At 40.2% G+C, this 51356-nt stretch carries 49 protein-coding genes and 1 pseudogene (1 of these 50 cut by a window edge); 19 read left to right on the top strand and 31 right to left on the bottom strand.

Going from position 1 to position 51356, the window contains the following annotated elements; all coding sequences use genetic code 11:
* Positions 1–70: 70 nt before the first annotated feature.
* Together PSE83_RS14920 and PSE83_RS14915 are read left to right on the top strand one after the other, a co-directional pair.
* Positions 71–1051: a hypothetical protein gene (locus PSE83_RS14920; protein ID WP_175427131.1), complete on the top strand. Its 981-nt coding sequence runs from the start codon at positions 71–73 to the stop codon at positions 1049–1051.
* A 402-nt stretch (positions 1052–1453) separates the two neighbouring features.
* Positions 1454–1771, top strand: a complete 318-nt coding sequence (locus tag PSE83_RS14915; protein WP_004258995.1) for an MGMT family protein — start codon at positions 1454–1456, stop codon at positions 1769–1771.
* Between the two features lie 229 nt (positions 1772–2000).
* Here PSE83_RS14915 and PSE83_RS14910 read toward each other — a convergent pair whose 3' ends face one another.
* A complete protein-coding gene (locus PSE83_RS14910) occupies positions 2001–3572 on the bottom strand; it encodes an AbgT family transporter (RefSeq protein ID WP_004258999.1) in 1572 nt (523 codons plus the stop codon).
* A gap of 456 nt (positions 3573–4028) precedes the next feature.
* On the opposite strand from PSE83_RS14910, the gene PSE83_RS14905 reads away from it, so the two are divergent.
* Both PSE83_RS14905 and PSE83_RS14900 read left to right on the top strand, forming a co-directional pair.
* Entirely contained in the window at positions 4029–4409 is a 381-nt protein-coding gene (locus PSE83_RS14905) for a DUF1992 domain-containing protein (RefSeq protein WP_004259005.1), read from the top strand.
* A gap of 200 nt (positions 4410–4609) precedes the next feature.
* Positions 4610–5017: a DUF2628 domain-containing protein gene (locus PSE83_RS14900; RefSeq protein WP_036958052.1), complete on the top strand. Its 408-nt coding sequence runs from the start codon at positions 4610–4612 to the stop codon at positions 5015–5017.
* 74 nt (positions 5018–5091) lie between these two features.
* Here PSE83_RS14900 and PSE83_RS14895 read toward each other — a convergent pair whose 3' ends face one another.
* The 18 genes and pseudogenes from PSE83_RS14895 to PSE83_RS14810 all read right to left on the bottom strand — a co-directional run bounded on the left by PSE83_RS14895 (position 5092) and on the right by PSE83_RS14810 (position 20309).
* Positions 5092–5793 (bottom strand): helix-turn-helix domain-containing protein, encoded by a 702-nt coding sequence (locus PSE83_RS14895; protein ID WP_036958053.1) that lies wholly within the window; start codon positions 5791–5793, stop codon positions 5092–5094.
* A 177-nt stretch (positions 5794–5970) separates the two neighbouring features.
* Complete coding sequence (locus tag PSE83_RS14890) at positions 5971–6306, bottom strand: tRNA-binding protein (protein WP_004259016.1); 336 nt, start codon at positions 6304–6306, stop codon at positions 5971–5973.
* Positions 6307–6502: 196 nt separating this feature from the next.
* Positions 6503–6829 (bottom strand): DMT family transporter, encoded by a 327-nt coding sequence (locus tag PSE83_RS14885; protein WP_004259019.1) that lies wholly within the window; start codon positions 6827–6829, stop codon positions 6503–6505.
* A gap of 21 nt (positions 6830–6850) precedes the next feature.
* The gene (locus PSE83_RS14880) at positions 6851–7279 is read right to left on the bottom strand and encodes a DMT family transporter (protein WP_004259023.1); all 429 of its coding nucleotides are present in this window, start codon (positions 7277–7279) and stop codon (positions 6851–6853) included.
* Positions 7280–7334: 55 nt separating this feature from the next.
* A complete protein-coding gene (locus PSE83_RS14875) occupies positions 7335–8000 on the bottom strand; it encodes a hypothetical protein (RefSeq protein ID WP_226617001.1) in 666 nt (221 codons plus the stop codon).
* Between the two features lie 41 nt (positions 8001–8041).
* On the bottom strand, positions 8042–8686 hold the full coding sequence (locus PSE83_RS14870) for a phosphate propanoyltransferase (RefSeq protein WP_004259030.1): 645 nt from the start codon (positions 8684–8686) through the stop codon (positions 8042–8044).
* Positions 8683–9120 (bottom strand): BMC domain-containing protein, encoded by a 438-nt coding sequence (locus PSE83_RS14865; RefSeq protein ID WP_047757251.1) that lies wholly within the window; start codon positions 9118–9120, stop codon positions 8683–8685. Before PSE83_RS14865 ends, PSE83_RS14870 begins: the two co-directional genes overlap by 4 nt.
* A gap of 13 nt (positions 9121–9133) precedes the next feature.
* Positions 9134–10084 carry a choline TMA-lyase-activating enzyme gene (cutD, locus tag PSE83_RS14860; RefSeq protein ID WP_004259033.1) on the bottom strand — a complete coding sequence of 317 codons (951 nt, stop codon included), beginning with the start codon at positions 10082–10084 and terminating at the stop codon, positions 9134–9136.
* An 87-nt stretch (positions 10085–10171) separates the two neighbouring features.
* Positions 10172–13603, bottom strand: a complete 3432-nt coding sequence (gene cutC, locus PSE83_RS14855) for a choline trimethylamine-lyase (RefSeq protein WP_164565546.1) — start codon at positions 13601–13603, stop codon at positions 10172–10174.
* 58 nt (positions 13604–13661) lie between these two features.
* Positions 13662–14792 (bottom strand): 1-propanol dehydrogenase PduQ, encoded by a 1131-nt coding sequence (locus PSE83_RS14850; protein WP_004259053.1) that lies wholly within the window; start codon positions 14790–14792, stop codon positions 13662–13664.
* A 7-nt stretch (positions 14793–14799) separates the two neighbouring features.
* On the bottom strand, positions 14800–15057 hold the full coding sequence (locus PSE83_RS14845) for a EutN/CcmL family microcompartment protein (RefSeq protein ID WP_004259057.1): 258 nt from the start codon (positions 15055–15057) through the stop codon (positions 14800–14802).
* 26 nt (positions 15058–15083) lie between these two features.
* On the bottom strand, positions 15084–16715 hold the full coding sequence (locus tag PSE83_RS14840; protein ID WP_110591169.1) for an acetaldehyde dehydrogenase (acetylating): 1632 nt from the start codon (positions 16713–16715) through the stop codon (positions 15084–15086).
* A gap of 70 nt (positions 16716–16785) precedes the next feature.
* Entirely contained in the window at positions 16786–17064 is a 279-nt protein-coding gene (locus tag PSE83_RS14835) for a BMC domain-containing protein (RefSeq protein WP_004259063.1), read from the bottom strand.
* A gap of 15 nt (positions 17065–17079) precedes the next feature.
* A complete protein-coding gene (locus PSE83_RS14830; protein WP_004259066.1) occupies positions 17080–17364 on the bottom strand; it encodes a BMC domain-containing protein in 285 nt (94 codons plus the stop codon).
* A 21-nt stretch (positions 17365–17385) separates the two neighbouring features.
* Positions 17386–17664, bottom strand: a complete 279-nt coding sequence (locus PSE83_RS14825) for a BMC domain-containing protein (RefSeq protein ID WP_004249182.1) — start codon at positions 17662–17664, stop codon at positions 17386–17388.
* A 635-nt stretch (positions 17665–18299) separates the two neighbouring features.
* Complete coding sequence (locus tag PSE83_RS14820) at positions 18300–18818, bottom strand: FidL-like protein (protein WP_004259073.1); 519 nt, start codon at positions 18816–18818, stop codon at positions 18300–18302.
* Positions 18815–19657: a transcriptional regulator gene (locus tag PSE83_RS14815; RefSeq protein ID WP_094961558.1), complete on the bottom strand. Its 843-nt coding sequence runs from the start codon at positions 19655–19657 to the stop codon at positions 18815–18817. Before PSE83_RS14815 ends, PSE83_RS14820 begins: the two co-directional genes overlap by 4 nt.
* Before the next feature lie 79 nt (positions 19658–19736).
* Positions 19737–20309: pseudogene (locus PSE83_RS14810) on the bottom strand (TetR/AcrR family transcriptional regulator).
* A gap of 303 nt (positions 20310–20612) precedes the next feature.
* On the opposite strand from PSE83_RS14810, the gene PSE83_RS14805 reads away from it, so the two are divergent.
* A complete protein-coding gene (locus PSE83_RS14805; protein ID WP_004259089.1) occupies positions 20613–21170 on the top strand; it encodes an NADPH-dependent FMN reductase in 558 nt (185 codons plus the stop codon).
* A gap of 240 nt (positions 21171–21410) precedes the next feature.
* Here the strand turns inward: PSE83_RS14805 and potD are convergent, their stop codons facing one another.
* The 4 genes from potD to potA form a co-directional block, all read right to left on the bottom strand.
* Positions 21411–22460: a spermidine/putrescine ABC transporter substrate-binding protein PotD gene (potD, locus tag PSE83_RS14800; RefSeq protein WP_272660958.1), complete on the bottom strand. Its 1050-nt coding sequence runs from the start codon at positions 22458–22460 to the stop codon at positions 21411–21413.
* 159 nt (positions 22461–22619) lie between these two features.
* Positions 22620–23408, bottom strand: coding sequence for a spermidine/putrescine ABC transporter permease PotC (potC, locus tag PSE83_RS14795; RefSeq protein WP_272660957.1), 789 nt, complete (start codon positions 23406–23408; stop codon positions 22620–22622).
* Positions 23405–24268, bottom strand: coding sequence for a spermidine/putrescine ABC transporter permease PotB (potB, locus tag PSE83_RS14790; protein ID WP_272660956.1), 864 nt, complete (start codon positions 24266–24268; stop codon positions 23405–23407). Before potB ends, potC begins: the two co-directional genes overlap by 4 nt.
* On the bottom strand, positions 24255–25364 hold the full coding sequence (gene potA, locus PSE83_RS14785; protein WP_004259102.1) for a spermidine/putrescine ABC transporter ATP-binding protein PotA: 1110 nt from the start codon (positions 25362–25364) through the stop codon (positions 24255–24257). The genes potB and potA overlap by 14 nt, the downstream gene beginning before the upstream one ends.
* Positions 25365–26272: 908 nt before the next feature.
* Here potA and PSE83_RS14780 point away from each other — a divergent pair.
* Positions 26273–27919 (top strand): fumarate hydratase, encoded by a 1647-nt coding sequence (locus PSE83_RS14780; RefSeq protein WP_004259110.1) that lies wholly within the window; start codon positions 26273–26275, stop codon positions 27917–27919.
* A 212-nt stretch (positions 27920–28131) separates the two neighbouring features.
* Here PSE83_RS14780 and PSE83_RS14775 read toward each other — a convergent pair whose 3' ends face one another.
* The 6 genes from PSE83_RS14775 to PSE83_RS14750 all read right to left on the bottom strand — a co-directional run bounded on the left by PSE83_RS14775 (position 28132) and on the right by PSE83_RS14750 (position 33994).
* A complete protein-coding gene (locus PSE83_RS14775; RefSeq protein ID WP_004259112.1) occupies positions 28132–29097 on the bottom strand; it encodes a fimbrial protein in 966 nt (321 codons plus the stop codon).
* Between the two features lie 12 nt (positions 29098–29109).
* The gene (locus PSE83_RS14770) at positions 29110–29586 is read right to left on the bottom strand and encodes a fimbrial protein (RefSeq protein ID WP_226617002.1); all 477 of its coding nucleotides are present in this window, start codon (positions 29584–29586) and stop codon (positions 29110–29112) included.
* Positions 29587–29671: 85 nt separating this feature from the next.
* On the bottom strand, positions 29672–30400 hold the full coding sequence (locus PSE83_RS14765) for a fimbrial biogenesis chaperone (RefSeq protein ID WP_004259120.1): 729 nt from the start codon (positions 30398–30400) through the stop codon (positions 29672–29674).
* A gap of 11 nt (positions 30401–30411) precedes the next feature.
* Positions 30412–32907, bottom strand: a complete 2496-nt coding sequence (locus tag PSE83_RS14760) for a fimbria/pilus outer membrane usher protein (protein ID WP_262961034.1) — start codon at positions 32905–32907, stop codon at positions 30412–30414.
* Between the two features lie 78 nt (positions 32908–32985).
* On the bottom strand, positions 32986–33543 hold the full coding sequence (locus PSE83_RS14755; RefSeq protein WP_004259129.1) for a fimbrial protein: 558 nt from the start codon (positions 33541–33543) through the stop codon (positions 32986–32988).
* 214 nt (positions 33544–33757) lie between these two features.
* Positions 33758–33994, bottom strand: a complete 237-nt coding sequence (locus PSE83_RS14750) for a helix-turn-helix domain-containing protein (protein WP_164565549.1) — start codon at positions 33992–33994, stop codon at positions 33758–33760.
* A 1288-nt stretch (positions 33995–35282) separates the two neighbouring features.
* Here PSE83_RS14750 and PSE83_RS14745 point away from each other — a divergent pair.
* The 9 genes from PSE83_RS14745 to PSE83_RS14705 all read left to right on the top strand — a co-directional run bounded on the left by PSE83_RS14745 (position 35283) and on the right by PSE83_RS14705 (position 44250).
* On the top strand, positions 35283–36278 hold the full coding sequence (locus PSE83_RS14745) for a nitrilase family protein (protein WP_172767584.1): 996 nt from the start codon (positions 35283–35285) through the stop codon (positions 36276–36278).
* A gap of 81 nt (positions 36279–36359) precedes the next feature.
* The gene (locus tag PSE83_RS14740; RefSeq protein ID WP_004259132.1) at positions 36360–37265 is read left to right on the top strand and encodes a LysR family transcriptional regulator; all 906 of its coding nucleotides are present in this window, start codon (positions 36360–36362) and stop codon (positions 37263–37265) included.
* Between the two features lie 90 nt (positions 37266–37355).
* The gene (locus PSE83_RS14735; protein ID WP_004259133.1) at positions 37356–38354 is read left to right on the top strand and encodes a 3-oxoacyl-[acyl-carrier-protein] synthase III C-terminal domain-containing protein; all 999 of its coding nucleotides are present in this window, start codon (positions 37356–37358) and stop codon (positions 38352–38354) included.
* The gene (locus PSE83_RS14730; protein ID WP_004259137.1) at positions 38351–39358 is read left to right on the top strand and encodes an NAD-dependent epimerase/dehydratase family protein; all 1008 of its coding nucleotides are present in this window, start codon (positions 38351–38353) and stop codon (positions 39356–39358) included. The genes PSE83_RS14735 and PSE83_RS14730 overlap by 4 nt, the downstream gene beginning before the upstream one ends.
* Entirely contained in the window at positions 39352–40155 is an 804-nt protein-coding gene (locus tag PSE83_RS14725) for an MBL fold metallo-hydrolase (RefSeq protein ID WP_004259140.1), read from the top strand. The genes PSE83_RS14730 and PSE83_RS14725 overlap by 7 nt, the downstream gene beginning before the upstream one ends.
* A complete protein-coding gene (locus PSE83_RS14720) occupies positions 40149–41429 on the top strand; it encodes a F390 synthetase-related protein (RefSeq protein WP_172767585.1) in 1281 nt (426 codons plus the stop codon). Before PSE83_RS14725 ends, PSE83_RS14720 begins: the two co-directional genes overlap by 7 nt.
* Positions 41426–42040 (top strand): phosphatase PAP2 family protein, encoded by a 615-nt coding sequence (locus PSE83_RS14715; protein ID WP_153674125.1) that lies wholly within the window; start codon positions 41426–41428, stop codon positions 42038–42040. Before PSE83_RS14720 ends, PSE83_RS14715 begins: the two co-directional genes overlap by 4 nt.
* Positions 42033–43157: a sterol desaturase family protein gene (locus PSE83_RS14710; protein ID WP_004259150.1), complete on the top strand. Its 1125-nt coding sequence runs from the start codon at positions 42033–42035 to the stop codon at positions 43155–43157. The genes PSE83_RS14715 and PSE83_RS14710 overlap by 8 nt, the downstream gene beginning before the upstream one ends.
* A complete protein-coding gene (locus PSE83_RS14705; protein ID WP_004259153.1) occupies positions 43147–44250 on the top strand; it encodes a fatty acid desaturase family protein in 1104 nt (367 codons plus the stop codon). The genes PSE83_RS14710 and PSE83_RS14705 overlap by 11 nt, the downstream gene beginning before the upstream one ends.
* Positions 44251–44284: 34 nt before the next feature.
* On the opposite strand, the gene PSE83_RS14700 is transcribed toward PSE83_RS14705, so the two are convergent.
* Entirely contained in the window at positions 44285–45604 is a 1320-nt protein-coding gene (locus tag PSE83_RS14700; RefSeq protein ID WP_004259157.1) for a polysaccharide deacetylase family protein, read from the bottom strand.
* A gap of 293 nt (positions 45605–45897) precedes the next feature.
* Here PSE83_RS14700 and PSE83_RS14695 point away from each other — a divergent pair, with 293 nt between their 5' ends.
* The 3 genes from PSE83_RS14695 to PSE83_RS14685 all read left to right on the top strand — a co-directional run bounded on the left by PSE83_RS14695 (position 45898) and on the right by PSE83_RS14685 (position 49469).
* Positions 45898–47010: a mandelate racemase/muconate lactonizing enzyme family protein gene (locus PSE83_RS14695; protein ID WP_004259162.1), complete on the top strand. Its 1113-nt coding sequence runs from the start codon at positions 45898–45900 to the stop codon at positions 47008–47010.
* Positions 47011–47259: 249 nt separating this feature from the next.
* A complete protein-coding gene (locus tag PSE83_RS14690; protein ID WP_096864484.1) occupies positions 47260–48570 on the top strand; it encodes an MFS transporter in 1311 nt (436 codons plus the stop codon).
* Between the two features lie 164 nt (positions 48571–48734).
* Positions 48735–49469: a Crp/Fnr family transcriptional regulator gene (locus tag PSE83_RS14685; protein WP_099975398.1), complete on the top strand. Its 735-nt coding sequence runs from the start codon at positions 48735–48737 to the stop codon at positions 49467–49469.
* Here the strand turns inward: PSE83_RS14685 and exuR are convergent, their stop codons facing one another.
* Entirely contained in the window at positions 49470–50231 is a 762-nt protein-coding gene (gene exuR / locus PSE83_RS14680; protein WP_004259169.1) for a transcriptional regulator ExuR, read from the bottom strand.
* Positions 50232–50471: 240 nt separating this feature from the next.
* On the opposite strand from exuR, the gene PSE83_RS14675 reads away from it, so the two are divergent.
* Positions 50472–51356 carry the 5' portion of a UxaA family hydrolase gene (locus PSE83_RS14675; protein ID WP_272660955.1) on the top strand. It continues 609 nt past the right edge of the window, so the window shows 885 of its 1494 coding nt (coding positions 1–885); its start codon is at positions 50472–50474; the stop codon falls past the right edge of the window.

The raw sequence follows: 51356 nt of genomic DNA, 5'->3' as shown, positions 1-51356 counted from the left end.
TGCCGCAGCACAGCCTTGCCAATTATTGCCACAGGCGAAATAAAAAATACAAATGTGGGAGCTTACTGAAATGAAATTTAAAAAACGGTCATGGCAAAGTGGCGTGTTCTTTCTCCTTCTGATGTCAACTTCTGCCGCGTATGCCGGAGTGACATGCCGACCGGGTAATAGTGTACCCGGCTCGACGGGAAATGCGTGGAACCCACTCCCTGAAGTCTATATTGATATGAATACAACCCCCGGCACCGTTGCTCCCGGCACGCTATTGGGCTCTGCCAGTAGTGGTTTCTTTTCATGGGCTTGTGTGTTTTCAGGCTCAAAGGCGGAGCGGACAATTTGGTTTAACAACCAAACGCCAACAACCATAAAAAATACACTTAAAAACAGCGGTGTTAGGCTTTATCAGGACAGTATGTATAGTGGCTCTGTTGAAATAACTGCGGCCAACACCCCGCAGTTAGAAGTGGGCGTCTGGGAAGCGGGCCCTAAAAATGTGCTATTTGGTTACACGTATCGAGTGGTCAGAGGTACGGGAGAGTTAAAATCTTTTGATACCGGTGTTTTTAATGTTGGTTATCACAGTGATTACCAGAGAAAAAGTTTAGGGGATATCTATCAGGCGAGGATTATCGGGAAATTGGTGAACTATTGCCCAACACCGATTGTCCGCATGAGCGATAAAGTGGTTGATTTTAAAGAGCTCACAGCTGAAAATTTTGAAGGTGGTCAAACAGTTAGAGAAAACTTTTCATTAGATTTAGTGCCCGATTCAACGTGTGATGCGGCATTAGAAGTCAGTGTTGCGTTCCAAAGCAACAGTGGCGTGATAAATAAAAAGTACATCGTCTTTAACAATGGCCTACAAGCTGCAATTACAGACAGAACCAATAACCAACAGGTTGCGTTTGATCAGTATTATTATAAAGGGAGTATCAGTAAACAACAGCCCGGCTATTTCCCTTACAGTATCGAGTTATCCAAGAAAGATGCTGAAGCCATTAAATCAGGGCAGTTCAGTAACACTGTGAATGTTTTATTTACCTACCGTTAGTGAGTTTTAGGTTTGTATTAAGTCAATATCACCTTTGTGCGGTGGTATTGGCTTAGCCTAAAATGGAGGAGAGATATGAGATTTTTGCCTTAATCTCTACAATGTCACTTACTATTAGTAAAAATAGTAGAAATATCAAGAAGGCGTGTGATATTAAGAAAGAGATAATTCAAATCAAAGATCCTCTACGCTCATGAAAAATATAATTACTTAATTCAACACCATTTACAGCTTAAAACTCAAGTCATAAAACAGATACTTCTCCCTCTCATCCCATTGTGGTGATTTCCGCCAAAGAAAACTATCACATTGACAAACTTGCTATACAATTTAATCATGCACTGCCCACCAACACCTACATATTTAGGTTGATAAACACCCATCGTAATTGAGGCTATAACCATGAACAACGCGCCATCTTTCCGAGACATCATTTATAGCCTTATAGGGAGTATCCCAAGAGGTAGAGTTGTCACTTACGGAACGTTGGCAAAAATGGCAGGTTACCCAGCTCATGTACGCCAAGTTTGCCAAGTTATTAGAACCATCCCTGCGGGAAGTTCTTTACCTTGCCACCGTATTATTAATAGTCAGGGTAAGTTATCAGTAAAAGGCGAGTGCTATCTACGTCACAAACAAGCCCTTATAAATGAAGGTATTATTTTTGACTTGAACGATAAAATAAAACTAAAGGACTATTTCTGGGAGGGACTTGATTAGCTCTTTCATTCTATTAAGTATAAAAATAATTTTTTACCGTAATATTGTAATTGTTGGTACTTAGTAAAATAAACTGTCTCACTCACAGCAGTTTATTTTCATAATTACTATCTAATCTAGTTCCTATGTTTAAAATAACAAAATCATAACTTACATCCTCATTGGTTGCCCTTCATCCAATGAATTAAAAATAGGGCAACCAATGGTTTTTCAATTAAATATCAAAACGCTAACTTCCCGGTGTGAAATAAATCGGGGAACCAGGCCCTACAGGAATCCCTAATACAAATACCCATACGATAAAGAATAATGACCAACCAATGAAGAAAATGATGGAATAAGGCAACATCATTGAGACAAGTGTACCAATCCCTGCATCTTTCTTATATTTCACAACAATCGCCATAATTAAGCCAAAGTAGCTCATCATCGGTGTGATAATATTCGTGACCGAATCACCAATTCGGTATGCCGCTTGAATAGTTTCTGGCGCATAGCCCGCTAACATTAGCATAGGAACAAAAATAGGTGCCGTTACCGCCCATTGGGCTGATGCTGAGCCAATCATTAAATTAATAAATGCACAGATAAGAATAAAGCCAATAAACAGCACACCACCGTGAAGGTCGATACTATTTAAGAAGTTAGCACCTTTAACTGCGATAACTTGCCCGATGTTTGTCCAACCAAAGAAAGCAACAAATTGTGCGGCAAAGAAAATGATAACCAGATATAAGCCAAGAGTACTCATTGCCCCTGCCATTGCGTCAACAATGTCTTTATCCGAGCGCATAGTTTTAGCAATATAGCCATACACAATACCCGGGACGGCAAAAAACACAAAAATAAACACCACGATGCCTTTTAGGAAAGGCGAGTTGCTGACTAACCCAGTATCTTGGTTACGTAATATTCCATTTTCGGGTACCACCATTAACGCCAAAATTGCCGCTAATCCCCAGAAGGTAACTGATGCCCAGAATAACGCTTTTTTCTCAAGTGGAGTAACGTTTGCAGAAGCATAAAGGCTATTTTCATCTTCATCAACGGCACCACCTGTATATGGACCCAACTGGGGTTCCACAATTTTTTCGGTGATCAAATAACCTAAAATAGTGATTAAAAACGTACTGGCAAACATAAAGTACCAGTTTGCTTCTGCACCCACGATATAAGTTGGATCAATGATTTGCGCAGCTTGCTGAGTGATACCCGAAAGTAACGGGTCAACCGTACCTAATAGTAAGTTTGCTGAATAACCACCTGAAACACCAGCAAATGCGGCGGCAAGACCCGCTAAAGGATGACGACCTAATGAGTGGAAAATAATGGCAGCCAGTGGAATAAGCACCACATAGCCCAATTCTGCCGCGGTGTTTGACATGATCCCCGCAAACACGATAGCCATTGTGGTTAATTTTCGCGGAGCTTTGGTGACAATTAAGCGCATAGCCGCGGAAAGTAAGCCGGCCCGCTCTGCAATTCCAACCCCTAATAATGCCACTAATACCGTCCCTAATGGTGCGAAACCTGTAAAATTGGTGACGACATTCGCAATAATTTTTCGGATCCCTTCGGCATCCAATAAACTTACAATATGAATAATACCGTCTTCTGCCCGCCCTTTTGCGCCTTCTGGGCGCGGATCTGGCACGCTTACACCAAAGTACTGACCTATTGCTGAGGAAACTAATAAAATTGCAATTAAAATAATAAATAAAATGACGGGATGTGGTAGTGCATTACCTAGCCACTCAACCGTTCGCAAAAAACGGCTTCCCTCTTGCTTCTTTTGTTCCATATTTTCTCCTTATAAACAAGAAAAACGGACATTACACAATGTTTTTGTTTTTTACCATTTACAAATAGATCATTTCAAATCAACAAAATTCACACGATTTAGACATAAAATTCAACATAATTAGGGATAATTCATTTTTATTAGGTATTAATATTATTAATTTAAATAAAGACGTTAATTAAAACCAAGGTAAATCAGATAAATTAATTTCTATAAGTGTGGTCAATATAACAATTTTCATATTATCCATGACGTTTATTCGTCATTTATCACTAATTAAATATTATTTTTTAGCAGTTTTATTTCATATTAATAGTAAAAACCTTATTTATAAACACTCGATAAAACCTTACTTATAATTCGGAATAACAACCCCAACAAAGAATAATCTACCAACTTTCTTTATATTGATATGGAAGGCTATAATAGTAAAAAATCAATTCATGGAGTCACATCATGTCAGTCATTGATCTTTGGGCAGAACGCCATATTCAAGAAGCTCTGAGTAAAGGGGAGCTTTCAAATTTAAATGGGGAGGGAAAAATGTTACAGCTTGAAGATGATAGTTTAGTTCCACCTGAACTTAGGGCTGGGTATCGAATATTAAAGAACTCGGGCTATTTACCTACTGAATTACAACAAAGGAAAGATGCACTAACGCTAAGCCATATGCTACAAGGTCTCTCTGTGGACGACCCCAATTATACGTCGGTGAGTAAGCAATTAGCTTTACTCGAACTAAAACTCAAACAAGCCAATGTAAATACTGATTTTTTACATGGCAACTATGCAAATTCAATTTCTGAACAAATAGCCAACAAGTCAAATACCAAATAATGTAGGTAAGTCTTACAATAAATTAATCCATTATCCGTTTACTATTTATCTTAATCATTCTTCCTTTATTTTTCTTTGCTTGATTCGTTATTAAAAATGCCCCTTAATAGTCATATTAAGACTATTTACCTCTTTTTTATATGGTTATCCAAGTATTATCAATCCCTATTTTATACTTATTAATAAGCAAGAGATGGAAAATGGAACAGAAACAATATTCTAATAAATGGCAAGAACGTTTCGACTTTTTTGATAAGCATGGTGCTCCTGATACGCCTGAATTCAAAGCAGCGTTGAAAGCCGCCTCTTTCGGTAAGCGTATTCTCATTAATATGAACATTTTTGCCTTCTTCTTCGGTATTATTTACTTCTTGATTTTAGGGCTGTGGAAGAAAGGGTTGGTGATGCTTGGTATCACTCTTGGGGTTGGTCTAGTTTTGAATATTATTGATTTTATGATTGGTGGAACGATCCCTAATGCCGTCTTTACAGGGGTATCTGTCGGTATGTCAGCGCTGTGGGCCATGGTTGCCAATTATGCTTACTATATTAAAGAAACCAAAGGATTGGACAACTGGAACCCATTTGAAGGGATCCGCATGGTCTAAGCTGTAAAAAGATAAAAATTGGCTGCGGGCGAGGTGGCTAATTTTTATCTGGCAACAAAGCTCCCCAAAATAACCTACCGTAAGTGACTTCCCTGCAAACGATATTCATTCGGTGTTTTGCTATAAAATTGGCGAAATGCATGACTAAATGCCGAATGTGAGTCATAGCCCACCGCTAATGCAATTTGTTCTATTGATTTATTGGATAATAATAAGCGCCCTGCCGCTTCCATGCGTTTTTGTAATAGAAACTGCATCGCCGTTAACTGTGTTTCAGCCTTTATTTTTCGTTGAAGCGTACTCACTGACATACAAAAAGCCGTTGCCATATCTTCACAACTAATAGGATGGTGTAGACGCAGTTCCACCCATTGAGAAAGCTCATCAATCCATTTATTTTCAGGTTTTAACTGGGCCAATAATAAACGAGCAACCGTAAAATTATGTTCCGGAGCTTGTGGGAAGTTTTGCAACCAATTCAAAAGACCAATTGCGGCAGGTGTCAGAGTAAATTGCGTCATTTTTTCATTTAATGCCCATTGTGCTGTAGCAGGCATTTCTAATACGTAATTTTGATTTCCTAGCTGCCCGCTAAAAGCATGGCTCACACTAGGCGGGATCACGACCCCCTTTCCTGCATTTAACAGAAAATGTTGCCGGTACATATTAATTTCCATCTGCCCAGATAACGACAAAACGACTTGCCACTGCCCATCATGTTGATGAGAAATGACGTCGTTCGAATATTGGCGAAAATGAAGCTCAGGTAATCGCAAAGGGTCATACTCCTACTAATACTGAAGATAGCAGTATAACCTTTTTATTGATGAATGGCAGTGATGGCACCGACTACGCTAGACGGCAAGCAAACGAGCCCCTAGGAGCATACAAAAGTATGTGACTAGGGCGAGCGAGTGAAGCCAACAACGCGATAACACGAAGTATGACGAGCATTAGGCTAAAAGCGCCCCATTCGGCAAAGGTAAGTTAAATTCAGCAAGAACAATCGCCCCCTTTTCATCAGGTGCCCCCGTGATCAACACTTCCGATTTAATGCCTGCTATACGCTTGATTTCAAAGTTACACACACATAGTACCTGCTTACCAATCAAATCATCTGGCGTATAATTGACAGTGATCTGTGCGCTAGAGCGCTTAATACCCAATTCGCCTAAATCAACTTCCATAACATAAGCTGGCTTTTTGGCTTTACTGTTGACTTGTGCACTAACAATAGTCCCAACACGCATTTCAACACGGGTAAAATCATCCCATTCAATAATTTGCATAAATCCATTCCTAAATTAAATTACTTATGTGTAATAAATTAACATACAACAGACTTTGCGGTTTATCGCCAGAACGTCATTTTATGTAGCCAAACCACCACAGGGCTCAGATGATAAGCAAAAAATAACCCTCATAAAAATGAGGGCTAAAGATAAATAACAGAAAGTATGTTGAAGTACGGCGTTTTCTTTTTTACTACATCGTTGAAAATGTATTCATAATGATCCCACCAGTGATAATGAGGCCCATCGCAAATACTGCTGGGAAATCGGGTTTTTGTTTATATAAAATCATAGAAACGAGTGTCACACCGACAATACCAAACCCACACCATAATGAATAAGCCACACCGACTGGGATATAACCCATTGCACGGGTTAGTGCGAAATAACACAAGCAATAAGCAACAATGACTAATACAGATGGACCCAATTTGCTAAAGCTATTGGTCTTTTTTATCATTGAAGTACCCGTTATTTCAGAGCCAATAGAAAGCGCTAACCATAAAAATCCAGTAAACATAATATTCCCCTTAACTTTGAATTAATGAGCTGTGTTATTTTTTGTTGATAATAATGAAGACTCAGTTTCATCTTTAGATGGTTCAGTTTCTTCCGGATCATCGGAGCCCATTTTGGAGAATAGATTCATGATCACAATGCCACTCGCGATCACGGCCATACCGATCATCGCCGCAGTGTCTGGGTGTTGCCCATAAAATAGCATGCCGAGGGTAGAAACCATTAAGATCCCTGTACCTGACCATGTTGCATAAGCCAAACCAACAGGAATATATTTTACTGCCCGAGAAAGTGAATAGTAACAAATAACATATAGCACAACGATTAATGCCAATAATAATGATTTAGTCATACCTTCACTATTATCAAACATTTTTAAGGTCGATGTTGCTGAGGTTTCAGAAACAATAACCGCCAGCATCCAAAGCCATGACTTTGCTTTAGGGGACATAGATAATACTCCTACAATAAATAGAAAGATTAATTTTTAATTTGATTAAATAACTTTATTTTTTAAGAGACTTTAAATAATCGATTGCTGAATCTGTTAATTTATTTTCATTCGCGCAATACCCCCTAGGGTTATTCATTACTTCCTTTAAAGTAATATAGCGATTTGGATGTTCATCATTTATTTCAGGTTTTAAATTTTCAGTAATATCACGAATTAAAAATTTATTTTCTATTTCATTAAATGAATCAAAATAAACACCTAACTTGATTGCTTTAGTGATATTTTCTTTAATCAACTGATTATAATTTTCATTTTTATTTAAACCTAAAACCTGACTTAATTCACTTTCAGGGCAACAATGGTATTTCAGTGCCAATATCGGCATGTTTTGTGATAATGCATGAAAGACTAACTCACTTTCCTCACTCATAAACAAACCATTGGCTATCTCACCAACGACTTTTGCATCAATAAACGGTAAAAACAGGCTGTCATAATGATTTAAACTATTTATTGATAAGGTGCTTTTATTTATAACACTTCCCAATTCAGCCCATTTTTCAACATCAAAAGACTGGTGCATTGATGCGGTGGCATAAAAGGAAAAAGAAACAGAATCTAACTGTGCCAGTCTTTGGTAAATAGCTTGCTGATACCCCTCAACAGGCGATAGCACCACCAGAACTTGTCGCTTTAACTGACGTAAAACTTGCTGCACAATTCGCTCGATCAGTTTTTCGTTCATTCTGCCACCACTCCTTAGCCCGCGATAAATACGCTATCGTTATTGCGTAAGCCCGCGGCATTTGCTTCATCGGTATCAATATGAAACTCAAGAGAAAAGCGTTCATCCACTCTCACGACAACTTCATCAAACACTAAGCTGCGTTCACCTTCAGTACGGATATTCACCTTTTGCCCATTCACCACATTTAATGCTCTTGAGTCCATCACACTCATATGAATATGACGCTGAGCACAAATAACCTGCGACTCAAGATTGACATGCCCCGCTGGGCCAATCAGTAAAGCATTGCCTGAACCTGCCATGTCACCTGACTCTCTTACCGGCGCTTTTATACCAAGCGCAAAGCAGTCGGCCTTAGACACTTCTAATTGCGTTTTTGGGCGAACAGGCCCTAGTACTCTGACTTTGCTAATCGACCCTTTTGGTCCCACCACCATGACGCATTCTTTCGCCGCAAATTGCCCGGGCTGTTTTAAATCTTTAAATGGCGTCAGCTGATATCCTTGGCCAAACAAGGCTTCAACGTCCTGTTGTGAAAGATGAACATGGCGGTTAGATATTCCGACAGGGATAGCAATGTTGGAAACGCTGCCTTGTGCTGGTGTATAGGCTGAAAGCCGCTCCAATATTTTCCCCATTAATTGCTCATTCATCATGATTTTTTCCCTTTACGCGGGTCATTCTTGATGTCTTTCACATTGATGTCGGTTTTAACTTCAACCACAGGCGCTTCTGTTTTAGCCTCAACAACCGCTTTTTCCACTAACTTTTCTGCTTTTACTTCTGGCTGAAGACTTTTCTCTAACTCACCTTTTTTACTTTTCACTGTTAGCAATTTACTGATTACGCTTTCTTCAGGCCGCGCAATCACTAATGAGCCGACGAGTAGCTGACTATTGGCGATCACTTCAATACCATGGTCAACTGCGGTGCGAACAGCACTGATTTCGCCTTGGAAACAAACGGATACCAGTCCAGAGCCGATTTTTCGATAACCTACAATTTCTACACTGGCGGCTTTACACGCCGCATCAGCAGCCTGTATTGCGGATGTCAGTCCCCGAGTTTCAATTACGCCTAAACTTTTCATCTGTCTCTCCTACTTAGTGACGAACCAGTCGAATATCGAAATCAAATTGTTTGAAGAATGCTTCAAGTTGGTCTAATTCTTCTGCACTATAGGTTGGGTCTTGCTTAACAGGATAAATCATATCCAGTTTGTCGTACTTACCGCGGCCCAACTGGTGATAAGGCAGAATATCGATGCGTTTTACATTGCCGCGTTTGGATAATTCCATCGCATAGTTAATCGCCCCTGTAATGGCATCAAACGAGTCGTTATAGCCACGAACTAATGGCATTCTGACAACCACGTTCGCGCCGAGATCAATCAATCTTTCGAGGTTGCGGCGAACATTTTCATTGCCAATACCGAATAGATTTTTATGCTGCGCAGTATCAATATGTTTAATGTCATAGAGGAATAGGTCGACAACTTCAGCTAACTTTTCATAGTTTTCTAACGATGTTGTACCTTGGGTTTCTATTGCGGTGTTGATCATCATTTTTTTACACTCACGCAGTAGAGCGACTGCAAAATCGGTTTGTAGGCTCATTTCGCCTCCACCGATTGTCACACCACCACCGGAAGAAATATAAAAATCATAATCTTGCATGATGATATCCATCATTTCGGCCACAGTGACATCTTTACCCATGATGTCTAATGCACCGCCAATGCATACTTCTTCACATTTACGGCAACCGATACAATCAATGCTGCGATTCACGCGGTGAATTTGCTCACCTTGCTCATTAATAGTTTTGTAGTGGATCCCTGTCGGGCAGACATCAACGCATTTCCCACAATTGACGCATTTATCGTGGGAAAACATCACTTGAAACTGGCTACTTAACCCTTCTGGGTTAGCGCACCATGGGCAACGAATATTGCACCCTTTTAAGAAAATCAGTGTTCGGATACCGTCGCCATCATAAATCGAGTATTTTTGGATATTAAATATCCGACCTTTAATCTCTGCCGCGCTCATCATTGCACCTCTAACACTATGTTTATAAATCAGAATTTATTATTGTTGTTATAAAATGGCAGGTATAAATTCATACCTGCCTACATGGGTTTAGAACTTCTCAATTACAGTACGGCTAATAATTTCATCTTGAACTTCTTTACAGAGTTCAACGAAGTAGGCGCTGTACCCCGCGACACGAACGATTAAATCACGGTATTTTTCAGGCTCTTGCTGGGCTTTTTTCAGCATTTCGTTATCGACATAGCTGAACTGCATTTGGCCGTTTCCTAAGATAGAAGCGGTTCTTAGCAAGGTGATTAAGCCGTGGCGGCCTTCTGGTGTGTCCAATAAGCCTTTTAAGAACTTAAAGTTATGCACCATGCCAATGTTCATCGTTTCAACATTCATTTTGCTGATTGATTTAATGATGGCAGTTGGGCCTTGTTTATCCGCACCTTGTGTTGGGCTGATACCATCGGATAACGGCATCCACGCCAAGCGACCGTTGGCACTTGCTGCGGTTAACTCACCAATCGGCGTGTTGTTGGAGATGGATAAAGTTCCGTGACTCAGTGTTGAATACAACATGTCGTACTTACGACACTCACGCTCTGTCCACTCCGTAATATCGAGTGCGTATTGGTCAACATAGTCATCATCGTTACCAAATTTAGGCGCATTTAAGCAGTCACGGCGTAATTCGTCATAGCCTTCAAAGTTAGCTAATAATCCATCACGAATTTGCTCAAGGGTGTAGCGGCCATCTTCATAAACCAATTTGCGAATCGCGACAATGGAGTCAACATAGGTTGCAAGACCAGAGAAAATCAGCCCTGGGCCGTGGTTGATCATCGCCCCACCCGCTGCAACGTCTTTCCCTTTTTCCATACAGCCTTCCACTAGCAAAGACATTAAGGGTTTTGGTGCCACATCACGGTGAACTCGCTGGCTGATAACGGTACCGATAGCGGATAAGCGAATAATATGAGCAATCTGCGCTTTCACTGCATTATCAAAGTCTTCGAATGTTTTCAGGTCACGTAAATCACCGGTATCTAAGCCTTGGTAGCTATCGAATAGCACCATGCGACCACGGTTTAATACAAACTCAATCGCGATTGGCCATTGGGTGTAACCAGTTGATGTCCATTGATAAATACGGCCTGATTTCTGTGGCTCAACACAGCCCATCAAGCAGTAATCACGCGCATCTTCAAAGTCAAAGCCTTTACGCAACATCATTTTGATGTGGGAATCGTCGAAGTGACAGGCAGGGAAGCCCATTCCGGCTTTCACGACATCAACGATTTTTTCCATGTATTTCTGTGGTGATTGGTTATGAATACGGCATGCCAACGATGGCTGATACACTTTGACGAAGCGAACCGCGTCCATAATTAAGTAAGTCAAATCGTTACAAGCATCACCACCAGAACGTTTTTGTCCACCCACCGTTAAGTTGATAAATGGCTGATAACCGGCAAAATATTTCGCACCCAGCTCACTCGACATCCACATTAACTCAGCACACTTGATGATAAACGCCTGCATCATTTCTAATGCTTGGTCTTGAGTTAAACGGCCTGTTTTGATGTCATTTTCATACATTGGGAAGCAATATTGGTCGAGACGTCCTAAAGAAAGACCTGTTTGGTTTTCTTCGATTTCAAACAGTGACTCAACAGTCCAAATGCTTTGTAATGCTTCTTGCAACGTCGCCGGTGGGTTCGCTGGCACGTTTTCATTGACTTGTGCGATAGTCAGCAATTCTTCGCGACGTTTTTGGTCTGACTCCAGCACGGCTAATTCACGAGCATGCGCAGCAATACGGTGTGAATACGCCACTACCCCTTCACAGGTTTCAATTGACGCTTTATAGAAATAAATACGGTCAATATCTTCTGGGTTTTCCATGCTTAACTCAGCCAGTTTCGCCTGAGCATCTGCTTTAATGCCATTCATTCCTTTGGTGAATAACAGCACGTCATAACCCGGACAAGTATCTCCACCACCGTTGATTTGGTGATAAGACAAGTCACTGACAAACGTTTCACCGCTGAATTCCCATACCCCCGCTTCGCGGTATTGAGCCTCACAAATTTCATCCAATGAGCGCCCTTCCCAGAATGGCGCGATTTCCTCGCGGATCACTTTTTTGTCTTCTTCTGAGATAACAAATGGATCTTGTGGGCGCGTACTCATGGTATCGAGTTCTTCGACCACCCAGCGCCATGCGATATCTGGAGAGAAAGCACCCGCACGGGCTTTACCACATGGATGGCCTACAATCAGTTCTTCCGGCTGAATTAAGATTGGCGCAGTTTCACAAGCGCGGCGGAATGCTTTCGCACGCAATAGAATTGGCGGTAAACCAGGGTTATTTTTGACAACTTCAGTGAAGGCGAGTGCACGATAGATAGACACACTTGGGCGTGCTTCTAAGTAGCGGTTACGCAAGCGTTGTAAGCGAGGCGTTAACCCTTCCATCACTTTGAATTCAGTTTCCGTTTGTGCCGTTGGAGCAACATAGCTGGCATTTGGCGCGGCGTATTGCGGCTGAATGCTGTTTTTTCCGCAATATAAACGAACTTTTAAGCCGTTATTGATGGCACTGATGTTTTCATGAGCAGATAACATCATAGCTGATAATTCGTTAATGCATACACGAGGGTCATTCAGATAAATGCCGTCTTTTAATGCATCGAACATTGGGTAGCCATCGACTTGCTTGGTTGAGCGAACTTCAGAGAGCTCAGCCAGTTTCAACCATAAACTTTCTACAATCTCATAAGCTTGTGCTTGGGTTAAGCGGCCTTGTTCAATATCGCGTTGGTAGAATGGGTAAACTGCTTTATCGAACCCCATTGGGTTAACTGCATAACTGCCATTTTCTAAATGTAGGATAAGTTGCAGTAAATAGAACGCTTGGCAAGCTTCTTTGAAGGTTTGTGCTGGTTTTGCTGGCACATTACGTAAAATTGCTGCGCTTTCTTGTAACTCTGCGCGACGGTATTGATTAGACTCTGCTGCTGCCATGCTCTCTGCTTTAGAAGCTAAAGCTTGCGCAAAATGGATAGCGGCATCACATGCGTAAATTGCCGAGCGGCAGTTATTCGCCTCATCAATACTATTACGGCTAACTGCACTGCCGATATTTCTAACTTTATTTTCTAATTGCGCTTTGATAGCTAAAAAACCGATGTTTAATACCGCTAAGTAATCGGGTGCATCAATGGCGCTATCGCCAGCTAAAAACGTATAAATGCTGTGGCTGTTGATTTCATTTTCAGTATGGAAAATCGCCCCACGAGGCGTTGATGATTGGCTACCAATAATCAACTCATCTTGGGCAATAAATGCAGGAAAATGACGGATAAATTCATAAAAACGTTGTGCAGGTTTAATCGCCTGCGGTGCGCCAGACAGTTGGTTGCCAAGCGCTTCTAAAATATTGGCACGTTCAGTAATAATTGAGCTATTGCGGGCACTTAAGCGTTCAGCCAGCATTTTTACGCGTGGGGTCAAAGCATATTTATTCATGTTAGCCTATCCTGATGTTCTTTCTAGTTTGTTGTTCATCACATAAAAGCGTTAACTGTTAAAAAGACTGTCTATACAGCACTTCCAGTTGCACCTTGCTCACATCCCGTGGATTGGTCGGAGTGCAACTATCGCGCAGTGCTTGCCCAACCATTTCCCCTAAACGGGCGTTAAAATCGAATTCATTAATACCGGTTGCTTGAATGCCTTTTGGCATATTCATTTCATCTTTCAATACGTTGATTGCCATAATTAAGCTCTCAACGCCTTCACGTATTGTTGAAGCAGGTAAATTCAAGTTTCTTGCAAGACTCGCGTAACGTTTCGCGGCTTCGCTATCACAGCGGCCTTCAAAATCCGCATTGAAAGCCACGACTTGAGCCATCAATAAGGCATTGGCACGACCATGTGGAATATGAAATACGCCGCCTAATGCATGGGCTAAGCTGTGAGTTATCCCAAGTGATGCGTTAGTAAAGGCCATACCGGCAATACATGAAGCGTTGTGCATTTTTTCGCGTGCCACTAAGTTGCTACCGTCGCGATAACAATCAATTAAGTGACCAAAAACCAATTGCACTGCTTTTTCTGCTAAGGCATCCGAAAAATCAGATGCGGTGCGAGAAACATACGCTTCCAGTGCATGACACAGCACGTCCATACCTGTATCTGCAGTAATCGAAGCTGGTACGGATTTCACCAGTACAGGGTCTAAAATGGCGACATCTGGCAGCATGAATTCGTCAACTAAAACCAACTTTTCAGACTGTGACTTGATGACTGAAAATGAAGTCACCTCTGAACCCGTCCCACTGGTGGTTGGGATCGCGATAAACTGCGGTTTGACTCGATTGACGTTTTTTCTGGTGTGCCAGAGGGAGTAAATAACAGCTTTCGCAGCATCAATCACCGACCCACCACCGAGTGCAATCACCACATCTGGATATTGCATATCCATGATTTTCATGCCGTTAACAATGGCTGAAATGTCTGGGTCCGGCACAACATCGTCGTAAATCGAAAATGTGATGCCACTTTGGGTTAGCCTGCGAGTGACTTCATCAGCTAAGCCAAACTTCACCATCGCTTTGTCAGTGACGATAAAGGCATGGTGAGCACTCATTTGTGAGATAAAATCCAATGCGTTAGCACCGAATTGGACTTTAGGTTTAATCAAAAACTGGTTCATGCTGTTTTTACTCCTTGGTATAAACCTTCTCAACAATGGCAACCACTGACATGGCTTTGTAATTGTCTTTATTCAAAGCGAAGTAAGCTTCAGCTAACACAATGTCGTTAATACCTGCGCCAACACTGTCGACTGCCACATACGTTTTGTTTTTCAACGGTTCAAGGTCATCCCCTAGCTTGGTAACCATTAATAAGTTACTGCCGCTAAGTTCTTGGCATTTCTGCGTTGCAACAACATGTCCGACTACCTTTGCGAGGATCATGGTTTATACCGCCTTATTCCAATGAGTTACTTATTTAGGCGTCCGAGAACAGCCTTGATGATTTGCTCAACATTTTCTTCAGTGATGTCACCTTGAGAAACCACCGCCTCAGCAGTCGCAGCCGTTGTTACAGTGCTGCCAAATCGGTTATCGCCAGTTGGGTTAGCCGCGGCTGGTGATGCTGCCGTAACAGGGTTACGGAAACGGTTGTCATCAAAAATACTCACTTGCGGTTGATTTACCGAAGTTGATGCTGTTGGCTGTGCAGGTGCACAAGGCTGAGCTGGCTGTCTTAAATCATCAATGGAACGTACGCCATAACCGACTTTACGGATGTTCAGCAAGTTCATCGGGCCGACGTTATCTGAACTAGAACCGCCACCAACTGCCCCACAACCGAGCGTTAAAGCAGGTGTGATATTGGTCGTTGCACCAATTCCGCCCAGTGCCGCTGGTGTATTGATCAAAATACGATTGACGGGTTTTTCCAGAGAGAATTGACGAATAACATCTTCGTTCTGCGTATGGATCACCAAGGTATGACCGAGGCCTTCGTTGGTCAGTAAGTCAACCACACGATGGCAAGCTGACTGCCAATCTTCCTCGATATACATCCCTAAAATTGGGCATAATTTTTCGCGGGAGTATGGGTTTTTCGGTGATACGGTGTCTTGTAAAGCAATCAACACACGTGTGTTAGCCGGAACAGTGAAGCCTGCACGTTGACTCAGTGTGATAGCATCTTTACCAACGACTTCAGGGTTGATAGTACCGTTCGCTCTAAGCAACATGGATGCCATGCGTTTCGCTTCATCTTCATTCATGAAGTAAGCGCCTTGAGCGAGCAGTTCACGATGAACTTCGTTGTAAATGCAGCGTTCTACAATGATCGATTGTTCTGAAGCACAAATAACACCATTATCAAAAGTTTTACTGGTGATGATGTCACTCACCGCTTGCTTGATATTGGCACTACGTTCAATAAATGCAGGGCCATTACCTGGACCACCGCTGATGGTTGGTGTACCGGATGCGTAAGCAGCGCGTACCATGCCTTCACCTCCCGTTGCCAAAATTAAAGAAACGTCTTTGCTGTGCATCAGCTCTTTCGTTGCTTCAAGAGTTAGCATCGTGACGCCATCGACAATTCCTGCTGGCGCACCCGCTTCTAATGCGGCTTTTTTGACAATTTCTAATGTGCGGAAACTGCAAGCTTTGGCATTTGGATGAGGGGAAAAGACAATGGCATTACCCGCCTTCAAGGCAATCAACGTTTTGTAGATGATGGTAGATGTTGGATTAGTAGAAGGAACTAACGCCGTGATCACACCAAGAGGAACCCCCACATCCATGACTTTGTTGACTTTGTCATCATTAATGATGCCAACGGTTTTGAGATCTTTAATGTGTTCATAAACACGCATTGAAGCAAAAGTGTTTTTCAGGACTTTATCTTGCCACTTACCGAACCCAGTCTCTTCATTGGCCATTTTTGCCAGCTCTTCTGCATGAAGTGCGGACTCAATTGCAATGTGTTTAACGATATTATCGATTTTTTCCTGCGAAAATGTCGCAAACTCTTTCTGCGCTTGTTTCGCGTTTCTAACTAGCTCTCTTGCCAGTTGTCTGGATTGCAGATCTTTGTCTAATGCAACCATGTCTTCCCCCGTATCGGAGCCAAAATTAATTCATTAACTTGTCGTGTGATTGGCTTTATCAGCCAATTACTTAGGCTTTGTGTTGCTGTGCAATTTTGCCAATATCGTTGTGTGGTCTCGCAATCACGCGTGAAGTCACCACGGTTCCGATACGTTTTGCAGCCTCAACACCTGACTCAACCGCTGCGTTAACGGCACCGACATCGCCTTTAACCATCGCTGTTACCAGACCTGAGCCAACATTTTCATAACCGATTAACTCAACATTTGCGGCTTTACACATGGCATCAGCAGCTTCAATACAAGCCACTAAACCTTTGGTTTCAATTAGACCAAGTGCTTCTTTCATAAGTAATTTCCTGTTTTATTCCGTGACTTTATACTGGGCGACGATTTTCTGAATATCACTATGAGGACGAGCGATAACCAGTGATGTCACGACGGTGCCAATACGAGAGGCGGATTCAACACCTGAATCCACGGCAGCTTTCACCGCACCTACATCGCCTTTGACCATGGCGGTAACTAAACCTGACCCAACATTTTCATAACCAATCAGCACAACATTTGCGGCTTTACACATCGAATCTGCAGCTTCAATACAAGCCACTAACCCTTGAGTTTCAATAAGACCTAATGCGTCACCCATGTTTTTTTCCTCCGGAAAAAGTTATGCCTTATGCTTAATAACGATTTTATTGATATCGTTGTGTGGACGAGCAATGACTAGTGAAGTCACAACTTCACCAACACGCTGTGCTGATTCAACACCTGAATCGACGGCTGCCTTGACTGCTCCGACATCGCCTTTAACCATTGCAGTAACGAGGCCTGAACCGACATTTTCGTAACCAATTAGCTCTACATTCGCCGCTTTGCACATCGCATCAGCCGCTTCGATACAAGCCACCAGACCTTTTGTTTCAATAAGACCTAATGCATCACCCATTGTTGTTTCCTCCGAGAAGCCTTCTTTATTTTTCTTTACCTTCGATATTCCAAGCTAATGTGTCCGAGTACATGTCCCTTGAAATATCTGGGTAATCATTTACGCCAATGGTGTCTGCGCGGTGATCTATTGAACGCAGCCTTTGGCTTCAAACTCACTATAGAACCGAAAAATAAAAACAAAATATAAATCCACAAAACGACAATATTTAGTCTTTTAACCTGAAAATTAGAGTAATTAATTAAGCTATTTACATATTCATACTGAAAAAATTAAAAATTCACGCATCTGTGTTGCAGATAAAAATGGGCTAAATAAAGATTTAGCGTTAGCTAGGTAGATTGTTAATAAAATATTATTGAGCTGATAAAGGGGGGTAATTTGTGAAATGATAACTGTGGGTCTGCTCACTCGGTTATAAGCTTTGCCTACATCAGATATCCGCGAGTTAGGTTCTAACCAAGAGATAGTCTACCTGTCATGATGTCAATTTATAGCTAAATTGAGGATATTGCAGTTTGTGAATACTACAGCAGGGAATACGACAAAATAGGAAATAAAGGGAAGTGGGATTGTCAGTTAACGATGAAGTGAACGGCTTCACCGCTAAGCTTATTTATTTAATGAGAACTGAATTAATCAAATTTGCTGCCAGGCTTTAACGTGCAGATATAAAGTGGAGAGTTAATTGAACTGAGTAATAAAGCTTTGTCATTGAGCTTTTGGGCATTAAGAAATAGCCCGTCATGGCTATCTGACATTTCTCGCATAAAGTAATCAAATATCACATCTGGTGATTCATCAATAGAAGAAGCACTTGCTTCCCATTGACTGATATTATAATGGCGCTCTGTGGGAGAAACTCGTTTTGTTGTATAACTAAATTTCACATAGCGCTGTAAGTACAACCAGCCCGCTTTAGAATCGGTATATCCTTCAACAACGATGGCTCCTTTGCCATTGGCACCAAAATTGAAATGAATATTGCCATTAACGTTTTCATCCTGCATATTTTCAAAACGCATAATGCCTTTTGTCGAGCACATTAATAAACCATCTTGTTTATTGGAAAGTAAGACCGATTGAGTGTAAATCACAACAATAATAAATAGCAAAAAGCTCAGTAAGCATAATACTTTTCCTGATATCTTCATGATGGTTTCCAAGAATAGTAAAAGTAATTATCGCAATAGCTAAATGGGTTATCTTCATTTACTGCACAATGCGCAAGAAATACTCGACCCAATCCATTAGTCTGCAATTTATCTCCATAGAAAAAAACAAACCGTTCTTTCTCGGCACAGGCTAAATTTAAGTTATTTCTAACCTTATCAAAATTTTGTACATAGTTTAGTGCGACAGAGTTATTGATCATTTTTTCATTCGATAGCACATCACAATTAGTGTGCTCAAGTACTGTCATCTTAATCGGTACTGATGGCTGGTTTGATAAATAAGCCATGACCGCGAGTAAAACGGAACACAATAAAAAGACACCGCTAGCGAGATACCAACAGATTTCTTTTTTTTCTGGCGTCAATGTTGATTCTATTTTTTTGAGGTCTGCAGGCTCAGAGATAGGTTTGGGAATTGGAGATAAAACAACCTTAGCCTCTTCTATTTCACTTAAGCTAGGGATTAACTCAGAGGGAGGAATTTTAATATCATCAATTAATTCAAGTGAAACATCTGAATTAAACTCTAATCGCCCCCTCGCCACCGTCACAATAATATTTTCAATACCATATGGACGAAATGCTTTTCTTAATATACTTAGATATTGGTTTAAATTACTGTTCGATGAAACTAATCCATTATCATCCCATACCGCTTTTAACACCTCATCTCGGGAAACAACACCTCTATGTTGAATAAAATAAAACAACAACGCATTAGCCGTTATCGACAGTTGTGCATCCACCTCATCTTCTTTTAAAGATAAAGTGCCATCAACTGCATCATATAGAATGAAAGCATTGATTTTATATTTCACTGTCGCCTCATGTGCTTATTTTATGAATAAAATTGCACTATCATTACCACTATTATTTTTACTTACGTGCTATTTTTACTTATGGAATTTGTTCAAATGATATTGTCGTTAACCGGCTAACAATCGCATCACGTTCTTGCTGTGATAACGTTTCTCCCTCAGTCAATGACGAAAGCCACAACCCATCAGCCGCATAACGCACTAACGCGCCTAAATAACTGTTATCGAACTCATCCCCCTTTTCCAAATGGTTGGTTACCCAATCTCGCCAGCACTGACGTAACACTGGCTCAGTTGGCATAGCCAAAGACAATAACGCGAGCTGAAAACTTTCATCAGATTATTTTAACTCACCAATATAGTGCAAATAAGCACGAGAAAACCGCCCATAGGGATTTGGGTCATTATCCATAATGGTATGTATTCTCTCATCCATAATCCCCAGCAATTGCACAAACAGTGCATGAATAAGCTCTTGCTTCGTTGGGAAGTGGTGCATTAACCCGCCTTTGCTAACACCCGCTTCCCTTGCCACTGCATTAAGTGAGAGTGAAGAGATCCCTTCTCTGCCAGCAATAATACGAGCAGCTTTCAGTAACTCCACTTGAAGCTTAATAGGATCTTTTTTTCTATGCTGAGCAGATTTATTCATGCAATGAATGATACCGACCAGTCGGTATGTTTCATTTTGACTAAAATCAAGTAACCCTGATTTGTTCATGGGTAAATCTAAATAGTGGAAGAGGACTCACAATATCGAATTATGATAAGTTGTAACTCCATAATTAATTTAAAAATATCAAATATTTTTGATGTTTAGTTATCTATTTTAATTTCACTTAGTTTTGCACATCCTCAGATTATGATGTTTAATAGTGAGAGTGAAACAATGCTCTATTCAATAAATAGCGGTTTGCAGTATTCCTAATTAACTCCCCGTGAAAGAGGTTTTATCATGTCAAATCAATACAATATTGGTGTCATTGTGGGTAGTTTGCGCGCTGATTCATATAATTTAGTTGTCGCTAAAGCCATGACTAAATTATTCCCCACAAATTTCACGTTTAAATTTATCAATATTGGTGAACTCCCTCTCTATAACCAAGATGCAGACCAAAATGTGTCTCCTGTTGTGGCTAATTTCAAATCTCAAATTAAAGCCTGTGATGGCATTATTTTCGCCACCCCAGAATATAACCGTTCAATGCCTGGCGTATTGAAAAATGCGATTGACCAAGGCTCTCGCCCATGGGGAGATAATTCATGGGATGGCATCCCTGCAGGAGTGCTAGGCGTATCTATTGGCAATATTAGTACGGCTATTGCACAACAACATTTGCGTAATAGCTTGGCATTTTTGAATATGCCGACAATGAACCAACCAGAGTGCTATTTGAAGTGGTATGAAGGAATGGTTGATGAACAAGGTAATATTTCACCCAAAAGTAAAGATTTTCTACAACCGTGGGCAGATACCTTTATGAAGTTTGTTGGTCATAATGCCAAACGTTAGCCATTAAAAAAGACATCACAATCGTGATGCCTGAGGTTGTTGACAAAGCGGGATAAAAGCGTGGTTTTTCCCACTTTGTGTTATCAGCCGAAAATCAATAAATTGATTTTCCTAATTTATTTTCAAAACCTATTCGACTTGCCGCCAAATATAATATGTTTGTCAGCAGTCTGAGGCATCACAATCGTGATGCCTTTTTATTATCTTCAAACCCTATTTAGCTTGCGACTAAAACAATAATTAACGTCCTGCTTTTAGCTTTTGGAAATACTCTTCATAAATAATATTAGTATTCCCCACATCACTTTGCCATTCGCCTTTTTGCAGAACTTCTTCACTTGGGTAAAGTGATGGGTCATTAGCAATTTCAGCAGGTAATAATTTTTTAGCTTCTAAATTTGGTGTTGGGTAACCAATAGATTCAGCCACTTGAGCCGCAATTTCTGGACGCAATAAGAAATTAATTAACTTATGGGCCCCTTCCACATTTTTGGCGTTAGCAGGAATAGCTAAGCTATCCATCCAGAAAATCCCACCTTCTTTTGGCCACACCACTTCAATCGGTAAGCCAGCTTGCCGCGCGACGAATGCAGAACCATTCCACAACATTCCCACATCAACCTCACCTTCAATAAATGGTGTTGCTGGGTTGTCAGAGTTGAAGGCTAAAATATTTGGGCGTAATTTTTGCAACTCTTTATACGCCTCTTCAATTTGTTTCGGATCAGTCGTATTACCTGAATAACCTAATTTAGTGAGCGCAACTTGGAAAACTTCCCGTGCATCATCCATCATCAGCAAGCTATTTTTATACTCAGGTTTCCAAAAATCCGCCCACGAGGTGACAGACTGTGGGTCAACAGCTTCACCATTAATACCTATCCCTGTCGCACCCCAAATATAAGGCACTGAATAATCATTATTCGGGTCAAATTCTTTATGGATTAAGTTTGGGTCAAGGTTTTTAAAATTGGTTAATTTGCTTTGATCAATCTTTTGTAGCATTCCTTCTTTACTCATTTTGGCAATAAAATAAGTAGAAGGCACCACCAAGTCATAAGCCCCTTCTTTATAGGTCTTTAACTTGGTATACATACTTTCGTTTGATTCATAGGTGGAGTAAATCACCTTGATGCCCGTTTCTTTGGTAAATTGCTCTAATAAACCGGGGGGAACATATTCTGTCCAGTTATAGAAATACAGTACGTCTTTGTTATCGTCAGCGGCAGTTGCCGTGCCAATACTTGCAGCCATTACCCCTGCTGCCAGTAGATAGAACCATTTTTTCATTACTGAGTTTCCCTCAACAAAGTGTTTTTATCCCTTAATGCATCAAGTAACCACTTGAATTATTTAGGGTATATATCTTATAGGCTAAATAAAGCCCACCCTCTCGCCGTATGGCATCAAAAAGGCGCTGTTATAGAAAAAACCAACACCATCACTCATTTATGATTTCGCTTTTTTCGAGTATTTATCCCGCATCACCCATTGGCTTAAACAAACGAGCAGTAAAGACATAATCAACAATACTGTCGCCAATGCGTTTACTTCTGGGGAGATCCCGACTTTTACCATTGAATATATTTTCAATGGTAAAATCTCATAACTTGGCCCCGTAACAAATGACGAAACCACCACATCGTCCATCGACAATGTAAAACTCAGTAGCCACCCTGCCACAACCGCAGGGAGCGCTAATGGCAAAATGATTTTCCTTAAGATGGTAAACTCACCCGCACCGAGGTCACGTGCAGCTTCTAGCATCTTCACATCAAAGTCCTTTAACCTTGCATACACCGTCACCACTACAAAGGGTAGACAGAATGTAATATGGGAAAAAAGCAATGACCAAAAACCTAGCGAGACCCCAAGGATCATAAATAGAACCAATAACGAAATCGCCATGACGATATCAGGTGACATCATGACCACAAATAACATGCCACCAACAAAAGGTTTTCCTCTAAAGCGATAGCGAAATAATGCAACGGCGGTTAATGTGCCAATGGCTGTCGCGAAAGTCGCTGACAAAACCGCCATGGTTAATGAATGCCCCGCAGCTTCTAATAAGCTATCGTTATTAGCTAGTAATTCATACCATTTGGTTGAAAAACCTTGCCACTGAATACCAAAACGCGACTCATTAAAGGAATTAACAATCAAAATGATGATTGGAATATAAAGATAAGCGTAGATGATGGCCATAAAACCACCACGCAGAGTACGTCCGATCATTCTTCATATGCCTTTTTATTCAGAAGCTTAGCTGCTCGGTAATACACATACAGCAATAACCCCATCATCACCGTGAGGAAAATGCTGGTTGCTGCCCCGAATGGCCAATCACGAATATTTAAGAACTGGCTCTTAATTACGTTACCGATCAGTAGATTTTTCGCACCACCCATTAAATCCGCGACATAGAACAGCCCCATTGCCGGTAATAAAACCAGCAAACAGCCTGCTATAATACCTGGCATCGTTAAAGGAATGATGATTTTCACAAACCGTTGAAATTTATTCGCACCGAGATCTCTTGCAGCTTCTATATATGACTTATCCAGCTTTTCAATACTTGAATACAGCGGCATCACCATAAACGGCAACAATATATAAATGAGACCTAGTATGACGGCTTCAGGTGTATACATAATTTTCAACGGGTTATCGATAACACCAACCCACAGTAAAAAGTCATTTAAGTACCCTTTGGTACTGAGAAAAACTTTTAACCCATAGATACGAATCAATGAATTGGTCCAAAATGGCACAATTAACAGAAACAGCATCAAAGGTTGCACCCGTTTAGGTAGCTTTGCCAATATAAAGGCAAATGGATAGCCAATAACTAAACAGAAAAAGGTTGCGATCACCGCCATATTGAGCGAGTGCAGCATGACCTCTGCATACATCGGGTCAGACAAGCGAACGTAGTTATCCCACGTAAAAACTAAGTCAACTAAGTTGGTGTCGCTACGCGTCAAAAAGCTAGTGCCAATAATCATGATATTAGGCAAGAAGACGAATAGCAGCAGCCAGGCGACCACCCCAGTGATAATAACGTTCTGCAAAATTTTATGTTTACGAATGATCATCCAGAACTACCTCCCAACTTTCAACCCAAGTCACAGCAACTTTTTGGTTAAGGGAGTGGTCGACATCGGGGTCATCTTCATTAAAGAATTCGCTAACCATGACAATTTTGCCATCTTCCATTTCAACCACTGAGTCTAACGTCATGCCTTTATAGTTACGCTCACGAACGTAGCCAATCAGCCCCGGATGGTTATCTGCATCATTCACTTCTTCAACGCGCAAGTCTTCAGGACGTAATAACACACTGACGTGTTGCCCTTCTTTGACAGAGAGCTCAGTGAAAATATCACATTCATGCCCTTCAACATTAGCTCGAATACGTTTATCATCAATGCGATACAATACTTTCGCATCAAAAATATTAATTTCACCAATAAATTGAGCTACAAACAGATTTTTCGGTTCCTCATAGATTTCGCGAGGAGTACCGTCTTGCTCAATTTTCCCTTCACGCATCACAATGATACGGTCAGACATGGCCAAGGCTTCTTCTTGGTCGTGGGTCACAAAAATAAACGTGATCCCCAGTTTTCGTTGAAGCGCTTTTAGCTCATTTTGCATTTGTTTGCGCAGTTTATAATCAAGCGCAGACAATGATTCATCCAGTAGTAGGACTTTCGGGCGATTCACTACCGCACGGGCTATCGCCACGCGTTGTTGTTGACCACCAGATAGTTGGTTGGGTCTACGCTCAGCAAAATCTTCTAGCTGCACCATACGCAAGGCTTGGTCGACACGCTTTTGGATTTCAGCCGCAGGCGTTTTTTGCATGCGCAGGCCAAATGCCACGTTGTCGAAGACTGTCATATGAGGAAATAAAGCGTAGCTTTGGAAGACGGTATTTACAAAACGGTTTTCCGCTGGAATATCCGTAATATCTTGACCATCAAGAATAATTTGACCGCCATCGGCATCTTCTAGCCCTGCAATAAGACGTAAAACAGTCGTTTTACCGCAACCAGAAGGCCCCAGAATGGTCAAAAACTCACCGTTCTGAATGGTTAAGTCAAGCTCAGAAATAATTTGTTTGCCATCAAAACCTTTACTTAAAGATTTTAATTCAATGAGTGGTGTCAGAGAGGTTGTCTCAGTCATTTATTATACACTCTATCCCTAGGAATAATGCAGATAGAACCGCCACCGTTAAAGACTGTATAAGCTTGTCGGAGGTTTACTCTGTCGACTTAAGTAACATGAGTAAATAATTTTCCCCAGCAAAGCCCAAAACCAGTAGCGCCATTTAAACTTCATAAGGCATGCATGATAAACACTGTTTTTGCAAATTGAAAGCCATTTTCACAACTTCGTTTGCCTTTCATTATGAATTCTCAATAAATAAAACAGATTTTTGAGAAAAATAAGCGACATAGCGATATATAGAATCAGTCTGTCCATATCTATAGATTTACATGATACATTCGAAGATAAAACTTAAGTCAAATTCAATGAAATTCATAGAGTTAAAACAATTCACAATAAAAATAATAATAATTATGGAATTAATAGTTTTTATTATTTTTAATTTTTTAATTCATATATTTAATGATATAAATTTTAAAACTTCATGCGAGATAAAAATACAATAAGCCTTTACCATAACTAACTCGTCGAGTTTTGATGGTAGTTATATCCAGTAGATATATATCGTGATTATATATAGAACAAAGGCAATAACTGGTAACATCTATAACAAATAATTAAAGTCGCAGTTGATAATATTATTATGTGATTTAAATCTAATTTTCATTAATCCTTATTTTTTATCTCAATAAATTTAACCAATATCATATTATTCTTTGCATCTCTTTGAATATAATAATCAAATTGATATAATTTCAATCTAAACTGTAACTTTTAGTGACTTATTTTGTGATTTTTGTTTCATTATTACACCTATAAATTTTACTTTGTATCTTTCGAGTTAAATCAATTAAAGAATAAACATAAGCCTTCGGGTGATTACCTTTGGAAATTCCACTGAAATTAATATGTGAGTGAGCAAAATGGCTAATAAAGAGTTTTTTTACCAAGAACCTTATCCATTATCTGAGGATAAAACTGAGTATTTCCAAGTCTCTGATAAATATGTTTCTGTAGAACAATTTGCTGGTAAGCAAATTTTAAAGATAGAACCTGAGGCATTAACTCTCCTTGCAGAACACGCAATTTATGAATCCCAGTTTTTTTTAAGAGCTGCGCACCAGAAACAAGTCGCCGCTATCTTACAAGACCCAGAAGCCAGCGAAAACGACAAATACGTGGCGTTACAATTACTTCGCAATGCTGAAATTTCTGCAAAAGGTATTTTGCCAAACTGCCAAGATACAGGAACGGTTGCGGTTGTTGGGAAAAAAGGCCAACAAGTTTGGACAGACTGCAATGACGAAGAGTACCTCTCTCGAGGGATTTATAATGTCTTCCAACACGAAAACCTGCGCTTTTCTCAAAATGCACCGCTAGATATGTTTAATGAAGTTAATACTGGCACAAACCTGCCAGCACAGTTTGACATTTTTGCGACCACAGGTGATGAATATCACTTCCTATTTGTTAACAAAGGCGGCGGTTCAGCAAATAAATCAGCACTTTACCAAGAAACAAAAGCCACCTTAACCCCAGCCAAGTTAAAAAATTTCTTAATTGAAAAAATGCGTAACTTAGGAACAACAGCTTGCCCGCCTTACCATATTGCCTTCGTTATCGGCGGTACTTCAGCGGAAACAACACTGAAAACAGCCAAACTCGCCTCCGCAAAATACTACGACAACCTGCCAACCACAGGTAATGAGTACGGCCGTGCTTTCCGTGATATTGAACTAGAAAATGAGTTATTAGAAGCTTCTCGTCATCTTGGTTTTGGCGCACAATTTGGTGGTAAATATTTTGCTCACGATGTACGAGTTATTCGTTTACCTCGCCATGGTGCCTCTTGCCCAATCGGTTTAGCCATTTCTTGCTCTGCCGACCGTAATATTAAAGCTAAAATTACCAAAAGCGGTTTATGGCTTGAAAAAATGGAGCATAACCCAGCCCAATACATTCCTGAATCTATGCGTAACCAAGCTGAAGGAAAAGTGGTACATATCGACCTCAACCGCCCAATGAAAGATATTTTGGCTGAGCTGAGTAAACACCCGGTATCAACACGTGTTTCTCTCAGCGGGCCACTGATTATTGCTCGAGATATTGCGCATACTAAGCTTAAAGAACGTTTAGATAACGGTGAAGAATTGCCTCAATATTTTAAAGACCACATGGTGTATTACGCAGGACCTGCCAAAAAACCAGAAGATATGGTTTCCGGTTCTTTAGGCCCGACAACCGGTAACCGCATGGACCCCTATGTTGACCTGTTCCAATCCCACGGTGGTAGCATGCTAATGTTGGCGAAAGGCAACCGAACTCAGGCAGTAACTGATGCATGTAAAAAACACGGAGGGTTTTATTTAGGTAGTATCGGTGGCTCAGCTGCGATTCTCGCTCAAGAATATGTGAAAAGTTTAAATTGCCTTGAGTATCCAGAATTAGGAATGGAAGCAATTTGGAAAATGGAAGTTGAGGGGCTGCCTGCATTCATTCTCGTTGATGACAAAGGTAATAACTTCTTTGAACAAGTCCAAAATGAGACTTGCAGTAAATGCGTTAAATAAGATTTGCCACTCTAGCGCAAAGGAATGCGCTAAATTTCGTTAGCCTATATCACTGCATAACGATGTAACATAGCAAAGAGCAGGCTTTTGGCCTGCTCTTTGGTTGTTGACAACGTGGGATAACAGTGTGATTTTTCCCGCTTTGCGTTATCAGCCGAAAATCAATATATTGATTTTCATCATGTATTTTTAGCCATCTCTTCGGATTAATGTTAATAATAGTTAATACGGACAATCGTTGAGGCGCTAAATGGTCCTGTTTTTACCGCTCCCACCTTTTTAACCGTCGCACTGTAGTCACGTGTAATCGATGTACTCCCTAAGGGGAGTGTTCCGAAAAACTGGAAGTAATTAAATTTTATTTTTTCCGCTTTATCATCCGAAATAATTAAATTAGTCCCGTTTTTTAGATCAATGGCATACTCTCCATTTAACGGGTCTGTAGTTTCGAAGTTAATATTCATGGAAAAATTATCTAAGCAGCCCCGCTTCACCGCTTGTATCTGAAAATCTTTTTTAAACTCTTTTCCTTGATTAAGCTCAGTGATCATTAACTGACCATAGTCAATTTGCTGTGACTCTGGGTAAACTTTAATATCAGCCCCACACTTGAGAAAGCGAATACCTCGTAGCCCAGTAATAGAATACTTCAAGTTTTTTGCACCATTGGTATGGTTTATCCCACCACTTCCATCAAACTGGAAAACCGTAAATTGGTTATCCCCTGTGTAGTTACCTGAAGGAGGAACAATACCCGTCACTTTGATATATAGTGTAAAAGTCACTGTTACCGTGACATTCTCTCCGCGGCGAATAGGTGGAGTCCCTAAGTTGACACGCTGCTCATTTTGTTCCAATTGTTGGCCTTGGTAATTCGCGCCTAGTAATAACCCTGTCCCAAGTTTTTGAGATTTCGGATTAAAATACATATGAACAACGTCAACAGCATTACCAAGTACATTGTCACAATAAACGGTTACTGTTAAAGGGTCGGATTGCCAAATAATAGAACCTGCCGTTGTATCAGCAGGAATGGCCAATTGACCTACAGGAACTGCGGGTTTTTCGACGACTCCAGTCCCCTTTTCCACACAATCTAATGCAAAGGTTTTTGGGCTAATAAAAACGAATAGAAATAAAATATAAAAACCATATTTTTGAATAAACTTGTGTATCATGATTTATACACCTTATATGTAAGTAATATTTAAGGTAATTTGCGTTTTAATATTACCCACTGTTAATTCATTTCTTGGTAGATAACTCTCTAGCATGGAATAAATCGTAATTTGCTGGTTATCATCAAAATAGATTGGATAACTACGGTATTCACCATTGGGGACAATATTGCCGTCTTTATCCATTAATCGAATCCCATAACCATTTAGAATGGTTTTACCACCAAATAAATTACGGTCTGTACTTTCAGTTGGTTCTGAAATAAACATGATCCGAACAACCGGAACCCTATCATCGCGATTGCGTTTTGGAAAAATACAATCATCAAACTTTAGTTTGATTTCATGCTTAGGGCTTCTGTCTCCAATTTCATTAAAGTAATTCAGAGATATTGGTCCTAATTCAATATTTTGATCTATCGAGTAAAATGAAATCTTACAAGGCAATGCCACCACATTTCCCGTAAAATTAAGATCACCTCTCATCATGCTACTATCTGCATAAGCTTGGCTTCCACATAGAGATAGCATAAAAAGACATATTGAAAAGTAGCAATTTCTCATATCTAAAATCCTATTGGCTCTCTTTTGACAGCTGGCAGGTCGACGCAGCGCATTGGTAAGTCAACATTTTCATACCACCGTAATCATCCATATAACCGGTATATAACTGATTAAAACTGCTTGCTGGTACGGGAACACTTTCCTTAGAAAGCGGGGCAATCATCACACTTTCAAAACCAGGAAAATTTTTCTGGTTATTATTACTGAGATAACCCAATGTCACATAATATTTAGTTGGATTTTCAATAAGTAATTGCCCACCTGTGTGCGTATATTTCAGCTCTTTAGCCCATACTTTATCGCTGTTATTTTCGATTTGAGGTGGTCGATAAAACATTTTGAGACGGCTTTGAATCGCAATCTGTACGACATTTTCTTTATCTGTCACCGGTGGAATTTCACGCACATTTAAATAGAACAGAGATTCTCTATCTTGTGGAAGAGCATCTATTCCCTCTGTTTTAATAATTTTTATTTGGTTTTTAGCATTCGGCTCAACACGTTGCATTGGAGGTAAAACTGTAAAAGGTTCAGAAACCTTATTCCCTTTTTCATCTTCCATCCAAGATTGAGCTAAGTAGGGCATTGTTTTGCTTTGGTTATTAATAACCAAACTGATTGATTTATCTTTGCCTGGAAAAATGATCCGTGTACGGTCAATATTAATCGCAGCAGACGCAACTTGCATGCCGACAAAAACTAATGAAAATCCTAAAGCTACTACATACTTTTTACTCATACATCATTCCTTTATTGGCAAGGGATCAGGACTTTCCCCTGATTTTTTTCGGCAATATTAGGTAAATTCAAACTACATTGGTTTGCGCCAGCAGCCCATTTCACTATGTAGCTTTCTTCTGGAGCCACACCCGTTAAATAAGCAACACCACTATCTGCAATAATTCCGACTTCTCTTCCTGTACTTAATTCAGTCACACTGGTACCAAGCGGTGGATAATTCCCATTATTCAAACGGATAACTGCTAAAATACGTTTTCCTTGGTTCGCTTTTATTCTCTGAAAACCAATTGAACCCTCAGTTAATGTTTTACCAATAATGTTGTCATTGACATCCACATCGTCAGGCAGTGTATTCATATCAATGTAAACATCTGAATTAGAAAAACTATTTAAGCTTGTCGCAACACCAATCCCAAATCGGTTCGTGACAGATTCACCATTATTAATAGAAATCCCAGCGACATTGTCACTATCAATCATCACTCGAGGTTCGTTGTTAGTCCCGTTACGGTGCATAGCTGCGCCATATTTCGTTGCTGTCATGGAGCCATACCAACTACCGCCAAAAGCACGATATGAGTTCACATTTTCTGTCGCATTAGCATTCAACACGCCATAAGGCGATGAATATTGATAACTACCGCTGATATTTGGCTCAGCACGTCCAAGCTTGTGCTGGTCACCACCAACACGCATACTCCAGTAGTTATTATTCTCGTTCGGGCTGTAATAACCTACCGATTGGCCAAAGCTATGGTCATTATCTGCATATTGAGCGTCGTAACTGACTGAAGCACCATTTTCAAGTGGCACGGAGAAAGAAAGATAAATTTGATTATCATCCGTCTCTTCATATTTAATTTTATTAAGTGATAAGGTGCCGGAAATGTTTTTAATTTGCCCTATACTAAATAGCTTACTAAAACTCATACCAAAGTTTGTCGTAGATTCACTATTCCAAAATTGATGGTGAGAAGCATTAAAATAGACAGTTAAGTCCAACGGGCTGATATATTGGTTAAAAGACGCAGTATACACGTTTTTGTCACGTCTAAAATCAAGCACACCATTCGCTGCATCAATGTATTGAGGCATAGTTAAGAATTCTTTTTCAGAAAACTTATAACCTGCAAATGTGACCTGCGAATTGGTAGATTCAAAACGTTTAGAATAATTTAAACGGTAGCTGTTACCCGAATAAGAGCCAAAATTATCTACATTTGCATGAGTGCGAGTAATATCAAAGGAAATAGCGCCAAACATATTCATGTTTTGCCCTATTCCTAAGTTTATCGCTTGGTAATTGTTATTATCTACCGTAGCAATTAACCCGCCAAAGATGGATGTGTCACCAAATAAACCATAGGAAGCTTCCCCTACAATAAACTTAGGGTCAACTTTCTGCGAGCGGCCAAATGGGTCAGATTTACCCATAGTGAATTTATAAAGCAGTTGGCCCTGACGAGTTAAAAATGGCAGCGATGCCGCCGTCACTTGATAAGTGGTTTTTGAACCGTCCTCTTCCTCAATGGTGACATCTAAAGTGCCTTGTACCGCTTCAGTAATATCTTGAATATTAAATGGCCCTGGAGCGACTTTAACTTGTTTAATCACACGCCCATTCTGTGAAATAATCACCATTGCATTCGTTTTAGCGATACCCGTCACTTGAGGCGCGTAACCACGTAGTGACGGTGGAAGCATTCGATTATCACTAAAAATAGATGCCCCTATAAAGCGAAAACTATCAAATAAGTCAGTCTTCAAATAAGACTCACCAAGTAAAACTTTTGCACCCATTTGAGGCAAAGCACGAAAGGCATATAACTGAGTCCAATCAAACCGTTCATTCGTTTTACCTTGGGAGCGATTATATTGATATTGATAATCAGCGCGGAAACGCCAAGCCCCTAAGTTAACGCCAGCGGTACCGTTACTACTACCACTGAATGTTTCACTATTATTTTTAGGAGCGGAATAGTTGGCAAACAGGTTATAATCAAGAAATGCACCCATAATTCCATTTTCCCATTGGGAAGGTGGAACCCAGTACGGGTCATCATATTCTAACCAAGCTTGAGGAATAGAAAATAAGATATTCTGGTTAGCTTTGTCAAAGCGATAATTAATATCTAAATTTTTAGATAGCTCAATACACTGGCCATTATTATTTTGCAGAAGTTCTTCCTTAACTTTCTTTTTTAATGCAAAAATATTTACCATCTCTGGTGTAACACAGAGTGTTGAGGTATCTTTACTCTCTTCAATAAATTTAATTAAATATTGCCCTGATAATTTTCGACCATTTAATGTAATATCCGTTAGATATTCACCTGCAGGAATAAAGTCTGGGTTAGAAAACTGACTTAAGTCAATATTATCTCTATCCTTAGCATCAATAATATTCATATTAAATTCCACTGCATTAGACATTCCAGAAAAGGAAAATGCCAAAGCAATCGAAAATAATATTTTATTTATTTTAAACTGAGGAAATAGAGACATGATGTTCCCTGTAAGAAAAATAAAAATAAAGAAAGAAAAATAACAGGCAAATACATGCCTGTTATTTTAAATAAAAAATTACAGGTAGTTTAAAGCGTAAGTTGCTTGAGAAATGATGCTACCAGTTTCAACTTTGCTACCATTTGCTTCAACACGTGCACTGAATACTAATTTATTTGGACCATCCGCTAATGGCAGCTCAACACTGGTATCACCAACTTTCATTGTTGCGCCATCTGCGTTGATTAAACGAACACCAACACCTTTAGAAGTACCTGTATTAGCCAGTAATTCTTTTGCTGTAGTATCTGGAGTACCCGTGAAAGTTACTTTAACTTTGCTAACTGCAGGGAAGACAACTACATCGCTAGCATCTTTAACTTCACCTAAATCACAGTTTTCTAACTGGATATTATATTGAACGCTTTGGCTATATTTGTTACCAGTTTCTAATACTTTATTTGCAACTTGGCCGAGGTCAACGTTAATTGTACCGTCACCTGGGATTGAGCAAGGTGCATTAATAACTTTACCAGTAAAATTGATGACACCACTACCTTGATCTACAGGTGCTGCCTGTGCAATACCAAATGAAGAAGCGATAATTGTAGCTAATGCAATCTTAGTTAATTTCATTTATATTTTCCTATAAAAAGACGACAGATGTACCAATCACCTAATAATCAATAAATTACTAGGTTGATATTTATTTGCTGAGAATGTAAAGGTAAAAATAAGAAAGTTAGATTTTTACTAAAAAAATAAAAATACTACATTTCTATTTTTTTAGATATTTAGTTAACTTTAAATATGAATGTTTTTATAATTAGATTACTCTTAATTTTTAAAATTAATTACTTCCTTTATTGATAAAAACATCATCAATAAAAAAGCAAATCATTTCTGTATCTAAAGCGTTAGCAAGGGTGTGCAAGTTTTCAATATTTATATTGCACTCACCCCTTTCATAACGTGAAATCTGTTGTTGGCTAACACCAACAAGATTAGCTAATTCGATGCCTGAAAGCCCTAAATGCTTTCTTCTTTTTCTAATCTCTCTGCCTACTATACGATTTACATTTATCATCAACAATAGCCCAAAATAACCTAAAATATTAAATGGCTAAATTATATTACAAATCAAAAAATTTCACATAATAAATTGCACTGATTATATAAAAAATCAAAAAAGAACAAAGCAATTAAAACACGAAATTTGAGTTAATTATAGTTTTCAATATATAAAAGTAAAACTGTTTGTAACGATCGATAGAATAAATTAAAGCCACTGAAACCTATCAATATTTCATTTTTTTAGCTTGCATTATCATATAATATAAAAAACACATAATTCATATTAGTTATTATTCTTTTTTAAATAAACAAATAATATACAACTAATTGATATTAAAGAAAAATAACAAATTACCACTATCAATGGTAACATCCAAAAATATAACAACGCCTTAATTTATAATGGAATGAAGGCATTTATAATTAATTTTACATGGTATTCATTGATTCCTAAGTATTTTTATATACTTATTTTTATAAATTAATTTATTTTTTACATTTTTAATGTTTGCTTCAAAAAAACAACTAACAATGGTTTTTTTATTCTTATCATTTAATTTAATTTAATTTAATAGTATTTTTAATTACTCATAATAAGAGTTATAGGATATAAAAAACTGCAATTTTTTTTTATTGGTCGCTATCTACTCATAAACAAATCAAGTTATTCATATTAAGAGTAATAACAATATTGATAGCCATCGATAACTCACATTTCGAGTAAAAAACAACAATCACCAACAAAAATAACGTATAAATAACAATATGTTATACTTGTTTCCAATTGTAACAAAACACAAAAGTCTATTGCAGATCAACAAGGTAAAAATGAAATATAACAAAAAGAAAACATAATAATTGCACTACCTGGAACTATAAAACGAGTAAAACAAGAGTTTTACCTCGCACTTTCACAAGAAATCAGTCAAAACAACAAGGGAAATGCTTACTATTATTGTATGTTTCACATATAGCTTAGGTTAAATTTGTGCTTTTAATACCGAGAATAAAGAGCATTTGTATGCTTGATTCACTAAATGAAAGCATTTCATTGAGGAATAATTGACCTGATACGCTTTAAACCAAAATGGACAACCTAGGAAGATTACACTTAACTAGGCTATTTTTCCGTATTATATATATTTCAACATCTCTTTTTACGTTAATTTATGTATAAAAATGCTAATATTGGTGACCAGACAGATTCATTCAATAACCTATCGTTATGGAATGAGAAAATAACTCATTATTTTTAGCTCAAATTACATGTTTTTATTTCCCTAACTAAGGAGATAAAAATGATGCCAGCACAATCACAGCTTCGGGTTGCAACTGTCCAGTTCCAACACCGTCCTAGCGACAAAACCTACAATTTAGAACGTATCCATGAGTTTATTACTCAGGCCGCCCAAGAGAAGGTAAAAATACTGGTTTTACCTGAAATGTGTATTACTGGTTATTGGCACGTGCCGAAGCTACCAGATGATGCCGTTTATGCTTTAAGTGAAACTTTACATGATAGCCCGTCATTAGCATTAATCCGCCAACGGGCTATTGAATTAAACATGATTATCGGGGTTGGGTTGATTGAAAAAGGATTAGATGGCAAATGCTACAATACTTGGGTCGCTTGTATGCCAGATGGCCAATACCACGCTCATCGTAAATTACATGCCTTTGAGCACCCCGCCATTCATAGCGGAGACAATTACACTGTTTTTGATACGCCATGGGGGGTAAAAGTCGGTATTTTAATTTGTTGGGATAATAACTTAATTGAAAATCCACGCGTCAACGCGCTACTTGGTGCAGATATTATTCTTGCCCCCCATCAAACAGGTGGAACTCATTCGAGTAGCCCCCATGGCATGAAACCGCTCGACCTTCGTCTCTGGGAAAATAGAAAACAAAATCCTCAAGCATTATTAGATGCATGTCTAGGGGAGCATGGGCGCGGATGGCTAATGCGCTGGTTACCCTCCAGAGCCCATGATAATGGTGTATTTTATTTATTTAGTAATGGCGTTGGCTTAGATGATGATGAAATTCGAACCGGAAACGCCATGATCATAGACCCTTACGGACGAGTAATTAAAGAAAGCTGCGCAATAGATGATGATATCATCATCGCGGATCTTGAATTAGATTTATTGCCTACCTCGAATGGCCGTCGCTGGTTAACCGGAAGACGCCCTGAGCTCTACCGAATCATCACTGAAACTCTGGGTTACGAAACGGATATTCGCCATGTCCGTTTTGCTTCTGAGAATTCCCCTTATCATCAAGAAAAGCAATAATAGTTAAAGTCAATGGCTCGCTATAGCATTCATAATAGAAATGTTATAGCGTCTTCTATTATCAGGAACTGGCTAACAACTATGGATACTCGACTACTCCGTGCATTTATCACTCTCGCAGAGACAAAAAATTACCGCGAAGCCTCATCACGCCTATATATTAGTCAGCCAGCTTTAACAAAACAAATTCAACTTCTTGAGAAACAATTGGATATAGTACTATTTGAGCGGGGACGTCATGGTGCAATATTGACTCCTCATGGGAAAATACTTTTTCCCTATGCACAACAAGTACTCACTCAAACCACTGAATTTTTACACCAATCCGCAGTGCTTCGAGAACAGCCCCCTATAAAGTTAACCGTCGGGTTTGGTATATCAACATTTCAAGAAGCCTCTTTCTTTGTGGCACGGCTACGTGAAAAATTACCAAATATTCCAATCCAACTGGATGATATGCCTTCTCACGAAATGGAGAAACAGCTACAAGCCCATGAATTGCATATTGCTTTTACTCGTCAATTTGCTTTTAAAGCAACCGATAACTTAGAGAGCAAAACATTAAAATCTGAAGTTCTTGCCTTAGCAGTAGCACAAAAATCGGTCTCTTTATTATCAATGAAAGAATATCTAACCCATTTTCCTTTATTGTTATTACGCGCAGAGCGTGGTTCAAAGCTTCATCAGCAAATTCAGAGCTACCTACAATATGAAAGCTTATCAATTACACCCTCTCAGGAAGCAAATGATATTCAAACATTAATTGCCCTTGTAGCCGCTGAGGTTGGCATAAGTCTTTTACCCTATAGTGCAAGAAATATTAGCTCAAAAGATATCCGCTTTATTCCAATTCAACATTGTGAACAAGCCCAATGGGGGATTGATGTGGTATGGCAGGCTTCATTGCCTAAATTATGGCAAAACACCATCAATGAATTGATTGATGAAGTTTATGGAACATTTTCAAGAGAGAGTGAATCAGAATAATTCCGTAATTCCTCTCCGTAATTCCTATATATTAAATATTTGAACTTTGATATTTATTGTCAATATTATGATGAGATAGGCACTACTTATATGTCTGGTAATAGGTCAATCACCCCACTAAAAATCATTGCTTCTGGTGTGGCACTACCTGAAAACAAAATTTACTCCTCAATGCTTGATGAAAAGCTCAATAAACCAAAAGGTTTTGTTGAAAAACATTCAGGTATCGAATATCGCTTCCATGCAAGTCATACCGATTCACAAGCAGTGTTAGCTTCCCTGGCGATTCAAAATGCATTGCATGCGAACCATATCGTACCAAGCAGTATTGATATGCTAATTAATGCGTCTGCAATTCCCGTGCAAGCTTTGCCTTGCTCCGCAGCGCATATCCTTGAACAATCAAATTTAAATCAAGGGATTGCCTGCTTTGATGTTAATTCAAGTTGCATAAGCTTTATCACTGCGCTACAGGTTGCTGCGGGGTTATTAGCCACCAGTGCTTATCAACGCATTGCAATTGTTTCTGCGGATATCGCCTCGCGTGGTATTGATTGGCAAGATAAAGAATCATCGTTGATTTTTGGTGATGGTGCAGCTTGTGTTGTTGTGGAAAAAGGGGATGGGAATAGTGGAATTATTTCTTACACACACACCACTTATACCGCAGGCATTGATTTTTGTGAGATTCGCGCAGGTGGCACAAGACGCAACCCACGCGCAGGGATGATTGATGATGATTTTCTGTTCCATATGCAGGGGAAAAAACTGTTTCGCCTCGCATCTTCTTTGATTGAAGATTTTATGCAGCAGGTTTTCAGTGAATCAGGTATACAACTCAAACAAATTGGTACCGTGATCCCACACCAAGCAAGCCATCTTTCTTTAGAACATATGCGCCAACGTGTGGGCGTAACAACAGAGCAATTAGTCGATATCTACTGCCATCGTGGGAACCAAGTTGCGGCCTCTATCCCTTCAGCATTACACGAAGCAATTATCACAGGCCGTTTCTATGAAAAGCCCAGTGCCATGCTAATTGGCACTGCCGCTGGGTTAGCGCTGTGCGCCATGGTATTAGTGCCATGAAGATCCTCGTCACAGGTGCTACGAGTGGCCTTGGTAGAAATGCAAGTGAGTACTTACTGGGGCGAGGTTTTGAAGTCGTCGCTTGTGGGCGAAACCCGCAAGCAGGAGAACAGCTAGTAAAAATGGGAGCTGAATTTATCCCTTGTGAACTGGCTCAGCTTTCTTTGCAACAGGCCAAAGAGATGATGACTGGCTGTGATGCCATTTGGCACTGCGCTGCTCTTTCTTCACCTTGGGGCAAACGCCAAGATTTTGAGACAACAAATATTCATGCGACTCAAATTTTGGCTACCGCTGCGGGGGAAGCCAAAGTCTCACGCTTTATCCATATTTCCACCCCAGCCATTTATTTTAATTTCACCCACCAGCAAAATATTCATGAGTCCACGGTTAATAAACATTTCGCTAACCAATATGCCAGAACAAAATATTTAGCCGAAACTAGGATTGAGCAGTGCGTTAAGCAGTTTCCGACAACTCGTTACACTATTTTGCGCCCTCGAGGTTTATTTGGCCCCCATGATCGCGTTTTGCTACCGCGTTTGCTCGCCCAAATAAAATCACGTAAGGGAAAATTGGTGTTACCTAATGGGGGAAATAACCATTTTGACCTCACCTATGTGGGAAATGTGGTTCACAGCATGCAGTTGGCGACTTTCAAAGAAATACTCCCTAATGGCGCCATTTATAATATTACCAACCAACAGCCCCAAGCACTAAAACAGACATTAAATCAGTTATTTAGTGAGCTAAACTTAGATTGCGAAATTCGTTCAGCTCCTTACCCTTTACTGTATGTTATTGCCAGCCTATTAGAAGCCATTGGCTATTTAACGGGAAAAGAACCATTACTCACACGCTATAGCCTTGGCGCAGCCTATTTCACCATGACATTAGATAACCAAAAAGCACAGCAAGAACTGGGTTACTATCCTTTATATAGTATGCAACAAGGTATTCATTTGACCGCTAAATGGCTGAAACAACAGGAGAACCCATGCTAAAAATTCATCAATATGAAGTGGGTTACTGCACACATCCAGGCTGTGTGGCTTTAAAAGGTGCTAGTTTTAAATCCTGTAAATTCCCAGCAAGAGCATGGCTGATTGAAGATGAACACCAGCGTTGGCTATTTGATACGGGTTATGCCACCCATTTTTATGATCACACGCGCCATGGCATTATGCGGTTATATCGAACTGTTACCCCAGTGTATTTCGAAAGCAAAGACGCCCTTGTCAATCAATTGGCTAATCATGGCTTAAAACCTAATGATATCAATGGTGTGATTTTGTCCCATTTTCATGGTGACCATATCGCTGGGCTACGTGACTTCCCTGACATCCCCATTATTTGCTCAGGAGATGGCTGGGCTAAAACACGCCCTTTAACAGGGTTTGCTGCATTGAAAAATGCCTTTGTCAGTGGTCTTCTACCAGAAGACTTTGAACAACGTACTGTATTTTATGAAGGTTTCCCAAAGGTGGCGTTACCGAATGAATTACAAGTTTTGGGCGAAGGCTATGCGGTAAATCAACAGAAGACGTTATTCATTGTGCCGCTTCCTGGGCATGCTGCAGGGCATATTGGTTTGTGTGTACTAACTGACTCAGGCTGGATATTGCTCGCAGGTGACGCAGCATGGTCTCCCACTAATTACCGTGAATTGCGCGGCCCTATGGCCATTGCCAATATCATCATGGATGATAAGCAGGCTTATTACGAAACACTCAATAAATTACATGAAATTGATAAACGCAATGTGGTTATCCAACTGTGCCACGAAGGGGATTTATTGTGATCCTCTCGATGCTTTGGCATTACTGGCACGCTCGTCATTTGACGTTTCGCAACCGTGACGAGCTAGAAGCTTATCAACAAAAACGTTTGGCACATTTTAAGCGCAAAGTGCTATCGAAAAGCCCTTACTTTCAGCGATATATCAATCAGCCATTATCTAATTTTCCCATTATGAATAAACAAGTCATGATGGATAATTTTGATGAGATGAATACCGCCGGGCTTTCTAGCCAAAAACTTCTAGAATGTGCACAAAAAAGTGAGCAATCTCGGGATTTTGCCCCTAAAGTAGGGCGCTACAGTGTCGGGTTGTCCTCTGGAACCTCAGGCCGTCGAGGCCTTTTCGTTGTTAGCCCAGAAGAACAAAATGTTTGGTCTGGCAGCATGTTAGCTAAAATGCTACCTAAAAGTCTGTTTAGTGGTGAACGTGTTGCTCTATTTTTACGTGCTAATAATAACCTGTATGAAAGTGTCAATAACCGTTGGATTTCACTGCGTTTTTATGACCTTTTTGCAGATTTTGACCTGCAACTCGCTGCACTTGAACAATATCAACCATCAATTATTGTTGCGCCAGCCCAAGTGCTATGCGCGATAGCTGACGCCATTAACCAACAGAAACTTCAACTAAATGTGCAGAAAGTCATTTCCGTGGCTGAAGTATTAGAACCCCATGATAAACAAAAATTACAGGATTGCTTCCCCAATGTTGGAGAGGTCTACCAAGCAACGGAAGGTTTTTTAGGCTGTACTTGTTCTCATGGTACTTTACACTTAAATGAAGCGTTTGTGCATATTGAGCCTAATTGGCTTGATAATAACCGTTTTTCGCCGATTATTACGGATTTTACCCGTAAAACACAGCCTATCGTTCGTTATCAACTGGATGATGTGTTAGTGGTGAAAAAAAACACCTGCCCATGTGGCTCCCCTGAAATGGCGATAGAACGCATTGAGGGTCGTTGTGATGATTTACTGCAACTTCCAGGCTATAACGGCAAAATGGTGACGATTTTTGCAGATCCCTGTGCGCGGGTTATTGTGAATCACTTACCTGTTACTGCTGATTTCCGCTTAACACAGCAAGGCAACTCATTACATTTACAGGCTGAATGCTCTCCCATGGAGTTATCCCATTGCCAGCAACAGCTAGCAAGTTACTTTGCAAGCCAACACGTTGATATTACGCAATTAGATTGGCAATTATCATCAGCCGCTATTACGCAAGCACTCTCGGTTAAAAAGCGACGTATAACCCGTAAGGAAGTAAAATGAACAACAGGGAATTATTCACTCGCTTTATTTATTGCCTACTCGGCTGGGGAACCGTAGGTATTGTTTACCAATATACCGGGCAAGTGACTGGGCAAGCTCATATTTTACTCCCTAGTGAACTAGATAATGCCGTCCCATTTTCCCCCGATGCCATCTGGCTTTACCTCTCCTTTTTTCTGTTTATCCCACTTGGGTATTTTCTCTGTCCCCTAAGAAAAGCGCGCCCACTTATGTATGCCATGCAACTCTGTGCGCTGGTTTCTGGAGCTGTTTATTTGTGCTACCCCACGACTATGCTATACCACGATTACGACTTATCAACCTTATCCGGACTGGCTTTATCTGCTTTAATGAATATTGATAGCCCACAAAATTTACTACCTTCTCTACATGTCTCATTGACTCTCGTCGTACTGAATGCATTATGGTCAACACAACAAAAATTTCGCACGGTTCTAGCCGTAATTTGGGCCCTTGCTATTTGTGCTTCTGTATTGGTGTTAAAACGCCATTTATTTATTGATGTGGTCACTGGCGCACTCACCGCTTGTGGGGCATTAGTGATTGTTCACACTGCGAAGTTTGTCTTAAAGAGAAACACTAATGAATGAATTAACCTTTCCGATTGTTTTCATGTTAGCGGTTGTGGTCGCAGAAGGTTTGGTGATAGCCAAAACACAAAAAGGAACCGTTAGCTGGCAAGAATTGGTGTTCAACCTGAACTCTGGCCATATTATGCTGTGGCTGTTTAGAGGGTTAGAGATTTTTTGTTACGGCTTTGTCGTGACCCACTACTCATTCAATCTCGTTGAAAACTGGCCAACCGCACTGGTGTGGGTGTTTACGATTTTTGCTTGGGACTTTGGCTTTTACTGGCTACACCGTTTACACCATACTTACCGTGTTTTATGGGCCGTTCATGTGGTACATCACCAAGGGGAGCACTATAACCTATCATTAGGCGTGCGTAATTCGTGGTATTCATCACTCACATCAATCCCATTCTTTATGTTGCTGGCATTAATGGGGATCCCTTTAGAAGTGTTTATCACCGTTTCAATATTGCACTATACCATTCAATTTTTTAACCACAGTGCGCTGATCCCGCGTTTGGGTTGGTTGGAAAAATTCATGGTAACACCACAGCACCACCGAGTTCACCATGTGAAAGAAGGGCACTATTCCAACCGTAATTTTGGCGGCAGTTTTATTTTTTGGGACAAACTGTTTGGTACGTTTTCCAAATTACCTGAAACGGAACACCATTTTGGCATCAAAGGGGCTCCCGCTTCTGAAAACCCATTTATTGATAGTAATTTGCCTTTTTGGCGTATCATTAAACGTCGCAGTCAACCCAAGGAAAAAACCGTCCCCTTATTTCGCGTGAACCAAATCGCATTAGTAATGGGAACACTTCTCCTATTTAGCCTAGTTATTGGTTATGTCTATATTTATGGCTATGGTTATCAGGGAACGACTCAACAGCAAGTGATTTTATTTATCTTATTAGCCTTAGGTACCGTAGCACTATCAGGTATTTCAGATGGCCGTAAAATTGGCCTGATGAGCTGGTTTTTCATCGCTTGCTTACTATTAATTTGCATTTTATTTATTTGGCAATGGACAACGCCATTTTGGGTTATTTTTACCACGGCTCTGTGGCTGCATAGTTTATTAATGTTACTTGGTATCGGCCGAAAACCCATACAGGTGCGTGATGTCGCCTGAGCCGCTAAGGCCGTTAGGCTACCAACACCGCCATGATCAAGCGTTCCAAAAAGCGTTGAACAAGGCCGCTAAACACTATTTACAACAGCGTGCAGATCACCGGTTCGCTGACTTACGCTTTTATTTAAAAAGCTTGGTTTTAATCTTGTGCTGCCTAGGCAGTTACGGCATAGCGCTATGTGTTAACGCGTCTTGGGCTTTTTTTATTTTTTATCCCCTGTTTATCTGTTTCGCATTATTATTGGCAATTAATTTAGTTCATGATGCTTCCCATAATGCGATTTTCAAACAGGCCAAAGCCAATTATTGGCTCAATTTTTGGGTCACTATTCCGTTGGGTTTAGACCCTGAATGTTGGCGAGTCAGGCATATTATTTTTCACCATGCTCACACCAACATTCGTCATTATGATTTAGATATCGAAGAAAATTTCGTCTTACGTCAAACGCCTTATCAGCGCTGGTACCCGTTTATGCGAGCTCAGCATCTGTATTGGCCATTAATTGCCGCAATGACTTTCCCTGCATTGATTTGGTTCTTTGATTGGATGGATAGATTTCATTTGACGCGCGTCGCCCCGCATATGCGCCATCAAGGCCGTCGTGGTATTGGGGCATTTTTATTGGCTAAGTTACTACATTTGATTGTTGCAATAGTCATACCTGCGTTTGTTATCACTGATATCAGTTTAGGTACCTTGCTACTCACTTACTTATTTAGCCAAATGCTTGCCTCCCTCGTATTTGTTGTATTAATACTTGGCACCCATTGGGCGAAAGCAACTTTTTATACGCCCCCCAAAGAAAGCAATATGCCGCATGGTTTTTATACTCATACTTTTTCAACCACTTATGATTGGCAAACTACACCTCGTTGGTTAACTTATTGGTTAGGTGGATTAAACTTACATCTTACACACCATTTATTTCCGAATTGGAACCACCGCCATTACCCTGCACTTGCTAAGATCATTGAGCAAACCGCCGAACAGTTTTCGATGGATTATCATTGTATTAGCGCAAAAGAATTGTTTGTTTACCAACAACAATTTTTAAAAGAGATGGGAACGGGCAAGCAAGCGGATGAGCACTGAGCCAAACAACCCAGTGCTTACTTCGCTATATTGATTATCTGTCGATAATAATATTTTGATTTATGACGCTTTTTTCACTATTACCTACCATCTGAGCAAATTTCTCTAATGGGTCAGTCCGAAAAGCATACAAACGTTTGAGCGCAAAAGGGTTATCCCCCAATTTAACTTTTCCTTGAATGGTCGTGACGGCAAGATGTAGCCCCGCATCTTTAGCCGCATCCATCGCTGATTGGTTATAACCACCAAATGGATATGCAAGGTAACGCTGCTCAGGTTCGAAACGGCTTAGAATTCTCATCGACCGTTTGAAATCCAACATGATCGTATGTTCTTTCCGGCTAAATAAAATGGGTGAATTATGGTTATCTAAACGATGTAAAAAGTGAGTATGAGATTGGATATTAAAAACGTCTCGGCTATCTTTTATCTCTTGTTTATTCATAAATTGTAAGTCATGCGCTGACCATTTTTGTGGCTGTGTTTTAATCCGCGAAGAAATAATAAATAGCGTCGCCTGCTGGCGGTTATGCCTTAAAATCGGTAATGCATAGCGATAAACTGATTTTAAACCATCATCAAATGTCAGCACGACTGCTTTACCTGGTAAGTTAGCAGATTTATTCAGATAATCTTCCACATCGGCAAGCGAAAGCGTTTGGTAACCCGCCTGTTTTAAATAATTCATTTGTTCACGAAATGCTTCCACGGATGTCGTCGTTGACGTGTCACGAAAATGCTTATTTTCACTGTCTTTGAGAATATGGTGATAAGTTAAAATTGGAATGCCTTTATCTAATGCTACATCATCTAAACGCACATAGCCCAGCCTATCCCCTAGGCGAATGGTTAGCCAAGCAGTCTTTTCTCCTGCTTTATCCGTTTTAATCATCCGCGCTAACACAGGGTAGCGCAGGTTTTCCCATAAAGAGGCAATTTGCTTACTATTACTCTGAGTTGAGTTATATACCGCTGTTTTTTGGTGCGTGACCAAATAATCATAAATGGGATTTTGTAAATCATTTAGCCTATCCACTTCAGGTACATAACGCGGTTTTTGGTTAGAAAACGATACTGTTTTTACAAAGGCATACCCATTGCCAAACTGCATTGCACAATAATCCCCCGAAGGAGAATAGGCATAAAAACCGTGTTCTGCATTGAGTTCTGCGACGGCTCGCATTTCTCCAGCAATCATCGCAAAAATAATTTCAGGCTGTTTTGTTTGCACTAGCTTTGGTGGGATGTCTGCCAACTGCCAATCGTCAGTGTTGTTGACGGTCTCAGAAGCCAAAGATTGGGGAAGATAATTCGTAAATAAAATACAAAGCAATAAAAGAAATCGTTTAGACATGTTTTATCCACTATAAAGCTGGGTTTCCACCATTATTCTAAACCCACTCTAGATTGAACCCCATACCCTGATAAAAATTTTTATTGTTCCCTGCTTCCCACTATTTTCACCTATTAAGCTGTTATACCAATTTTAAAGATACGCCATAATCTATCATACAAAATAAAGAGATCTAGCTCATATTTATCAGTAAAAAGCGCCATACAGGCACAATCTGTAAATCATTTGACAGTTTAATCCACTTCCCACTGTTAGATTGGCATTCAACCACCTTACAACACCTGGGAACAACAATGAAAATAAAAGAAATTAGTACTTTTATCATGCACGTACCTGTCACTAATGACCTAATTGGTGACTCAACTCACAGCATTACCCATTGGGGGATGCCGGGTGTCATGATCAAAACAGAATGTGGATTAGTCGGTTATGGCCACACAGGGACACATGCCGACATCACCACTGACCGTTTAATCACCACTATTATTGAAGATGTTTTCGGCCCAATGTTACTCGGCGAAGACCCAACAGAAGTGCGCTATTTACATCGAAAACTCACTCGCAGCTCAACCAATATCTGGGTAGGTCGTGGTGGTTTGATGCAAATGGCGATTTCTGCCATCGATATCGCCCTTTGGGACCTTAAAGCTAAAGCCGCGGATCAGCCGCTATGGCAACTGTTTGGCGGTTCAAAACACAATAAAGTTAACGCCTATAACACCGACTGCGGTTGGTTAGTGCGTAGCCAAGAAGACTTAGTCGATGATTGTAAAAAAATGATCTTCGAAGAAGGCTTCAAAGCAATAAAAATGAAAATTGGTAAACCAGATCCACGCGAAGATCTACAACGTATTGAAGCTGTTCGTAACGCAATTGGCGACGATATCGACCTAATGGTCGATGCAAACGGTAAATGGGATATCAGTATTGCCAAGCAATATGGCCACCGTTTAAATGATTTCAATATTAAGTGGTTTGAAGAACCATTATGGCATGATGATGTCGCCAGCCATAAACAGCTTGCCGCTTATATGGATACACCTATCGCATTAGGTGAATTACTTTATCACAATGATTCATTCAAGGAATTTGTCTTGGCGGGTGCCGTTGATTACTTACAACCTGATGCAACACGCTGTGGCGGTTTAACGGCGGTATGGGAAATTGCTGACTTAGGTATGGCCTTTAATTTACCCGTGACACCACACCATGGCGATATGATGCAGGCACAATTGCATCTGGTAATGGCACATCCCGCTTGTTCTTTACTGGAATTTATTCCCTGGACACTGGATTGCTTTGTTGACCCAGTCGAAGTCATTGATGGTGTTTATACCACACCAACCGCGCCTGGGGCAGGTACGACGTTAAAACCTGAAGCATTAGCCAAATTTAACGTGAAATAATGATCATTCCCTTTTTCAATATTTCATTTCTAACAACATGAAAAAGGGAAATTAATAACAAGAATTATTCATTTTAAATTACTTATTTATACTCTGAATAATTCATGGTGCAATCAACAACACTGCAACTTGAAGTATGACGAGTACATTAGCTCTATACTCTACTCTGCTGGTTATTCAGCGGCGGGCTAAACACATAATAAAAATGAATAGATAACATTACTATCTTACAAAAAACTGGGGTGAACCATGTCCACCAATACGGATCATTTATCATCGGCTACCAGCAAAGCAATACGAAAAATAATACCTATGGTGGTATTAATGTTCATATTGGCTTATTTAGACCGTTCAAATATTGGTTTTGCAAAACAAGAGTTTCAATTAACAACTGGGTTAAGTGACGCTGCATACGCATTTGGCGCAGGGATCTTTTTTATCGGCTACGCACTATTTGAAGTGCCAAGTAATATTCTGTTGTACCGCATTGGCGCTCGGGTATGGTTATCACGCATTATGGTCACATGGGGGCTAGTCTCTGCCGCCATGATGTTTGCTCATGATGAAACCACCTTTATTGTGCTGCGTTTCTTACTTGGTGTCAGTGAAGCTGGCTTCTTTCCGGGGGTTATTCTGTATTTAACCTTCTGGTTCCCACAAAATATCCGAGCACGGGTGACAGGCTACTTCTTATTTGGGGCACCACTGGCGTTTATCATTGGCGGCCCATTATCTGGCTCATTATTGTCGTTGGAAGGAACTTCATTTGCCTTCGGTTTATACGGCTGGCAGTTAATGTTTGTCGTAGAAGGCTTATTAGCATCTATTGTCGGGATTTGGGTGTTCTTTTACCTTGATGACCGCCCTGAAAAAGCCAAATGGCTGACAGCTGAGGAAAAAAGTGCACTTTCCGCTAAATTAGCCTTGGAAGAAGATGCCAAAGCAGGCCATAGCCCGAAAGGCGCCTTGAGAGCATTATTAGATATGCGCGTTCTCTACCTGTGTCTGATTTGGTTTACCGTTCAAATATGTGGCTATGGGATTTATTTCTTCTTACCAACCCAAATCGGTACGTTGTTGGGCAGTAAAGTCGGCATACTTGTAGGCTTTGTTACCGCCATTCCACCACTGTGTGCGGCAATTGCGGTTTATTATGTACCTCGTATTTCAGAACGTCTAAAAGAACGTCGTAAAGTCGCTGCCATCACCTTTATGTTAGGTGCTGCGGGAATTGCGGTTTCTGGTTTATTCGATAGCATTCCCGTCATTGCGATTATTGCCCTGTGTGTGGCAGCGGCTGGTCACTTGGCGATGCAGCCTCTGTATTGGAGCTTCCCATCTGCATACTTAGGCGGCACCGCAGCTGCATCGGGTATTGCTTTGATTAACTCAGTGGGTAACTTAGGTGGTTTTGTGGCACCAAACTTACGAGTTTGGGCTGAAACTACCTTTGAATCTGCCCGTGCAGGACTCTATTTTATCGCATTGGTCACCTTTATCGGTGGTCTGTTGATTCTGACATTAAAAAGATTAGGTATTGAAAAACGATTTGAAGATTAATTAATTATCTTTTAAATCCCTCCCGAGCCACATTAATGGCTCGGGTTTTCTATTACCTTATTTCTTATTTATGAGGTTTACTCGAATATTACGGCGGTTCATGATTGAACATAACCCTACCAAATGTCATGATAAAGTTAGCCAATCATGCAGGGAGCATTCAGATGAACATTGCGGTACAAAACAGCCAATTAGTTCTAACGCATGAAAATATTCTTGAAATATTAAAAACAAATAGTTGGTTTAGTAACTTACCTGATTATTTGATTTCCATCTTAATGACATGCGCCACATTACGTTTCTATCCAGATGGTGAAATGGTTCACTATCAGGGTGACCCTGCTCGTGGTCTATATGCGGTGATTCAAGGTTCAGTAAAAGTAAGTTCAATTTCCTCAGATGGTCGTGAATGTGTATTTCGCTATCTTTCACCAGGCAATTGGTTTGGCGAAATTGCCATGCTAGATAAATCAGCGCGCACCCATGATGCCAAAGCGATTAGCCCAACCATTTTACTGACAATATCACCGAAAGACTTAACCATGATCTTGGAAAAACACCCCGTTTTTTACCAATTTCTGAATATTTTACTCTGCAAAGTGATTCGTAATGCCTTTACCATTATCAATGACAGTGCCTTATTATCTGTTTCAGCCCGACTCGCCAAACGCTTATTGAGCTTAGCAGAAGGCTATGGCGAACCTCATGAAAAAGGAATTCAACTAAGCTTATATCTCACACAAGATGACTTAGCGACCATCATTAATACCACACGGCAAACCATCAATAAGCGTTTAGTCGCATGGGAAAAACTAGGCTGGATTGATGCAAAATACGGGAAAATTATTTTAGTTAACCTCCCCGCGCTGAAGCAAATATCGGAAGATGATGAGGAATAACTAGCTGTTATCATCCATGGTTGGGCTATCTGCGAAAAAGTAGCGGTCCATGGTGAACTCGAAGTCATCACTGGTCGCGTTGAATAACATTTTTTTGGTATTTTCCAAATGTTGCCACATAGCTTGCCGCGCCCCTTTAGGGTCTCGACGCGCTAACGCCTGCAAAATTTGGTCATGTTCATCGCACCAGCTCTCAATCGAACGGTTATCAATATGCTCATGAAGCTTGAGCCAGTAAGGGTTACGTAAGCGTTGGCTCCACATTTGCTCAACGATCACCACCATCGCACTGTTATGGGTCGACGCGGCAATTTGCATGTGAAAAGCAAGATCCCATGTTGAATCACGAAAACGATCCTCTTTGCGAGCATGCTTTTGAATATCAACTAGTTTTAAAATATCTTCTTTGGTGGCTTGGGTCGCGGCAAACTCGGCGATATGGCTTTCAATCAGTTGCCTTGCTTGCAAGAGCTCAAACGGCCCACAGCGGCTAAACTCTAATCCCGTTTCTGTATTGACTGAGTTATTAGACCGGTTACTAATAACATGTATGCCAGATCCTTTGCGTACATCCACATAGCCTTCTACTTCTAACATAATGATGGCTTCACGGATCACAGTACGGCTCACCTTCATTTCGTCAGCAAGTAACCGTTCCGCAGGTAATTTAGTGCCAACTGGGTATTCGTCATTTTCGATACGTTCTTTGACCAGAGCCGCAACTTGTTGGTATAGGCGCGGTTCACTCTCTTGTGAGCTCATTATTTTCTCCTTTCACATAACCACCCGACTCGCTGGCCATCAATGTCCACAGTATAACGAAATTTTTCGACGATGGGTGAAATAGAACTTCACTAATAAATAAATCATAATAAATTGGTATAACATCTTTTAAAGTTGTAGACCAGATCGTATAATGAATGAAATTTAGACAACAAAAGATCATTCATACTTTTTATGGCTGATCATGCTTAATCCGATTTCCAGTTCAGGGAACGCAATATGATAAAAGATATAATTAAAATACATCCCAATGACAATGTCGCCATTACTTTAGTTAACCGACAAGCAGGGGAAACCATTAGTGTTGCAGAGCAATCAGTAACATTAAAACAAGATGTTGATCGAGGGCATAAAATTGCCCTCACCTTGATTGAGGCTGGCAATAATATTGTTAAATATGGCGCTCCTATCGGCCATGCAACGGCGACCATAACGGCTGGAGAGCATGTTCATACTCATAATACCGCCACCAATTTAAGTGCCTTAAATGATTATGAATACCACCCTGAACACAACACAATTGCCGTTACACGGCCGGATCCAGAAGTGCAAATCTATCGCCGAGCAAATGGTGATGTCGCTATCCGTAATGAAATTTGGGTGATCCCAACGGTTGGCTGTGTTAATGCGCTGGCGAGAAAAATGATCGAACGCTTTAATAAACAACATAATGGCGCTTCTGATATTGATGGTGTTTATCTTTATAACCATACTTTAGGGTGTTCCCAGCTCGGTGATGACCATTTAACAACCCGTACTATTTTACAAGATATGGTTAAGCACCCTAATGCAGGTGGCGTTTTAGTCATCGGTTTAGGCTGTGAAAATAATCAAGTCGCCGCCTTTAAAGAAACATTAGGTGACTATGATGATGAACGCGTGAAATTTATGGTATGCCAACAATTAGATGATGAAATTGAAGCCGGTGTAGAGCACCTTAATGCACTTTATCAATTAGTACAGCAAGATAAACGTGAGGCAGGCAAACTGAGCGAAGTGAAATTTGGTCTTGAATGTGGTGGATCTGATGGCCTTTCAGGGATCACGGCTAACCCATTGTTAGGCTGTTTTTCTGATTTTTTAGTCAGCCATAACGGCACCACG

The organism is Providencia sp. PROV150 (assembly GCF_028481025.1).
In the GTDB taxonomy this organism is placed as follows: domain Bacteria; phylum Pseudomonadota; class Gammaproteobacteria; order Enterobacterales; family Enterobacteriaceae; genus Providencia; species Providencia hangzhouensis.
Note: the sequence above shows the minus strand (reverse complement) of the source record. Positions and strands in the feature narration are given on the sequence as shown.

What these genes read in the sequence shown, in the direction of transcription:
- PSE83_RS14920 (WP_175427131.1), top strand. Translation starts at nt 71, where the DNA reads ATGAAATTTAAAAAACGGTCATGGCAAAGTGGCGTGTTCTTTCTCCTT.
- PSE83_RS14915 (WP_004258995.1), top strand. Translation starts at nt 1,454, where the DNA reads ATGAACAACGCGCCATCTTTCCGAGACATCATTTATAGCCTTATAGGG.
- PSE83_RS14910 (WP_004258999.1), bottom strand. Translation starts at nt 3,572, where the DNA reads ATGGAACAAAAGAAGCAAGAGGGAAGCCGTTTTTTGCGAACGGTTGAG.
- PSE83_RS14905 (WP_004259005.1), top strand. Translation starts at nt 4,029, where the DNA reads ATGTCAGTCATTGATCTTTGGGCAGAACGCCATATTCAAGAAGCTCTG.
- PSE83_RS14900 (WP_036958052.1), top strand. Translation starts at nt 4,610, where the DNA reads ATGGAACAGAAACAATATTCTAATAAATGGCAAGAACGTTTCGACTTT.
- PSE83_RS14890 (WP_004259016.1), bottom strand. Translation starts at nt 6,306, where the DNA reads ATGCAAATTATTGAATGGGATGATTTTACCCGTGTTGAAATGCGTGTT.
- PSE83_RS14885 (WP_004259019.1), bottom strand. Translation starts at nt 6,829, where the DNA reads ATGTTTACTGGATTTTTATGGTTAGCGCTTTCTATTGGCTCTGAAATA.
- PSE83_RS14880 (WP_004259023.1), bottom strand. Translation starts at nt 7,279, where the DNA reads ATGTCCCCTAAAGCAAAGTCATGGCTTTGGATGCTGGCGGTTATTGTT.
- PSE83_RS14870 (WP_004259030.1), bottom strand. Translation starts at nt 8,686, where the DNA reads ATGATGAATGAGCAATTAATGGGGAAAATATTGGAGCGGCTTTCAGCC.
- PSE83_RS14865 (WP_047757251.1), bottom strand. Translation starts at nt 9,120, where the DNA reads ATGAAAAGTTTAGGCGTAATTGAAACTCGGGGACTGACATCCGCAATA.
- cutD (WP_004259033.1), bottom strand. Translation starts at nt 10,084, where the DNA reads ATGATGAGCGCGGCAGAGATTAAAGGTCGGATATTTAATATCCAAAAA.
- cutC (WP_164565546.1), bottom strand. Translation starts at nt 13,603, where the DNA reads ATGAATAAATATGCTTTGACCCCACGCGTAAAAATGCTGGCTGAACGC.
- PSE83_RS14850 (WP_004259053.1), bottom strand. Translation starts at nt 14,792, where the DNA reads ATGAACCAGTTTTTGATTAAACCTAAAGTCCAATTCGGTGCTAACGCA.
- PSE83_RS14845 (WP_004259057.1), bottom strand. Translation starts at nt 15,057, where the DNA reads ATGATCCTCGCAAAGGTAGTCGGACATGTTGTTGCAACGCAGAAATGC.
- PSE83_RS14840 (WP_110591169.1), bottom strand. Translation starts at nt 16,715, where the DNA reads ATGGTTGCATTAGACAAAGATCTGCAATCCAGACAACTGGCAAGAGAG.
- PSE83_RS14835 (WP_004259063.1), bottom strand. Translation starts at nt 17,064, where the DNA reads ATGAAAGAAGCACTTGGTCTAATTGAAACCAAAGGTTTAGTGGCTTGT.
- PSE83_RS14830 (WP_004259066.1), bottom strand. Translation starts at nt 17,364, where the DNA reads ATGGGTGACGCATTAGGTCTTATTGAAACTCAAGGGTTAGTGGCTTGT.
- PSE83_RS14825 (WP_004249182.1), bottom strand. Translation starts at nt 17,664, where the DNA reads ATGGGTGATGCATTAGGTCTTATTGAAACAAAAGGTCTGGTGGCTTGT.
- PSE83_RS14820 (WP_004259073.1), bottom strand. Translation starts at nt 18,818, where the DNA reads ATGAAGATATCAGGAAAAGTATTATGCTTACTGAGCTTTTTGCTATTT.
- PSE83_RS14805 (WP_004259089.1), top strand. Translation starts at nt 20,613, where the DNA reads ATGTCAAATCAATACAATATTGGTGTCATTGTGGGTAGTTTGCGCGCT.
- potD (WP_272660958.1), bottom strand. Translation starts at nt 22,460, where the DNA reads ATGAAAAAATGGTTCTATCTACTGGCAGCAGGGGTAATGGCTGCAAGT.
- potC (WP_272660957.1), bottom strand. Translation starts at nt 23,408, where the DNA reads ATGATCGGACGTACTCTGCGTGGTGGTTTTATGGCCATCATCTACGCT.
- potB (WP_272660956.1), bottom strand. Translation starts at nt 24,268, where the DNA reads ATGATCATTCGTAAACATAAAATTTTGCAGAACGTTATTATCACTGGG.
- potA (WP_004259102.1), bottom strand. Translation starts at nt 25,364, where the DNA reads ATGACTGAGACAACCTCTCTGACACCACTCATTGAATTAAAATCTTTA.
- PSE83_RS14780 (WP_004259110.1), top strand. Translation starts at nt 26,273, where the DNA reads ATGGCTAATAAAGAGTTTTTTTACCAAGAACCTTATCCATTATCTGAG.
- PSE83_RS14775 (WP_004259112.1), bottom strand. Translation starts at nt 29,097, where the DNA reads ATGATACACAAGTTTATTCAAAAATATGGTTTTTATATTTTATTTCTA.
- PSE83_RS14770 (WP_226617002.1), bottom strand. Translation starts at nt 29,586, where the DNA reads ATGATGAGAGGTGATCTTAATTTTACGGGAAATGTGGTGGCATTGCCT.
- PSE83_RS14765 (WP_004259120.1), bottom strand. Translation starts at nt 30,400, where the DNA reads ATGAGTAAAAAGTATGTAGTAGCTTTAGGATTTTCATTAGTTTTTGTC.
- PSE83_RS14760 (WP_262961034.1), bottom strand. Translation starts at nt 32,907, where the DNA reads ATGTCTCTATTTCCTCAGTTTAAAATAAATAAAATATTATTTTCGATT.
- PSE83_RS14755 (WP_004259129.1), bottom strand. Translation starts at nt 33,543, where the DNA reads ATGAAATTAACTAAGATTGCATTAGCTACAATTATCGCTTCTTCATTT.
- PSE83_RS14750 (WP_164565549.1), bottom strand. Translation starts at nt 33,994, where the DNA reads ATGATAAATGTAAATCGTATAGTAGGCAGAGAGATTAGAAAAAGAAGA.
- PSE83_RS14745 (WP_172767584.1), top strand. Translation starts at nt 35,283, where the DNA reads ATGCCAGCACAATCACAGCTTCGGGTTGCAACTGTCCAGTTCCAACAC.
- PSE83_RS14740 (WP_004259132.1), top strand. Translation starts at nt 36,360, where the DNA reads ATGGATACTCGACTACTCCGTGCATTTATCACTCTCGCAGAGACAAAA.
- PSE83_RS14735 (WP_004259133.1), top strand. Translation starts at nt 37,356, where the DNA reads ATGTCTGGTAATAGGTCAATCACCCCACTAAAAATCATTGCTTCTGGT.
- PSE83_RS14730 (WP_004259137.1), top strand. Translation starts at nt 38,351, where the DNA reads ATGAAGATCCTCGTCACAGGTGCTACGAGTGGCCTTGGTAGAAATGCA.
- PSE83_RS14725 (WP_004259140.1), top strand. Translation starts at nt 39,352, where the DNA reads ATGCTAAAAATTCATCAATATGAAGTGGGTTACTGCACACATCCAGGC.
- PSE83_RS14715 (WP_153674125.1), top strand. Translation starts at nt 41,426, where the DNA reads ATGAACAACAGGGAATTATTCACTCGCTTTATTTATTGCCTACTCGGC.
- PSE83_RS14710 (WP_004259150.1), top strand. Translation starts at nt 42,033, where the DNA reads ATGAATGAATTAACCTTTCCGATTGTTTTCATGTTAGCGGTTGTGGTC.
- PSE83_RS14705 (WP_004259153.1), top strand. Translation starts at nt 43,147, where the DNA reads ATGTCGCCTGAGCCGCTAAGGCCGTTAGGCTACCAACACCGCCATGAT.
- PSE83_RS14700 (WP_004259157.1), bottom strand. Translation starts at nt 45,604, where the DNA reads ATGTCTAAACGATTTCTTTTATTGCTTTGTATTTTATTTACGAATTAT.
- PSE83_RS14695 (WP_004259162.1), top strand. Translation starts at nt 45,898, where the DNA reads ATGAAAATAAAAGAAATTAGTACTTTTATCATGCACGTACCTGTCACT.
- PSE83_RS14690 (WP_096864484.1), top strand. Translation starts at nt 47,260, where the DNA reads ATGTCCACCAATACGGATCATTTATCATCGGCTACCAGCAAAGCAATA.
- PSE83_RS14685 (WP_099975398.1), top strand. Translation starts at nt 48,735, where the DNA reads ATGAACATTGCGGTACAAAACAGCCAATTAGTTCTAACGCATGAAAAT.
- exuR (WP_004259169.1), bottom strand. Translation starts at nt 50,231, where the DNA reads ATGAGCTCACAAGAGAGTGAACCGCGCCTATACCAACAAGTTGCGGCT.